The organism is Pantoea sp. JV6 (assembly GCF_025910055.1).
Classification (GTDB): Bacteria; Pseudomonadota; Gammaproteobacteria; order Enterobacterales; family Enterobacteriaceae; genus Pantoea; species Pantoea agglomerans.
The window spans coordinates 1-57,671 of the sequence record NZ_JAPCIM010000024.1; the positions used below are offsets into that span (position 1 = coordinate 1).

Consider the following 57,671-nt stretch of genomic DNA (forward strand, 5'->3'; position numbering starts at 1 on the left):
ATGACAGATAAGTCATTCATTGGCGATGCACTTTATAGTGACATGGTCAGTAAAGAAAAACAGCTCACAGTTAATTCTAACAATACTGTTCAGCCAGTGGCACTGATGCGCCTTGGTGTTTTCGTGCCTAAACCCACGAAATCACAGGGTGAAAACAATATTGTTGATGCTTCGGAATTGTTTTCACAGCTGGAGATTGCCCGGGCTGAAGGTTACGATCATATCAATATTTCAGGTCCGCGACTCGATATGGATAGTGACTTTAAAGTGTGGATAGGAGTTATCTATGCTTTCAGCCGATACGGACTGACATCGAATAAAATTGAACTCAAATTCACCGAGTTTGCTAAAGGGTGTGGCTTTTCTGCTAAACGTATAGACGGCAGGCTGCGCCTTTCGATCCATGAGTCTTTGGGGAAATTACGTAATAAATCAATCTCTTTCAAACGTGGACGTGATGCTAAGGGAAGTTATCAGACAGGGCTTTTGAAAACAGGCTACTTTGATGCCGAAAAAGATATCGTCCAGCTTGAAGCGGATGAAAAACTCTGGGAACTGTTTCAGCTGGACTACAGAGTTCTTCTTCAGCAACATGCAATTAAAGCACTTCCCAAGAAGGAAGCAGCTCAGGCTATTTACACTTTTATTGAAAGCCTTCCAGCTAATCCTATCCCGGTAAGTTTTTCACGTTTACGTGAACGTCTCTCTCTCAGCAGTTCTGTAAGCGAACAAAACCGCACAATCAAAAAAGCGCTTGAGCAGTTACAAAAGATAGGTTACCTGGAATTCTCACTTGTTCGTAAAGCGCGGGAAAATTTCGTTATAATTCACAAGCGTAATCCAAAACTCAAACCGGCTGACATCTGAATGTGTGCTATCGGGAGCTTTAGACAGCCTCCACTTCAGAATAGCAATTATGTTATCCCGCCATCGCACATGTTCAGGCAATGCATTGTTCCGGAAACCTGTTAGGGCATGTATTAAGGGCTCTGACTCTGAACAGCAGCCCGTCAGCACACACTTTCGGGTATTTTAAGCACAGCTGATTCCCTCCAGCACACATCGATCTCCTGCTAACGCACATAATTATGAGTCATTCAGGAAAGCCCATCCTGCCAGCACACATTTTTTTGGAGTGCTTAAGGCTCATTTTCCCGCCAGCACACATGATCGTGACTTTCGGATGGGCCTAACCGGCCAGAACACATTTTTAGTTTTACCTAAGTTCGTATCCCTCCAGCACACATTTCTGCATCCAAAATGAAGAAAATAGCCTGTCTGTGTACATATCTTTGCTTCTTCCAAGTGAAATTTTCCAAGTAAAATTGCATTCACTTTGTCAGGCCGCTGCCGCCTATCGCCCGTATAGATAGCTTTTGAGGGACTGCCTATAAGTAGAATTTCCAGCACAAATGTTTAAGTCCTGTCCTTTTTAATACCCGCCAGCACACATTTCCTTTGAAATAATAATATCCCGCCAGCACACATTCTCTTTCAGGACAACCCCATCCTGCCAGCACACACGATCTATTGCTTAGTTCGAGATGCTCTGGGTTGTAAGTCTCCTATAGCAGATATTTATGGTCTAAAAGATTGAGTAGAGGAGATTTTTCATCCTCTTAGCCGAAATAACCGTACTCAGTTTTAATTAAAATTATTCCTCCGCCAAACTTATTGAAGCACGCATGAATGAACTTCACAACTGCTGAACCTGTACAGGCATCACCTGCAGAGTAACTGAAAGACGTTGCTGATTTTCACTGAGTGAAAGGGAATTTCAGCCTGAAATAAATCAATAATAATTAATAAAAACAGATGCCTGCGTGTTTAAAAGTATGGGGTAAAACTTATCGGAATTTAAGTGCATTTTTTAATGCTGAGACTGTGATTCATTCACTATCAGGACATCACTTTTGCCAGAAAAGACGTGATACTGTGAGCAATATTTTTTTCTCATGTACAATAAATCCATGTCTTTTCGAAAAATGTTGCTCAGACATTTTTGGCATGTACAATCAACATAAAAATTGACAACGGAACGGCTAAATGAAAAGTCATTATGGTGGCGTGGACGAGACCGCGCGCAGGGCCAGCGCAATGTTGCGCAGTATGAGCGACGATATATCCCTCAGAAGAAATGAGTTTGGTTTGGATCAGTACTACCAGACATTCACACGTAACTCTGTGGCGAACCTGCCTAAACTCAGCCGGCGTGCAGTTGAGCAGGCGATCGATGAAATGGAAGCGCAGGGGCATGTCTTCGGCAGAAAAGACGCCGGTAATACCCGACACTATGCGCTGACCATTAAAGATGTTGTTGATATTTACGCTCACCGCAAAGTGCCTAAATACCGTGATTTGCACGCCGGAGAAGGCCCATTTGTTATCTTTGTTGTGAATCTGAAGGGTGGCGTGTCGAAAACCGTGAGCACGGTGACGCTTGCACATGGATTACGTGTTCATCAGGACCTTCTGCAGCATGATCTTCGTGTCCTTGTGGTTGACCTTGATCCCCAGGCCTCCAGCACCATGTTTCTCAGCCAGCAAAACAGCATTGGCTCCATAATGGAGACGGCTGCACAGGCAATGCTTAACGATCTTGACGCTGAGCAGCTCCGTGAAGACATTATTAAACCTACAATCATTCCTGGTGTAGATGTAATCCCTGCTTCCATAGACGATGGTTTCATTGCCAGTCAGTGGAATGATCTCGTCAGAGAACACCTGCCGGACAAGTTACCCTCAGAAGTTCTGCGCCGCACTATCATTGACCGTGTTGGCGGGGATTATGATTTTATCTTTATTGATACCGGTCCTCACCTTGATGCCTTCATGCTGAATGCTCTCGCGGCAAGTGATTTACTGCTCACACCCACGCCGCCAGCTCAGGTGGATTTTCACTCCACTCTGAAATATCTCACCCGACTGCCTGAAATGATTGAGCAGCTTGAGGAAGAGGGGATCACACCGCGTATAAAAGGGAATATCGGCTTTATGTCGAAAATGACCTCAAAACGTGACCATGAGATGACGCATGGTCTGGCCCGCGATGTCTTTACGTCTTACATTCTTGATGCGGCACTGCCACGGCTGGATGGCTTTGAACGTTGTGGAGAGAGCTTTGATACTATCATCAGCGCCGATCCTGGCTCTTATCCGGGCAGTGCTGAGGCGCTCAAAAAGGCAAAACGGGAAGCTGAACGCTTTACTCAGGCTGTATTTAAAAGGATCGAGTTCATCAGGGGTGTGAAATGAAGAAAGAAATGGTGAAACTGGGCCGGCAACTGGGTAACTCAAGTTTTTCGAAAATGATGAGTGAGTCTAACAGCGAGCGGGTGTTCACCCTGAAGTCTGGCGCTCAGGCCCGGTTTGTTCTGACAAAGTTTCTGCATGATGACATTGAAACACAGACTTTTGTAGACGCAGCCGTTAATGGTCGAGACCAAGCCTTTCTGACGCGCGAATCGGTCAGTGATATTTCCCGTACCATCAGACTGCAGCAGTTCTTTCCCGCTATTGGCCGGGAGGTAGACGGACGTACAGAGATTCTTGATGGTTCACGCCGTCGGGCGGCCTGCCTTTACAACGGGACTGCCTTTGAAGTGCTGGTGACGCGTGATGCGTTATCTCTTTCTGATGCCAGACAGCTGGCCGCTGACATTCAGACTGCCAGAGAGCATACGCTGCGTGAACTCGGTAAACGATTAAAGCTGATGTATCCTGCGGATATGAATCAGTCAGATATTGCCGCCGCAGAAGGTCTTTCTGCGGCTAAAGTCACCCGGGCGTTTCAGGCGGCTGCAGTTCCTGAAGAGATCATTGCGGTGTTTCCTTCGGTCAGTGAACTCTCCATCAGTGACTATCAGATTCTGCTTGAGGTGACTGAGAGAGCCCGGGCAAGAGGCATCAGCACGGAGGAGTTAACTGGCCGCGTCCGTGCTCGTATCGAAAGTGACGCGCATCACGACAGTGCTGACCCCACCTATAAAACAAAGATAGTCAGTTATTTTCGCGCTGAAAGCGCAGAACCCAAAAAAGGATCGGTCGGCAAAAAAGTCGTGACTGAAAAACTGGCTGAATTTGCTGATAAAAAACAGTTTGCCAGAAAGAAAACGGATTCGGATAAACGGGTGATTACCTACGAATTCTCGCGCCTTTCTGCAGCCTGTCAGGCTGAACTTGATGCCGCTGTCAGAAGCGTCATTGAGCGTATGGTTGTGAATGAAAAAGACGCATAGCTTACTGCCAGTTGCGGGAAATTCAGAAGAGATTTCCCGCAAAAAAAACATTTAACCTTATGTTTTTTAAAATAAAAAAATTAAAATTTCAGTCTGAAATTCCCGGAAGAGCATTTCCTTTAATTGCCAGCAGCTAACAGAGCCGGTTCTGGTCAAAGCAACAGAGTTATCAAAGCTGACCAGCCTTAAGCCTAAGGATTGGCTAGCTCGATTTAACCGAGTACAAAAAAGGCCGGGAAATCATGTTTGTTATCAATAGCCGCTCCCCGAAACTTCAGGCGATCGGACGAGCAGTTAAGAATTAGCGGTTACTTTCATAATGCAGGCTACATAAGGTAGGGCGCTTTCATAAGGCAGGCTCAGTAAGGTAGGGTGCTTTCATAAGACAGGCTTGGTAAGGAGGGTGCTTTCATAAAAGTGGTGTCGGGAAAGCTCCAGAACGGCTCAATAGTTATGAAAGTAATCGCTCTGGGGTCAGGAAAGGACCACACGAATGGTCCACGAAGACCCGGCTTATGAAAGTGACCGCCTTCTCGATAAGGGCTCGCTCACAATGATCTTACAGGCTGACGGCTGCAGCTAAATTGCTCCATAAAAATGTGCTGAGGCCTGGCTGGCAACAGAATATCCAACTCATGACGAAAACAGTTCATATCTATTCGACTGGCAGCTGCAATGGGCAGACTCGTGAAGGATTTGCGCGCGTACTGATAGAGCGCGATAACGAGAAAAGGCCAATGATGTTTCACTATCACGACACAACTTCAAAACGCAGTCTGATGCAGGGGCTGATCGATGGTGTCCTGCAGCTTAACGAACCCTGTCATGTTTTGCTTGTTATGTCATCACGACTGGCACTTGAAAAAGCTGCCGTCGGCAAAGGTCCAAACCGCGATCTTATTTACGAGCTGTACCGCGTTTTGTCAGCGAAAGGCTGTACATATGAGTTTGATTTTCGCGAAGGCCAGGGAGTCGAACTGAATAAATACATTTTTGGCGGCTGAAGTTAACGCAATTATTCCGGACAGCGGATGAGTTATGCTCAGCCAGCCTTGGTACGTTACATCGCGACATGAAGGTCCCAACTGATTCCATAATCCTGAAGCTAAAGGGTAATGGCAGCGCGGCGCCGTCGCTCCTTGCTCACCAGCCACACTTTGACTCACGCCTTCTGGCTGAGGCCTTTCATGAAAACGTGAGCCTGACGGTCGGAAAGAGTAGACCCCTCATCAGTCTGATGCCGCCGGTTTTACGCAGGGCCATTCGTTAGCCGGTTATTCCCCGCGCTCTCCTGTCAGCCCTCTGACCGCACGAATCCGAATAAACAGAATTCACTAACAGCCAGCAGCGAGCGCAAAAATGATCCATAGCCTTTATGCCTTCATCTGACGCCGGTCGTCATAACATTCTCTTTAACATGACGTATAAAAAAGCACCTGGAGCAGATTAGCCGGAAAATGCGTTTATTCGCACAATTGCGTCAGTAAAAATGACATTATCGTGGGTAGCATATTGAGGCTTCGTTACTTACGTATGGCTTGCAGAGCACAGGCTTATCCTGCGTCAGTCAGTCTCAGGAAAATGGAACCTATCAGCCGGAATAGTGCGCTTCCGGCGATCTCACTTCTGGAAGAATCTATGACTGTTATCACGAGCCTGATGCTCAGAAATTTCAAAAAATTTAGTTCCCTGACACTGAACTTTCAGCCAGGTAAAAACGTGCTTATCGGCGATAACGAGTCTGGCAAAAGCAGCATTCTGCTCGCGCTGGACCTGGTGCTCAGCAACAGTCGCCACCGGGTGGAAGCACTGGGCCTAGAGTCGCTGCTTTCCCAGCATGCCGTGGCTGCCTTTCAGGCTGGAGAGCGGCGCGCCGAGCTTCTGCCTGAACTCATTGCTGACGTATCTCTCAGTCCCGGCGTGGATCCTGACCTTAACGGCCGTCAGAATCTTTCAGAGAGGGACGCTGATGGTCTCAGAATGCGCATAGCACCCATGCTGGACGAGTACGGTCAGGATATCCGTTACGTGCTGGAGCAGGACCCGCAGAATTTCCCCTATGAATATTACGCCGTAAAGTTCAGCACGTTTTCAGGCGCACCCTGCTCTGGTTTCAGGCGCTATCTGCGTCACCTGCTTCTCGACAGCGCGCGCATAGACAGCGATCATGCGGCGCAGGAGTACACCCGTGCAGTCTTCGGCGTCAGCGTCTCTCTGGCTGAACGCTACCGGCTGGAAAGCACCTGGCGTCAGCAGAAAAATTACTTTCGTGAGCAGCATCTTTCTGGCATTAATGGCGCGCTGGATACCTGTCAGTTCAGCGTCAGGTACGGTGGGAAAGCAGGTCTGGAAGCCAATCTGGACATTACAGAGGACGGGATCCCTGTCCGCCACCGCGGCAAGGGTCGCCAGTGTTTCATCAAAACCGAATTTGCGCTGCGCCGGCGGGAAGAGCATGGCGAACTGCACGCCCTGCTGCTTGAAGAACCAGAGAATCATCTCAGCCACGTGAACATGAAAAAGCTTGTGAGCCAGCTTGCTGCAGAGCGGCGGACACAGCTGTTTGTGGCTACACACAGCAGCCATATTTCATCCCGTCTTGATCTCCGTAACGCCATACTGCTCGGAGACGGGCGCCCTGTCATGCTGAAGCACCTGTCTGATGAAACCGCTCACTTCTTTATGAAGGCACCGGATAACAACGTGCTGGAGTTTGCGCTGGCACGGAAGGTTATTCTTGTGGAAGGCGATGCCGAGTTCATTCTTATCGAAGCATTTTACAGAAGCCTCACCGGCAAGCTGCCTGAAGATGACGGCGTGCATGTTATTGCCATCGGTGGCACAAGTTTCAGGCGATACCTTGAGCTGGCGCGGCTGCTCGGTAACCGCGTGGCCGCATTACGCGACAATGACGGGAACTATCAGCAGAACTGCGTCGAGCATTATGCAACGGTTTTGAGTCAGGACACGCGTGTATTTGCTGACGATAATGATACCCGGTCTACCTTTGAAATCAGCCTCTATCAGGATAATGCCGCGCTGTGTGAGACGACATTTAGTGGCCCCCGCCGCCGGCTGACCGTGCAGGAATATATGCTGGCCAGTAAAGCCGAAGCCGCTTTCAGTCTGCTGCGCGGGCACGGCGAGACGCTTTCGGTACCGGCATACATACGGGAGGCAATAGAATGGATAAGCGCGTAATTTTTGCCGTTGCCGGCTCCGGAAAAACCACTCTGCTTACAGAGCGGCTAAGCGAGCACAGCCGGACTCTGATCCTGACGCACACCGTTAACAACGAGCGGCATCTGCGGTCAAAAATTATCGGCCGTTTTGGTTTTCTCCCCGAGACTATACGCGTCATGACGTGGTTTGAGTTTCTGCACGGCTTCTGCTGCCGGCCACTGCTGCAGGAACAGCTGGGTATCCGGGGCCTGAGCTTCAGCCCACCGCCGCAGAAAATTTCACGCTCTCAAAGGGAGCATTTCCAGGACTACAGAGGCCGCGTCTATCACTGTCGCCTCTCGCTGCTGCTGATGTATCGCGAAATGATGCCGGCGGTCCGCTCGCGGTTTGAACGTTACTATGACGAGTTACTGGTTGATGAGGTACAGGACTTCGCTGGCCATGACTTTAATTTTCTGCTGAAGCTGTGTAAGGCAAACGCCTCTGTGGTGCTGGCGGGCGACTTTTACCAGCACACGTTTGACACGAGCCGTGACGGCAACACAAACGCCTCGCTACACGACGATTTTGACCGCTACGAAATGCGCTTCCGGACGGCGGGGATCACGCCTGACCTGGAGACGCTCAGCAGGACGTGGCGATGTTCTCAGGCCGTGTGTGATTTCATTTCCAGGCATCTCAGTATCGGCATAGAGGCGCACGGCCTGCATGAGACCCAGATTGAAACCGTAAACGACCGGTCGCGGGCGGTCGCGCTGCATGCAGATGCAGGGGTCATCAAACTTTTCTTTAGAGAGCACCACCGCTATGACTGCTATTCGATGAACTGGGGTGCCAGTAAAGGACTGGATCATTTTCAGGACATCTGCATTATCCTCGGTGCAGACCACTGGCAGCGTTTGATGCAGGGTACTCTGAACGGCTTACCTCCCTCTTCACGGAATAAGCTCTACGTGGCCTGTTCCCGGGCACGCGGAAACATCACCTTTATCCCCGAAACCCTGCTGCGACCGTTCCGGACCTGAATCCCACGCGGTCAGATATTACCGCGGCGGCAACAGCAGCATGTCGGCTTCATCCGGATCCATAGAGAAGCGCACGCCGAGCTGGCGGGTGACGTCCAGCGCGAACACCCGCGTATACCACTCGGTAGACTTCGCGTCCTTATGGCCCATCAGGGTCTGAATGACCTTCTGCGGAACCTGGTGCTGCACGAGATGCATCGCAAACGAGTCCCGGAACGTCTTCGGCGTCACCGGCCGGATGGAAAACGTCACACCGTCACGCGCCGCCGCCGCCACTGCCTGACTTATCCAGCTGCGCGCCGTGTCCTCACTCTTTATGTCCCAGAGCCGCGCCCCCGCAGGCAGGCCTGCCGTCGCAAACCATTCCCTTAAGCGTTGCACGAAGCCCGGATCGGTCAGCGGCACTGCCCGCGGCGGGTTATCGCGGATCTCCGCCTCCGTTTCGCGCTCCGCCTGCTGCTCCTCACGGGTCGGCCGCCCGCGCCCCCGCCGGCGGCTGCGGGCCGCTGCTTCCAGCCTGCGCTGTTTGAGCGTACGCAGTACCACGAACGGAGAGGAGAGCGGCGCGCCGGTGAGCGGGTCGTCCAGCACAAAGTCCTCTTTTGTGAGCGGCAGGATCTCATTAAGACGCCCGCCGGTGTTCCACAGCGCATCGATGAACAGGCGCTTGCGGAGATCGGGCACCCTGGACAGCAGGACGGCCACTTCGGGGGCCAGCAGGTAGCGCGGCATGTCGGTGCCGTAGGCCGCGGCCAGGTTTCGCAGCGCTACCGCGCTTTCGTAGTCAAAATAGCGTGCGGCGCCCGAAACGGCCAGATTATGACCACTGACGTCGCTGTGTGAAATCTGTGTCAGTTCGTGGGGCAAAGTACCCAAACTTTCAATCTCCGTTGTCTGGTGGTGTGGAACGTATTTTCCCCTCTCTGTCCAGTGAAAACCACGGGAATAAATCGATCCGGAGAGGATCCTAACTGGATCTGTTTTCCGGCTTTTCTCCAGAATACGGAGAATAACCTGGTCAGCCTGGAATAAACAGCGGGCCGCCAGCCTCTGATCCGGGCTGCGATCGGTTCGTAACCCTATGACGGTAAAGGGAAGAGCGGGAAGCGGGCGGGGCAGGGGGCGTACCAGGCACTCTACGCTGGATACCTGGTGACCATATAAAAAACAGAGAGGGTGCCCGGAGTAATCACTGCAGTTCAGAAGAAGACGGCCAAAACGGTCTGCGAGAAACACGGTCTTATATAGATTAGCACCGACGGAGTGGACAACCTCAAATCGTGAAAATACTGACGTAAAATCTTTACACAAAATTACCGGCGCGGAACTTTTAAAGCTCATGCTGGGTAAAAAGTTGACTGTACCGGATTTGCACGCGCTGCTGCGCGGGACGTATCCGGGCTACGATCCTGAAAGCCTCCGGATAGCGCTTTCACTCGTTATTATCGACCTGCTCAATGATGACGTGGTGACCTGTTCAAAACGCTACTTCATCCCGCAGCCGGCCTACACGCGCGGCGCGCAGCACACCTGAACGCGTTCACGATTTTTTTTGAGACAGGCAGTATGCTGCTGAGAGCGTGTAAAGATCAATTCATAATTAAGAGTCCTGACAACATTCAGTTTTGCATAGCCGAAATATGGTGCCATTTGCGTGACGTCTCTGGGAAGAAACAGAAAAGACTGAAGTGTTATTTGCCATGCCGCCCACGACTTACCAGCAACAAATAATGTGGCAATTATATATGGGGGGGAAGGATACGGCATAAGCGCTTAATAATAAATTCACGGGAGGATTTGAGCCCGTTATTATCATTATGGGTCACGTAATAAGCAATAAAGCCACTTAACATGAAAAAAAGGTCTACGCCAATTGAACCGTATCCAAAACGCGTTCAGCAAGTGGGAAGGTTAATGCCAAATCAGTCCGGAAATGAAACGTAGACCAGCATGGCTGCGAGGCCTCGCATTGTCTGGATTGACTCAAGTTAATTTTATATTTTCAGGCATGTTTAAATCATTCCTTTGTAAAGTTTATCTTTATAGAAAAAGGCTAAAAGCTTCTTTATCACAGTTAGTCCTTTATGTGGCTTGATGGAGGAGTTAAAAAGAAGGCTGCCAAATGAAACGCTATAAATTGGAGACAGCCACTGAGGCATAGTCAGTCCGCGGATCGACAAGAACTGCCTCATAACAGCTACACAAAATCACGATATAGAGTGTGGTGAAAAAAACGCCCGATGACCAGGCGTCACCGAATATCGATGTAATTAGTATAGAGCTTATGCAGCTGGTAAGTGAGGTCGCACTCACGAAAGGCATTATGCGACTTTTAAAAGCAATATTAGCTAAACAAGTTTTTTTTGCCTATGGGCTTTATTGATATTAGTCAAGTTTTACGCTGTTAATGGCACCATATAAATAACGAAAATGCTTTTCATTGTTTCAGTAACGTTGATTGTTTGTCTGGTTGACTATAGATATGTTTAAGTTAAATGAGAAAGAAAAAATCCTCATCGCGTCCGGAGTTGTATCCTATTGCGTGTCTATATGGTTTTTCTTCGCCTGTTACGCAGATTACTGCTTCTCTAAATTATTATGTGAAAAAAATACTAACCAAGTTATTGGTAGTAAGTTGGCTCGGTCTCTACGTTTTACTGATATACTTTTTTTATTATCAGATGTCTAATCTTCCATGTCAGGGCAGTACGCGATTTTTAAGATATAAGCGCCAGTGCTCAATCCTTGTTCCATCAGGAAGCACGCAGTATCCGGTTTTACCGAACAGTCGTTTTTCATAAGACAGAGTACCGCCCTGCAGATGGCAGTAACGGTCTGCTGAACTTTCATGTTTCATAGGGCCGGAACTACAGGCAGTTAGGATGACCAGACAGGCCATCACGTTAAACCATTTCATATCATCGCTCGATTTATTTATGAAGTAAAATATATAGTTTGGGTCAGTTATTGTGCAGTGATTTTCTGACCAGTCTTGTGCCATCACGGGTCAGTTTCAGCCCGTCAGGCGAAACAGTATCCCTCCCCATGATTTTCACTATCGCATTCTGTTTAACACTACCTTCCGATATCAGCTGGCGGATGTTAGCGACCAGCCCTTTGTTATTGATTGCTCCAAATTCTCTGCAGACTTCTAATTCACTCATCGTGCGCGGATAAATACGGAATAGATGCTCCAGAATACCCCACTGAGATTTGTCAGAAAAACTGGTTTTCATTACCCCTCCATGCAAACTTCCTGTGTTTTGATGCAAATTTTATGTCTTCTGAAATCAACAGTCAGTCAACGGCGCAAACTGAGAACGAGGATTTTGAAAAGTAAAGATGCAGAAATGTTTTAAATTGGTTAGCTCTGGATGGTGCGGCCAGCAGAAATTGAACCCCCGTTATCAGCCCTGCTCATTATGGAGCAGCTCTGTCAGCTGAGATAAAGGTGAAGTCAGCCTTTACTTCAGGTAACCATCCTTCACGCTCCGACTATAAAGCATCATTTTTCGGCGATCGGTGCCTGCTGCATAATTTTTTACGGAAATGTTAACGTTTTTTTCATGTACAGAAAACGGTGATTCCAGTTTGGGAATCTATTTTCACGATATTATAAATATATGTTTCCTTTTTGTTGCTCCGGTTTTAAATAAATTATTTCCGGCTCTTTTGATATTTAAATACTTCCTCAACAGATTGATTTCTTGCGAAATGTCTATTGGATACTTTTGTACTGAAACTGAACGAAGTTGCGGAACAGATTCTAAATTTATTTTGAAAGAGCAATTGGGAAATTCTTGTTTATAAACATGCAGATATAAGCGCGGCTTGTCCTGCTTTCTGTTCGGTGAGACCGATATTCCCAGCTTCCTTGAAAGCCTCTAACGATGAATTTGATTATTTTGATCGTTATTGACGATCAGTTTCAGGCGTGGATAATGCTGTTTCGTCATTACTTGTGACGTTTCTGGTTATTGATTTAATCCATTTCTCTAAGTGCCGATTTTTTAAATGGTCTCTCTGGGAGTTGGAGCATAATAAATTACCTGACCGAAAATAATGATGACGCCTGATAAGGCGTAAACCATTTAATTGAACTTTTTTTAGTACGTTAATTTTTTTAAAGGAAAAATAGTGATGAAAAAAATCATTTTGGCTTCGTTATTACCAGTATTAATGGCTGGGGCATTCTCCGCTTATGCTGGTCCTGGCGACGGCGTGGCACCTAAGCCTATCAGTGTTGACGGTGGCAAAATTAACTTCACCGGCTCCGTTGTGGCTGCGCCGTGTGCAGTCGATAACTCATCTGATGGACAGAGTGTAAAGTTGGGGCAAATTGCCACCAACCAGTTGTCACAAAAAGGTGCCACCGGATCCGCTGTGCCTTTTACCATTAAGCTCGTTGGTTGCGACCTTTCCCCTCAGGCTGGTGATACAGAGGCCACGACTAACTACACCAAAGCATCCATTACGTTCAGTGGCTCAACTGTGGATGCCACCACCCTGCAGGTGACGGCGGATGGTGCCGGTCAGCAGCCTGCTAAAAATGTTGGAATCCAGATTATGCAGGCTAACAAAGCCGTGAATGTTGATGGTACAGGCAGCACCACTGCACAAAACATTATTGCGGGTGAAAATGAGCTCCCGTTCACTGCCACTTATGTGGCAACTGATGCATCGGTTACGGCGGGGACGGCTAACAGCTCCGTTAACTTCAAGGTGAACTACGAGTAATCGCAGGCCAGCCGCGTCCGCAGCGCCCTTGCTGCGGACTTCGTTCATTACTATCAGAGAAAAATCGTGTCCGCCTATACATTACGTAACGCCCTGTTTGCTGCCCTTGTGTCAACAGCCTGTCTGATGCCTTCTCTGGCAAGCGCCGGAGGTATCATGCTAGGAGGTACCCGCATTATTTACCCGTTAAATCAGAAACAGGTTTCAGTGTCTGTTCGCAACACTTCAGAACAGAGCAGTTTCCTGGTTCAGTCATGGGTTGAGCAACCAGATGAAAAAAAGAGTCAGAATTTTATTGTTACCCCGCCACTGTATGTCAGCGGGCCGGGTAATGAGAACACCCTTCGTCTGATGTACGTTGGTGCGCCGGCAACGGCTGACCGGGAGACAATCTATTACTTCAATGCCAAAGCCATCCCTTCCGTAGACAAGAAGAATATGGAAGGCAAAAACATGCTCCTGCTGGCTGCAGTAACGCGCATCAAACTATTCCTTCGCCCGGCAGGGCTGACGCCGACAGCAGATAAAGCCCCGGCTGAGCTGACCTTTCATCGTAATGGGGGCCAGATGCGAATTGATAACCCCACACCATATTATCTCACGCTTGTTGAACTGAAAGCTGGCGGAAAGAAGCTGCCTGACACCATGGTTGCACCACGCAGCAGTAGCACGCTGGATATTTCTTCTTCCGCAGGCGCTGTAACGTTCCGGACGATAAATGACTATGGTGCAGCGACGCCAGAAATGCGTGCAGAGCTGAAGTAACAACTTCGTTTTTTTGAATCGGGTGTCGGCGTATGCATGCTTTGCATCAGCACAGTCAACAACACAACGAAACACAACTCATGCCACGACGCAGAGGTGCATTGTCACCAGTTGCGATATGCGTTGCGGCGACGCTGATAATCCCTGCTTGTGTGCGTGCCGAACTTTACTTTCCGGCAGAGCTCGTCGCGTCTGATGCACAGATGGTGGCAGACCTTTCACGGTTCGGGAAGGAGGGCGCTCAGTTGCCCGGAAATTATCAGGTTGATGTTTATGTCAATAATAAACTGGTGACTAATCGTACCCTGCGGTTTACTGATGCCGGTTCTCATGCTGATAATAAGAATGCCGCCGGACGCGATATATCAGATATCAGGGACCGGACAGGGCTCATGGCATGCCTTACCCGCCAGGACCTGGATGAGTTCGGGGTTAACCTGAAACCATTTCCCGCTTTACAGTCGGTAAAGGAAGATAAATGCATTTCTCCGGGAAAGTTTATTCCCGACGCATTTACTTCATTTGATTTCCAGAAAATGCGGCTTGATATCAGCGTGCCGCAGGCGGCGATGCAAAATCGTGCACGTGGCTATATCCCAACGGATAAGTGGGATGAAGGAATAAATGCAGCCATGCTGAATTATAGTTTCAGCGGTAATACAAGCCACGGTCATTACGGCGACAGCAGCAGTCACTACCTTAACCTGAACGGCGGGCTTAACGTCGGGCCCTGGCGTCTGCGGGATTACCGTACATGGAGTGAATATGACAGCCGTTATTATCGCTACCGTAAATGGCAGCGCGTAAAAACGTACGCTGAGAGCGCAATTGTTCCACTGCGCAGCGAAATTGTTCTGGGGGACAGCACAACCAGTGGCGATGTCTTTGATTCTATTGGTTTCAGGGGGATGCAGATGGAGACAGATGACAGCATGTACCCTGACAGCCTGAGGGGATTTGCACCCGTCATTCGGGGTGTGGCCACAACTAACGCCAGCGTCAGTATAAAGCAGAACGGCTACACGGTTTATCAGGCCTTTGTTTCACCTGGCGCCTTCGCGATTGATGACCTTTATCCGGTTTACTCCAGCGGCGACCTCGAGGTTACCGTCACGGAAGCGGATGGCAGTAAGCATATTTTTACAGTGCCGTATTCATCCGTTCCGGTACTTCAGCGGGAAGGGCACCTGAAATATGCTCTGACGGCCGGGCGTTTTCAGTCGGGAAGTGACAGTTATAACAGTCCTGAGTTCACTCAGGGTACGTTGATTTGGGGTCTGCCACATAACGTAACCGTTTATGGTGGCATGCAGTATTCGCAGTTCTATCTTGCCGGCCTGCTCGGCGGCGGGCTGAATCTGGGGCTGCTGGGGGCCCTCTCCGCCGATATTACCCAGGCGGACAGCACGCTTGCTGATGGAACGCGTCATCAGGGACAGTCCCTGAGATTTTTATATGCACGCTCGCTCAACTCTCTGGGAACAACCTTCCAGTTAACAGGATACCGTTACTCCACGCAGGGGTTCCACACGCTAGATGAAACCGCTCTGCGCGGAATGACGGGCTGGCGGTACGACACGGATACCGTTGATGCAGAAGGAAAACCAGTAAAACGCCCTTATACCGACTATTACAACCTTTACAACAACCGGCGGGCAAAAATTCAGGCGAGCATCTCACAGCGGGTGGGGGATGTTGGTTCTGTCTACCTAACCGGCGTCAGGCAGACATACTGGAACCGTGCGGGCGCCGCAGATTCCCTGCAGGCCGGATTTAACAGCTCTTTCGGGAGAGTCGGCTACAGTCTGTCCTGGAGTTATAGCCGACAGGGCGGACAGGATGGCGCGGATAAATCGCTTTATCTCTCCCTGTCCGTTCCACTGAGCGTCCTCTTGTCCGGAGAGGGAGAGAGCACCCGTAATCCGCTTTATTCCACCTACACAGTAGGTCAGGATGCTAACGGAAATATTACTCATCAGGCAGGTCTGAGCGGCACGACATTTGAGGATAACAGCCTTGGCTGGAACGTCTCCCAGGGGTATACGCGCAGCAATGGAAACAGCGGCAGTCTGAGTGCGAACTACAGGGGTGGATACGGGAGTGGCAACGCAGGTTACAGCTACAGCAATACCTACAAACAGGTCAGCTATGGTGCCAGCGGGGGGGCACTGCTACATGCAAACGGCCTAACCCTGGGCCAACAGATGGGAGATACCGTTGTTTTGATTGCTGCACCCGGGGTAAACGGAGTGGCGGTGGAAAATGAAACCGGTGTTCGTACTGACTGGCGCGGATATGCAATTAAGCCTTATGCCTCCGTTTATCGGGAAAACCGGATTGCGTTGGACACCGCGTCACTGGATGACCATACCGATATCGATGATGCCGTCAGTCATGTCGTGCCCACCCGGGGCGCTATTGTGCGGGCCTCGTTTAAAGGGCATTCAGGCAGCCGGGTGCTGATGACGCTGATAAACAACGGCAAACCGCTGCCTTTTGGGACGATGGTCAGTGCCGGGGATAGAATGGGCATTGTCGGGGATGACGGTCTGGTTTATCTGTCTGGGATGTCGAATGAGGGAACGGTTAGTGCGGTGTGGGGGGATGGCGAGGGTGGCAGGTGCTCCGCTCCGTGGAAGCTGCCTGAGGCAGCCAGCCAGTCTGTCATCAGAATCAGCAGCATATGTCGATAACAGACCTCTTCTGGATAGAGGGCTGGCACTATTGGCCGAAATGCAAAGCATGATTAATCACAGGTTAACAGGAAATGAAAAAAAATTTTACATATGGTTTCAGACATAAATCAGCGGCGGTGATGGCAGTATCTGCGGCTTTATTGTCAGGCGCACTGGCAGGACCTACGACAGCGGCATCAGACCCGGTTACAATCAAAATTACAGGCGCCATTGTTGATAACACCTGTACGGTCAGTAAAGAGCAGGCAGTTGAGCTTAATACAGTATCTGTCAGAGATTTTGAGGGAAATAACTCAACCCTCGGGTTTAAGATGGTTGATGTGGAGTTAAAAGACTGCGGTCCGGGTATAACCCGGGGGCTGAAAATTACCACATCCGGAAACGAAGATGCAGCAGACCCTTCTCGTTATGCATTCAAAAATGCAGATACAGGCAGTGATGCAGCAAAGGGAGTCGGGCTTCGTTTTTACAAATCCGAAGATGGCTCGCAGCCATTTAAGGTGAACGATACGGATGGAATTACCACTACGTCTCTGAAACAAGGGGACAACACACTTAAGTTTGGAGCTGCGTATGTCGTGACCAATGAAGATTCTCTTGCCGCGGGGAGTTTCAGCACCACGGTAAATCTTACGCTGGCGTATCAGTAATAATTAGGGAGGGTAAAATGAAAGTAAATAAGCAATTTTTTTTTGCAACGGCTGCGCTGATGACCGCCTTTACGGGAGTAAGTCGGCCGGCTCTGGCGGGAGATTCTGCTATGGTAACAATTACAGGAATGGTCAGGGCTAATACCTGTACAGTAGGTGATACGGCATCAGGTGAACTTGCCCCGGTATCTGTCAGAGATTTCAAGGGGGTTGCTGGTACTCCTGTTGGGTCTGCCAACGTTCCGGTTGTATTCTCAGGATGTGGTAAGCAGGCCAACGGCGTTAAGGTTAAGGTCACCGGAACGCCAGTAGGGAGTGATGGGGCGTTCAAAAATGATAACGATGGAAAGGAAGGCGGAGCGACAAATGTTGGCGTTTATTTTTACGATACTGACGGAACAACATTAATTAAGGCGGGAACGGATGTGGATGCAAAGGAACAGTCGTTTACTACAGATACTACACTGAATTACAAGGCAAGCTATGTGTCAACAGCAAGTGATGTAGGGGCGGGGTCTGTTGTGACAACAATCACAATGAGCTTTACATACCAGTAGCTGCTGATGAAATAATATATTTGACGGAGATTAATGGCCTGCAAGGTATTTTTACAATAACTAGTTTTTAGAGTTTAAAGTTCAAAAGTTTTCAAGATGATTCTCTCAGGGCGGGTGTGAAGCATATATTAAAAATTTCTGCTGTGACTGAGAATGCACTGACAACACTGGCATGGCATTGCCCGGTTGGATAAGTTTTGGCCTCAGCGGTATTAATCTATATAACGAAAGATTAGATTATTCGCCTCAGATTTACTCCATCCGATGCTCAGACTAGCGTCTTTAATGGCGTTTTGGATGTAACTAGTTTCTGCAGATACCAATTATCGAAAATACGTAAGAGATGAGATATGTCAAAACGTGTTCTAATCCGGCATTATACCGGAAATGCAATTAAATTTATCCTACCCGCACTGATGTTCATGATGCTGATATTACCGCATTTATGCTTTGCTGTTTCTGATACTCTTGTTAGTGCGTTGGATGTGAAGGGTACCACAGGGACTGCTTACTGGAGCGCTCCGAATACCCCATTTCATGCTTCTAAAATCAAAGGTATCTCTATAGATAACAGCAATACTGGCTCAAATTGGCTCCCCTCATCTGGACTTGGGATCGTGAATAACTGTTCTTTTACCATCACAACCGAAGAAGGGAAAACTGAGAATATAATCGCATCACTAAATAGCACACATGCTGACTCAGAGTCTTACTTCCCAGAACCGGTTAATATTGCCTCCTACAGTATAACCTGCCGAGCGAAGCTGACAAATGAAAGCCAAAGTAATATTGTTATGGACGGCCGTTATGTTTTTTATGTGAATTTCATAACAGAACGCGGATACGGACTCGTCGTCAACGGGCAGATATCAAAAGGTACGCTTTACACATCTCCATCATGTACTTTATCCGTACCTGACACAGCTATTAACTTTATGGGTGATGCGGCCAGCTTTATAAGCGGTATCCGCCGCAGCGCATCCTTCAGTGCGACTTGTGAGGGAACGTCGAGTGCAACGTTAACGCTCATTGGTTCAGGGCCGATTGACACGGAAGGTTGCCTGTCTGCTCAAAAAAAAGGCGATCTTAGTCAGGCGCTAAGATTATGTACGGATGGTTTTAAGCTTGATGGCTCAAACAGCAAAGCCTTAAGGATGGACGATAGTGGAAACAGTACAGGCAGTATCGATTTCACGTTATCATCATATAACAATGAAGAACCTCAGCCTGGTGATTACACAACAACTGTCTATGCAGTGATTGCTCCTGATTAAGCGTGCTTATGTGTCAACTGCAAGTGATGTAGGGGCTGGGTCTGTTGCGACAACAATCACGATGAGTTTACTTGACGCTGTACACCATTCTGTGTAAATACCTTTTCTCAGAAGTGACCGTCCAGGCGGTCACCGAACTCGATAATAAAGCGGCTCTACAATTACGATGTGTTTTACTTATTCCTGGCAATGCTAGGCAATATTAGATGCGCGACCCTGTATACGCAATACTCTTTCCGGGGGGGGGTATCTATTGGCTTTAAGGCTTTTCTTTTTGAAGTATTATATTTTTCATCCATAAGTGCGACTTCTACAAGTTCTGGTGCGTTTAGTATAGATTTGGAGTTCGCCACAATATCAATAAGTGGCAAGCTAAATGGCAGCATGGATAATTCAGCTTCGGAAGCGCAGGAAATAACCCAGGCTTGAAGTTTTCGAGAGACTTGAGACTTAATTTCCCTTCCTCTATAACACTTTGCGGTATAATCGATGGGGCAACAACTTCAACGAAAATAGTGAGGGGAATTTCGCATGGTGATTTACATATGCATGGGGGTGATCTCTTTACGTGATACTGAATACATTGAACTAAAACACCTCAATAATATTAGTAGCGATTTCTCCGCTATGGAGTTTAACCATGATTTAAACACGAAGAACAGGTGCTGCACTTTTCGCAAAATATGCTGGAAGTATGTTGCTAATTAAGTGAGTGTGAAAAGGTTTATGTGAAAAAAGATAAATTATTAGGCGACTACTGTCAGTAGTGGAAGCGTCCGGCAATTAGGTGCACCGGGCACACGCGGGGGCGTTCACACCGCTGACCAGTACGTACGCGCATAGCGCAAATGGAGTGGCGGCAGGGGGTGCAGGACGTGAGGAGGGAAGGGAGATGGCAGACGTTTTGGAAGAGGCGATGATGGTGATAGCCCTGACGGAGGGGCTGAAAATCCACCAGATTCGCAGCCGGCTGGCGGGGCCGGAGCGGGCGACGTGCGAGGTTTGCGGCGAGGCGATACCGGCGGGAGCTGGTGCAGACGGCGGTCACCTGCGTGACCTGCCAGGAAATCCGGGAGTTCCGTCAGAAGACGGGCATACTCTGATGCCGCACCGGGAGGCGACTGACGGCTGGGTGATATCAGGCGTGGCGGTGCCGCCACCGGATGACGCCAGTCCGGATAATCTGCTCCGGTCCTTGGACAGCTACGGCTTTGAGGAGTGCTCGCGCATCTGCGTCTTCATCCGGGAGGTGTGCGGTCTGCACCTGACCCGGGCGGACTACGCGTGGATCAGTGAGGAGCTGAAGGCGTGCCTGCAGAACCACGATAAAGGGCGCAGGCGAGCGTACTTTTACGAACTTCGTTACCTGCAGATGCGGATCGAATACCTGCTGTCGCTGGGCAGCCTGTTTCAGGGCTGACCCCGGGGCTGCAACAGGTATCAGACTGAAAACAGGGGCGATAAAGATGAAAGCAGAAAGACGTTCAGCCGCGACATTACTGGCCGCAGTGATGCTGATGGCGGCGCGGGCCCGGCGGCCACGTGCATCCTGAGGCTGTTGAACCCGGACTCGCGCACCGCAGCGGCAGCCCTTGATTCAGGCACTGAGCTGCTGACGGCCACCTGCGAGTCAGGCCCACCGGTATCCAAACTATCCCCTAAATATAGCGCCAAAGCTTCCAGCTCAGGCTAGCCGGAGATAGCGCTGGTTGATTTACCAAGAGTATATCGGAGAGAAACTGCTGTCGGGACCGCCATACTTCAGTCTGACAAAGGTAGTGAACACGCAGGACTACAGACCGGATAAAATAAATGCGGCCCGCTCTTCTGGTCCGCAAAAAGGTAACCTGATGAGGTTATATCTGTGTCTGCTGTAAGACTCAACCATTGCATGAAATGTCTGAACTGCTTCCTGGAAAAATTGCTTACGCTCCGTATCCTGCACAAAGATATCTTCCCATGGCGGCGCATGAACACGGTTTGAGAATACCGGAACAATACAATCGTCCTTTCAATGTGCGACGGCACGGGCAAATTACAGAGCGCAAGATAACCGACAACATCCGGCAGCCCCCGGTCAAAGAAAAATGGCGTTTTGCTTTGGGCTGACTCATGCCAGGAACGTAACTCCCAAGTTCAGCATCAGTTCGGCAAAAGATTCCCTGTCTATCCATGGCAGCGCATTTCCGCCGATCGCTACCTGATCTTTTATTATTGCGCGCCCGGCCTCAGCTGCTGTCGGAAAACTTTTTGTTCCATGACTGCTTTAGATGCCACTTCTCCTGCCTGCATCTGCAAACACAGAGCAAGTCGAAAAAACGATGCCTAATGTATTGTTTTTAACATTCATAATGTTTTTTTAAAGAAATCGCTAATAATTTATCAGTTCAATCTGATTTAAATGAGACACACGCTCTTGTCGCTGAACCACTCAGCTGGATGCTGTGGTGCCGGGTGCCTCCCGGTGAGTCAGAAAAGCCAGAACCTGACCCGCATTACCGAGCAATTACGCAATTACTGTTTTGCCAACATGTTAAACACCGCTGACTTGACTTAGCCCCACCGCATAGGGGGATTCACCACAGCGAGGGAAGTATATCAGCGGTTGCTTCAACAATGTTTCAACCCGGCATAAATTAAAAATCCCACCACTTATGAAAGAGGCGGGGTAGAGAGCTGGCATCCTCTCCGCTAAATAAACATCGCGAATAATATGACTGCTCCTGAAAAGACGGCCACAAGCTAAGCGCATCGGCCATTGGAGCGTGAGCAACTTTTCTTTGAAGCGTCAACTCCACTAGATATTATTCATCCTTGTAAAGGCAAGATTATGATAAAAAATAGATACAGCTCTGTACCCCAGTGTGAACGCTGATACCCAAAATTGCCTGGAATATTTATTTTTTTTGATATTACACACAGTATTTGCGCCGCAAACCGTTGACGCGATACGTTGTCGTTTTTTCAAATAGAATACATAGAATACTAATTATGTTAAATTGGATATTAACAGCGCACTTATCGCTTCGATACTGCTCCATTCTTTTCTGGTGTTCCGGCAATCGCACTGGCCTGCGTCTTCGAACTGATCCCTTCAAACTTATTGCCTGGTAAGAACCCCGGACGACGATTCGGTCCGGGGTTGGTTTCATGACCGATCAGTTATTTGAGATGCGAACGCAACTCTTCACCCGCCTGATTAATGGCTGTTCTGACCGTGGGTTCCTGACGGTAGTTGATAAGTGACGAAATGATTCTGTATATGCCGTTGTTAGTGGCCGGCCTGACCCTGAACTTTATCGATCGCATCCTGCAGCATCGATTCCATTGCGCCGCCAGGGAATACCGTTACGGTCTCTGCGGTCGCACCCGCTACAGGCATCACAATGATTCCCGGCGTGCCCTGAAAGCCTGAATTTTTCGCCAGCATATCCGTGCGCGACAATGTCCCGAGCATATCGTAGTTTTTTAACTTACCGCCACCCGCTGCAGAAGCTGCCTTAGTGACATCTTTATGTGTCAGCGCCCCTTCAATATGACCACTGGCAAACAGTGCATTGTGGTAATGCATATAGGCATCGCCGCCCTTTTGCTGCCAGATTCTTAAACCTGTTTCGGCTGCTTCAAAAGAGGGTTTCCAGCGATAGCCAAAAATCGGCCACTCTTTAAAAATAAAGCGCACCTGAGGATTATTTTTCATCAATGACTGAATGACGGGTGCCTGACGGGCACAGACGCTGCACTGATAATCGAAGAATTCTATAACCGCGACTTTAGCGTCCTCAGGCCCAATGGCGGGCACCGTTTTATCATTCAGCAATTCATCCTGATGTTGAATTGCCGCAGTGGTCATCGCTTTCATCTGCTCATCATACTGAATTTTCTGCAGTTTCTGATCGACTTCAATCAGAAATTCCGGGTGCTTCAGCAGCCAGGCTTTCGCTACCTCGCCAATACGGGCTTCCTGTTCAGGTGTAAACAGCGGTTCATCGGCGGTGGCTGGAGTCTCAGCGGGTTTCTGCGGGATATTCCCATCCGTTGTCTGCTGCTCTGTTATGGCCGCAGGATGTGTCTCACTCTTTTCTGCCCCGGAAGGTGCATCAGTTGTCAGATTAACAGCCGGTGAAGGTTTATTGCTGTCAGGTTGTGGTGGAACCGGCGCAGACATCGTGTCTTCCTGTGGTGCCGGAGCCGAACCGGATGCAGCGACTGGCGCAGTCGCGACAGACTGTTGCTCTGCTGCTGTGGGTCCGGATGACGCTGTTGCTACGGAATCAGCGGGTTGCTGCAATGCCGGAGCGGTTGGTGCCGCTGACGCGGCTGGCCAATCAGAACTGGCAGGCGATTGCGAGCTCGTGTCCGGCTGTGAAACAGCGGATGCTGCAGGTTCAGGTTGGGTGCTTACGACGCTTTTGTCTGCGGAATCAGAAGCTGACAACTCTGCCGCCATTGCAGTTGAAACGCCGTGAGCGCCAGCCAGTAACATAATGGCCAGCGCCAGTTTATTCATTTTCATTACTTGTCGTCCTGAATGTGAGGTCATCACTCTGATGCCTGGCTGTCTGATGCCTGGCTGTCTGATGTCCATTCCCGGTAGCGCCTGTAAGAGATCGCCTGCGCTGCAATGCCAGAGCAGGCCAACAGTGATGACAAAAAAGAGCGGCGCTGCTTATGATGCAGCGCTGCTCTGGCTATTTTCATTAGCTGATCCTGTAACTTATTGACTTAAGTCATATAAAGCAGAGTTAAGCAGGTAACTGCCCTGTTTTTGTGACTGAATTGAGTTTTCTTAAAAATTAATATACCTTATCAGTCTTACAATCAACCGCAGTAAAACAAAGTTGCAAAAAAACTTGATAATTAAAAAACTCTCGAGCTAAAAAATTAATCTCTAGAAATTGATTTCAATCAATAAAATAAGGTTGTTCCATTCGCTTGTTTAACTGCGATTGCTTTTGCATAAAGCATAATCCCTTTTGTGAGAGCGATCTCACGATACAGCCACATAAATTTTTTTAATTGCATCGATACTCTGTTTCACCCTACGATTGGTGCGTTTCACTCTGCTGTTTATGATGTATCTAGCTGTTATAGGCGTTTCGAGGCATTACATTTTTCCTGTGCCCTCCTTGCTGTTTTTAAAACAATGAAAAGTGTGTTTTTATGGCAGTCATGACTTTTTGATAAATTTCCCACAATGTACATTCATTGGATTTCATGTGATAAAGGTATTCGTCATTAATCTGGCGCGTTCAACTGAGCGTCGGGACACCATGGAGCAACAGCTCACTCTCCTCAATCTGGATTACGAAATAGTAGAAGCAGTTGATGGCTCACTGCTCTCATTCTCAGATATCGCGAAAGAAACAAGGCCGCTTAACTATGCTGTTGAACCAGGAGAAATCGGTTGTGCACTAAGCCACATATCAATATACCGTAAGATAGTTTCTGAAAATATAGAATGTGCTCTTATAATTGAAGACGATGCAATCCTCTCAGATAACTTACCTTTACTGATGAGTGAATTAATTCATGAGCCTCAAAATAAGGCGTGTTTAACTTTGCTTACACCTGTAAGTGAATATGTTGCCAGGCCATTAACTTATCTATCGGCCTCGTTTACTATGCATACTCTCATCGAAGGCACCGGAGCCTATGGCTATGTTGTCAACAATATGGCTGCAAAGAGATTAATTGAATTTCTATATCCGATCTGGCTAATAAGCGATCGGTGGCAATTTCTTCGTGATAATGGTGTGTGTAATGTATGCTGCATTAATCCACCTTTAATATCTCACCCACCTTCCTTAAATAGCGAGTTATACAAAACATCTACTATCCAAAGTGGCTTTGAATTGTCCGCCATGAAGGATGTTATATGGCGAAAAATAAAAGCGAATTGTAAGGTAACTGTTAAGCTCCGTAGTTTTTTTTGGACTGTTATTTTGCGTAATTTATTGAATACCAGAAGGATAAGAAGTTCATAAGTTCACCTCTGCATATCATATCAATTTATAGTGCGATTTAAAGCATGTTCTTTATCTTAAAGAAACTCTATACTTTAAACGAGCGCCGTAGAAAGAAAAACCGTTTTATGATTAGGTAAATGAATTAGCAAGATTAAGGAAATGCAGGCGACCCGCCAAACTCGAGATAAATTTTTGCCAGATTCTGCAACTGATTAAAGCGGTTTTCATCCAGCAGCAGTTCCGCCTGACGGCGTTTTTCCTGAGCATCGAGCCAGGACGAGATACGTGCTGCGCCCTGCCGATAACGCACTTCGTTTAACCGCTCCGACTTACGCGCAAGCTCCAGTCCCTCCCGAAGCCTTGTCTCCTGAGCCAGCAACTGATTACGCAGGGAAAGCTCGTCTTCGATGCTGCTCATCGCCTTATAAAGCAGCTGTTTAAACTCCAGCACTCGCTGCTCGTAATCGTTACGGGCAATTTTTACCTCGACGCCCCGCTGCCGCCACTCCAGGAACGGCAGCGTCAGGTTAGCGCCTACGGAGCCGACCGGATTATGTAGGAACGTCAGCAGCGAAGTGCTGCTGGTACCGAGAGCGCCGGTCAGGCTGAAGGCGGGATAATATTCGGTACGCTTGATATCAACCGTAGCCAGCGCCTCACGCACCCGCCACTCTTTAGCGCTGATGTCAGGCCGGTGCATCAGCACGCTGGCAGGAATATTCGCATTTACCTCTGGCAGGTTTCCTTTTGGCAGTGATGTTGGCTCGACTATCGGGCTGCCCGGCGCGGCACCGAGCAAGACCGCCTGCTGATTTAGTCCCTGCAAACGCTCCCGCTGTAGCCCGGTAAACCGGTTTTCCTGCGCTAGCAGGCTTTGTTGCGCGTCCACTACATCCAGCAATGAGGCACCTCCCGCGCGATAGCGAGCCTCGGCCAGACGCAGCGTCTCTTTTGCATAGTCGATACTCTGCTGGAGGACGGCAATCTGCTGGTTCACAAAGCTGATGCGCCAGTAACTATTACTGGCCTCTGAAAGCAGCGTCAGGCGGGCTGAGCGAAAATCCTCTTCGCTGGCATGGCTTGCCCACTCCGCGGCATCGCGCTGACGGGCAATTTTACCCCAGAGATCCAGCTCATAGCTGGTGCTGAGGCTGGCGGAGCTGCTCCTTGTCCAGCCGAACGAGTTATTCAGCTGGTTTTTTCCGTCCACGCCCAGCGAACCTTTTAGTCCAAGAGCGTTGGTGATACCTACTCTTTCCGCGTCCAGTCGCGCCCGATACACCCGCAGCACGGCTATAGCCACGTCGTTATTACTTGCCATCACCTGGCGGAGCCAGTTATCGAGATGAGGATCGTTAAAAGCTTTCCAGTCAAACGGGGCTATATCTCCGGCCATATCGCTTTTGTTCCAGCTGGCGGGATAGCTCACTTCGGGAGCGCGATAGTCGCTTTTTAACGTGTTTGCGCAGCCAGCGCTGAGCGCGGTGGCAAGGCATAAAGCCAAAGGTGATAAAATTTTCATAGGTTATTCGCTGGCCAGTGAAACGATCGGGTCCATCCTTGCCGCCTTGCGGGCGGGGAGATAACCGAAGATCATGCCGATTAAGGTTGAACAGAAAAACGCAGTGGCGGCGGCCTGCCACGAATATATAGCCGTGAACATTCCGCCCGCCAGGGCGGTAAAGAGCGCGCCTGCGGCATACGACACCGCGATGCCTAACGCACCGCCAATCAGGCAAACCAGTACGGCCTCAATCATAAACTGCTGCATGATGTCGCTGCGTCTCGCACCTACCGCCATGCGTACGCCAATTTCATGAGTTCGTTCTGTCACAGACACCAGCATGATGTTCATCACCCCGATACTGCCGATCATTAGCGAGATACAGGCGACCATCAGAATTAAAATGCTGAAGGTCATTGAGGTGCGTTCGATAGATTTTCTGATCTGTTCGAAGTTATAGAGCTGGAAGTCTTTTACGCCGTGACGCTGGTTTAACAGCTGGGAAATAGCGCTAACCGCCGCCTCGTTAGCCACATTATCTTTTAGCCTGACGCTAATGCTGTTTAGAGTTGTTTTGCCTACCATGCGGTACATCACCGTGCTGTAAGGCATCCACACGGTAATGCGGTTTGGCTCATAGTTTCGGTTGTTGCTTTTGGCGATGCCCACCACGCGTGCCGGTACGGAACCAAGGAAGACAATTTGCCCCAGCGCCTGTAGCCCCGCGTCGTCGAAAATCGCCTTGCGGGCGTTCTCATCAATAATGACTTCCTGAAGGGCATTGCGATCGTCCCTGAAGGTCGCCCCCTGCAATAACTCAATACCGTTTACCCGGAAATGATCCCGTCCGACGCCGTTGATGGAAGCAGTTGCAGATTTACCGAGAAAACGAATGTTGTCTGAGGCGCTAACTTCCGGGCTTACGCTATCTATAAATCCTTGCTTGGCCAGCGCATCAGCGTCCGCAGGTACCAGCGTTCGAATGCCTTCGATGCTGTCATCGAAAAAATCTCGTCCGGGATAAATGCTGACCACGTTGGTCCCCAGATCTTTAATATTCTCAAGCGTCTTCTGCTTGGCACCCTCACCCAATGCCACGACGGTGACGACGGCGGCAATACCGAAAACAATCCCGGTCATGGTAAGCGAGGTGCGTAAGCGGTGCGAGTTCATCGCTTTTAGCGCCATTTTCAGCGATTCACGCGTACGATCGAGCAGCGTTTTCCAACGGCTTTGCCGGATGCGTTTAGGCGGCGGCAGCGTTTCCGTCGCAGTTACACAAATACCGCTATCAGCGATAATTTCGCCGTCACGCAGCTCAATAATACGCTTCGCGTGCTGGGCGACCTTCATATCGTGGGTCACCATCATTACGGTATGGCCATGCTGATTAAGCTCGCTCAGAATGGCTAACACTTCTTGCCCGGACTGCGAGTCCAGCGCGCCAGTCGGCTCGTCCGCAAGGATTATCTCTCCGCCGTTGATCAGCGCTCGGGCAATACTGACGCGCTGCTGCTGGCCGCCTGAAAGTTCACTAGGCTTATGGTGCTCACGCCCTTCCAGCCCAAGTCTGCCAAGCAGTGCGGTCGCACGCAGCCGACGATTGTCGCGTTCGCTGTTGGCGTAAATGGCCGGGATCTCAACGTTGCCAAGCGCGCTAAGGTCAGGCATCAAATGGTAGCGCTGGAAGATAAAACCGATATGTTCCCGGCGCACTCTGGCCAGTTCATCGGGCGAAAGGTGGGCGGCGTTTTGCCCGCCGATGTAGTAATCGCCACTGTCGGGTACGTCGAGGCAGCCCATGATGTTCATCAGCGTTGATTTGCCCGAACCTGAGGCACCGATGATCGCCACCATTTCTCCGGCCTCGATAGTCAAATCGACCTTTTTCAGGACGGTCAGCGCCTGGCCACCGTTGCCGTAAGTTCGGCTAATGCCTTTTAGCTCAATGATGTTTCTCACAGCACAAACCCTTCCCCTGGCGCTTTATCAACCGGCTGCGACAGCACGATATTTTCCCCGACCTTTAAGCCTTCGAGGATCTGAATATCCACGCTGTTGGTGATGCCGGTTTTCACATCCCGGGTTTCGACCTTGCCGTCAGCCGCCAGCACCTGAACCTGCTGCTTATTTCCCTCGGCTCTGCGCACTGCCTGAATGGGCACCAGCAGCGTATCTTTGGCTTCGCCAGCAAGCAGCTTAACCTGCGCAGTCATGGCAATACGGAGTCGGTTTTCTGGGTTAGGTACGTCGAGCAGAGCGTTGTAATAAACGGACGCATTTGAGGTGCCGGAGCCTGATGCCGAACTGCTGCTGGCAAGTGAGTCATCTTTCATCACCGACTCCGGTGCCAGCTCAACGGTACGCAGCGTCGCGTCGTAGTGTTTGTCCGGCTCGGAGAAGATAGTGAAACGGGCTTTTTGACCTGCGGAAATACGGGTGATGTCGGCCTCGGAGATCTGCGCTTTAATGGTCATGACGTCCAGACGCGCCAGCTTGATGATGGTCGGCGCACTCTGGCTTGAGTTAACGGTCTGCCCCTGCTGAGTGATGACGGCGATAACAATACCGTCCATCGGCGCTACGACTCGCGTATAGCCAAGATCGACCTTTTTCTTATCCACTTCTATCTGCGCCTGAACCAATTTAGCATGCAGTGACAGTAATTCAGCGCGCGTGGTGGAAAGCGTTGCCTCCGCAGACTCAAAATCTTCGTGCGAACTGGCATTTTCACTTAACATCTGGCGCTGGCGTTTAAAACGCAGTTCAGCCTGTTTCAGGAGCGCCTGCTTCGACTGGAGTTCGGCTTTCACTTCGTTGAGCGCGGCTTCGACGTTGCGCAAGTCATTACGCTGAGGCTCGTCGTCAATGTCGGCAATCAACTGCCCTTTTGTCACGTGGTCGCCCAGCTTCACTTTCAGTGATTTCACCTGGCCTGATACCTGCGCCCCTACGTTAACGCGTTCAATCGCGTCAATGCGGCCGGTCGCCAGAACTGAATTTTCTATATCGCCTTTGCGCACTGGAGCCGTAACATATTCCGGCACATCAGGGCTGCTGAGAAAGAAGAACAAAGCGATGATAAGAACGATGAGCAGCGCCACGGTAAAGGCGACGGCGCGGCGAGAGAGATATTTCGTTAACATTGTGCAGGTGTTCCATAACGATGAAAGCGGAGATCTAAGTTCTCATAGTAAATGCCACAGTCTTTACTGAAGCTAAACACGGTGCACCTGTTTAGATTTTATCCTGAAGTGGCAAAAGGGTTACCCGTTTGCGTAACTTAAACTCATTCTCTTACGGACATGAATTTTCGGGGTCAGGATGACAACGCATGGCAGGGCGACAGGCAAAAGCGTACGATTATCGATTTTAAACGATGCCGCATACGAAGCATTGTATGGCCTCCCTGATTTCGATGAGGGACAGCAGCAAGAATTTTTATCACTTTCAGCGGCCGAGCTGGAGCTTGCAACCCGCCGTTCTGGTTTACCGGCCCGCAGTTACTGCATCGTGCAGATGGGTTATTTCAAAGCCAAGCATGCCTTCTTTCGCTTTACGCCTCAGGAAGTGGAGGGAGATTACAGGTTTGTGGCCTGGCGTTACTTTAGCGAAGCCTCTTTTCCCTAAAAAACCATTACTGACCATAAAGACTATGCCCAGCACAAACTTATCGCTGACTTCTTCGGGTATCGTCTGTGGTCTGGTTCGGTTACTACAGCACTTAATTCCTGGGCAGTACAGCTCGTACGTCGTGACGTTACCCCGGGGTTTGTGTCAACGGAACTCATTTGCTGGCTAAACGAAAATAAAATCATCCGCCCGGCGTATTTCACTCTGTAGAAATCGTCAGCACCGCGCTGATGGCCGAACGGTAGCGTCTGGCAGATATTCTCACCTCCCCCCTTGATACTGAAACACGCAATGGACTGAAGGTACTCCTGAAGAAAGAAGGCACTCTGTCCGGTCTGGCCGTGCTGAAACAGGAAGCCAAAAATTTCGCGGGCGGCAGATGGACGTCGAACGGAAGAAAATAGAGCGGCTGGCACCTTTATACCGGGTAGCGCGGCGACCGCTGCCCGGGCTCGTAATTACACAACCAAATATGCTTAATTTTGCCAGCCGGGCCTGTTTTTACACTAGCCATGATTTGCGCAATCTTAAACAGGAGCAGAGTGGGTTATGCCTGCTGTGTTATGTCTGGCTTCGCTACCGTCAGTTGTCTGACAATCTGGTCAATGCCGTGATGTGGCATATGAAGCAGATGGAAGACCGCTGCAAGGAGGAGGCGAAAAAAATCTTTGAAGCGGGCCTGCTGCAAATATAGCAGGAGAGCAGAAAAGGGGCCGCCTGCTGTCTCTGTTTCGCAGTCTTTACATCCTCCGGTATCTTTGTGATCCGCAGATAGCCAGAAACAGCCACCGCTCACAAAACCGCATTGAATCATGGCATCGATTGCGCTGGTGGGGGCAAAAATGGACTGAGAGGTCAGAACGATTGCGAGCAGGAAATCAGTAATCAGTGCGGACGGTTACTCAGTAGCGTGATCATTTATTACACTTCAGCTCTGCTGTCGCGGCTTTTGCAGAAATATGAAGTCAGTGGCAATACACGTGGTCTGGAGAGTATCAGACATCTCTCTCCCGTGGCGCGGCAACATACCTTTCTTAATGGCCCTTACACTTTGATCAGTGAAGGAAGAGAACTGGATCTGGATTCCCTGATTGAGCGGCTAACGTTGATATCAGACGAAAAGTGACAGACGTGACAAAATTTTGGACTGTTCCGGCTTACTACCCCTATTTAGGGCATACACAATGTCCTACAGGTCCTTAATGCTGCGTACTGGCGGTACACGCGGGTCACCTTCAACGTATCCCTGGGGTATAGGAACTCCAGGAGCAACTGCAACTTGCTCCTTCCGGCCCGGCCGCTTCCGCTGGTTTTTTCAGCCCAATGATTTTACACTCGGCGGCACGCAGGATTTGCTTCTGGAGTGTAAGGCCATGCGCGTAAGTAAAAACGTGGTCATAACTGTAAAGTGCCATAATGATGAAAACGGCCTCGTTTAACTCCAGATGGTGAAAACCTAATATCAGGATGGAATAAAAACAACCCAAATGAGACAGGAAATCGTCTCACCGGATTGTCTGCTTTGGGTTTACTAATAAAAGAAAAATCAAAAGCTATTGTGGAAAAACAGCCTGAATTATTTTAACAAGATACATCCAGCGCGGACTCGCGATTAGAGACTGAATTCCATATTGTCTTCCTGCTTATAATGTACGATATGCTAAGACAGACTCATCAAACTCACCTGCTTGAGAATAAGTGATTTCTTTCAGATTCAATTGATAGTGAGATATTTCTCCAGAATTATTTCTGAATTTCTGGAAAGACTGATGCGTAAATATAGCCTTTGTAGAATATAAATACTCTGCCTCGTCACTGACTGATAATGCTGTGTTTACTCCCTCGCCACTAAATCCATTCTCCAAAACAATCAAAATATTAGCATCACCCTGCCTTTTTTGAAAAAAGCTGGTTGCCACTGACCTGTTAGCAGAAAAAGACAGCATTGTTCTGGGTTTGTAAATTGCCGTTAGTGTTTCTTTGTTGTATATTGGTAAGTCTATTTCTTCATAAAACTTAACGTCCTCTTTTGTGATTTTAGCCCCGCGATATAATTCACGGCCTCCCCTTTTATGCTTACTTTTATTTGTCCTGTAAATGTAATCATTAATATCCCTGACCATTGATACATCAATTTTAGACGCCATGGAATATAAATCACTCTCTATAGTTCTGCCTGAGCGCCCCTCAAAATGATCCGGATGTCGCTGCTTTAGTTCCTTGACAACTGCGTCTGGATTAATGTACTTAGGTATTCCCTTTGACATTTCTTTAATCTGACTGTATGCAGCTTCAGAAGAATAAATGCTCTTAAAAAGATCTAATTTTTTTTCAGTCTCTCTACTTAGTGGTTTTCTTTCCCATTCACTCTCAGATTTTGAGGATCCCGGCATTGCTTTGTTTTTATCCGGGCTTAAGCCATAATTATCGATAAAGGTTACAGGATTATTGCGTACCATCCTGAACAGGTTCAGCCCGTCCGCTGTCCCCGCCGGATCTGCACTCAGCCACCTGCCCGCCCACGGCTGGTAGTACCGGTACCCGTAGTAGTACAGCCCCGTCGCATCCCGCTCCTTACCTGAGTAGCGCACCGTTTTATAATTTACTTCGCTCTGGCTGCGCGCCGTCAGGACCGCCGTGCCCCCGTACGGGTAGTATTCCTCCGCGCTGATGACGTTCCCGTCACCGTCCAGCTCCAGCCCGATGCTGCCGGTAAGGTTATCGTAGCTGTAACGGAGCTGGTCATTGCTGATGCCATCCGGTTTTCCGCTCTCCCGGTGCAGCACACGCACCTGCGCCCGGCCCGCCTCGTCCGCCTTGATAACCTGCAGGCTTTCCGTTTCTGCGTCGCCGGATTTTGTTGTGCGAAGCTCCAGCCCCGCCAGATACAGCACCCGCTGCGCCTGCGTGCTGCTGCCGGTTTTCTGCACGCAGACCTTCAGCACGCGCTGGCTGTCGGCGTCGTAGCGGTAGCTTTCCCGGTCGTCGGCCGCCCCGTCGCGCGCTACCGGCGTGACCTTCAGCAGCTCGTTACGCGGCGTCCAGATGAGGCACTGCCCCGGCTGCAGCTGCGTCTGCTGGCCGCCGGCGGTGAACAGCGCGTCCACCTCTGCAGTATTTTCCGTCAGGGTGCTCAGCACGCCCCGGTTGCTGCGGTTACTGATGGTGATGTCTGTGGTGTAACTGTTGTTTGTGGCCGGTGCATTGTGCCTGATTTGCGTCAGGTTGCCGGCTTCGTCGTAGCTGTAGGTACGGGTGTAGTTTGTATACGCAGAGCTGTCGGCGGGGAGGGGAACGGTGGCGGAAGGAAGACGGCTGCCCAGCTGACCGGCTCCGGCCGTCTCGCGCCCGGTGGCGCGGACCAGCTGGTACAGGCTGTCGTAAACGTACGTGTTTTCCGGCACCACCTTCTGGTTGCGCCAGAAGCGCGTCTCTTCCGCGTCGTTGCTGACCTTCAGGACGTTGCCGACCGGGTCGTACTCATAGCGCAGGTCCTGCAGCACCTTCGCCCCGGCGGCATGCCCGGCCGGACGCTCCGTTTTAATCCCGATCAGGCGCTGCGTCTCCGGCTCGTAGGTGTAGGTGGTTACGACGCCGTTGCCGTGCGCCTCGCGCAGCTTCTGCCCGGCGGCGGAGTACGTCAGGGAGGCCACGATAACCTGCTCCGCGCCGCCTTTCAGCGTCAGCCAGCTGCTCGACAGCAGGCCGGCCACGTCGTATGCCACGCGCTGCAGGTTGCCCCTGGCGTCGGTGGTGGTCAGCACCGCCCCGCCTGCGTCCGCGGCGGTCAGGGTGGTGAATGTCTCAGCGGCCAGCCGGTCGTTCCAGGCTGAGGCGTTCGCGCCCTGCCAGTCGGCTGCCACATCGGGGTTGTCCGCGTCCTTCAGCAGGCGGCGGCTGACGCAGCGCGGCACGCCGGTCAGGGCGATGCTGTCCGTCTGCATCAGGCCGGCGGTGTCGTAGTGGCTGACGCACCGGCCTGCCAGGTTGCGGGCTTTTTCTGCATCAGTGTCGCCGGCGTAGACGAAGCGCTCCGTGACCCGGGGCGGGCCGCCTGCTGGCTGCTCCGTGATGCTCAGCGGGCGGCCGGGCAGGGAGGCGTTCTCATACCGCCAGGTGCGGGTCACCGCCTGGCTTCGGTCCTGCGCGCCGTCGCCTGTGGTGCGGATATTACTGACCGTCAGAAACGGCCGGCCGGCGGCGTCGTTCAGGCTGACGGTGGTGCCGGCGTCAGCGCTGACGGTAACCAGGACGCCTCCCGCCAGGTCAGTGATGTGTCGGAAGTTCGCCAGCCCCGCTGCGTGCAGGCGCGGGTCAGTGCTCTGCGTCAGAAAGCCGCGGGCACTGTACCGGTGGCGCGTAATGCGTTCGTTTGTCGTATGGGGGGTGTCGGGATGGCGGTGGTACACAATATCGCGCACGGTGAGGCCGCGGCTGTCGAGGACCGTGACCGAAGGGGTGCTGCTGTAAAGGGATATGGCTGTCATAAAATATCACTCGTACTCGCTGGAAAATACTGGCAGCGGTGCTGCCAGTAAGGGTTAAACGGAACCGTTTCAGGATGCAGTCTCGTTCTCATCCTCGCTCACCACAAACCACGGCGTGAACAGCGTCCTGCGCAGCCAGCCCTTCGCCGTCTTCACTTGGTATTCACGGCCGGCCGGGTCATAAAAATGGGTATCGGCGTACAGATCCTGCCGCGCGCTGTCGTCGCTGACGTATTTCCAGCTGCTGAGGAAATACGGCTGGTACGTCCGCACGGGCTGCCCCTTGTTGTCGTACTCCGTGCGCCCGGTCACCGCCCAGCGCGTCGCCGTGTGCACTGTGGCCGGAGAGTCGTCCGGACCTTTAACCAGGGCACCATGATCCGACCGCTGCCAGGCGTCGCCCTCCACCTGACGGGCAGCAGCCTGCAGTATCCGGCCAGAGCCGTCGCCGAAGGCCACCTGCTGGCGAACCTGCTGCGCGGGGTCACCGTCAAAACGGTCCGTCGTCAGCGTCACGACGTGCGGCGGCAGTCGGTCATCCCACTCCGGCATCCAGCTGTCCGTCATGTACACAACACACTGTGAGACCGGCAGCGGTGCCGTCAGGGCCAACGCCTCACTGGCGGATAGCGGAACTGCCATCGTAGTATCACTGTAACCCACCGCCTTCCCGTCTTCTGTACCGCAGAAGCGAAGGGTGGTCATCCGCCCCAGCGCATCCAGGGTGACGGTATGGACATTGTCGTTCTCATCCGTCACCCTGACCGGCGTCAGGAAACGCCAGTCATATTCGGCTGTCGTGGTCAGCCCGGCCGCATCCTGCACCCGGGTGACCACGCAGTCGTGCGCATCCCGTGTGACGGTGACCGCGCCGGTCAGCAGAGTGTCGCAGTAAGTTTCCGGCAGCCGGAAGTGCTCGGCGGCGGCGTAGGTGCTGAAACCCTGCCGCACCGTCCAGAGTAGTTTTTCTGCCTTTTCACTGCGCGGGAAAAGATAAGCCGCCCGCCGATACCCCGCCTGAGCAAGGGCATCTTCGGTGACCGTGCCCGCCAGGGAAGCCACCATATTTTCATCAAGGATGGCGGTTTCACTGAAGGCCATCAGCGGCGGGAAGGCCGGTGTCCCGGTTGTCGCTTTCTCACCGGCATCCAGGTACCAGACCTGCTTCTGCCCGGTAAAGATCGCAGACTGCGCGCCGGTCAGCAGTCCCCCGTTTTTCTGCAGCAGTTCAAGAGTGATACCGCCGGCCGGAACGGCGGCAGCAGGATGGCTGAACACATCGCTGCGCGAGGCGTCCGGCAGCCCCGGCAACCAGACACCGGCGTCGATGTCCGCCAGGGTATGCCAGCTGCTCTGCACGAGCGAAAGATGCAGTACCAGCTGCTGTTCGTCATAACTGCCCGCAAACAGCGTCTCCGGCAGCGTGTCCGGATAGGGGCTGACTGCCGGCTCAGGTCGGCGGGGATAGCGGAGGGTAACCTGCTTCAGTGGCTGTCCGTGCTCGTCGCTGGACAGCAGCACCTGCTGACTGCACTGCGGGTCACTGCTGACCCGTTCATATACGTATGTGCGAGTTTCTGCAATGCTAAGCCAGGTTACCGGGCAGGCTCCCCGGGCCTCAACCAGCCGTATCTGCGGGCGGTTTTCCGTTACTGTATAGGGAATGTCCGCCTGACGGCTGCCGTCATCTCCGTACAGTTCGCTGTGCAGCATCACGCCCTTCATTGCGCGATTCAGCCAGAACGCCATGGCTTCATCCGGGGTGTAAGCCTGTTCATCATCTCCGCTGCCGGTGGTAAAGCGCGGCGTGAAGCCGGTAAACGCCGCCGGGTCACCCTGCCAGAACTCTTCCGCCAGGCGCCCGTCCGTCTCCGTCAGGCCGGTGGCGTACCAGCTGCGGTTAACAGCCGGCGGGCTGACCTCTCCGTCGGTGACACTGCTGGTCAGCGGATCACTATCCGTGACTTCCACAAACCCGAAGCCCCGGAACTCCCGCTCGCGCCCGTCCCAAGTCCCATGACGGTAACGCACCGTGCTGACCAGCCGATTGCCGGTGATTTCATCGGTCACTTCGGCGCGGTACAGGGTATGAAGGGCAAACGGTAGCCTGCAGACGAGCGGGGAGCCCCCGGCCGCGAGGAAACTGGCCTTCTCATCCAGCCAGAACTGGGCTGAAGAGCGGTAACCCAACCGGTGGTCAGCCCCCATACTGTTGTTCATCCCGCTCAGTAGCCAGGGCTTCTCCGCCGAAAGATGGCAGATCCAGTGCCGGGGAGCCGGATGCGGTGCCGTCAGGACCAGGCTCGCCACGCCCAGCCCCTGAACATCGGCCAGCTGCAGGCTGCAGGTGCGGTCGTAACGTACCCCGTCGGGTAATGCCACAGAAAACGGCGCGGCAAAGCGGTTGCCGCTCTGGTTGATATACACCTGCACGCGGTCAGTCAGGGCATAAATCAGGTCGGTGGTACCTGACCCGTCAATGTCAGCCAGGTACAACTGGTCCGGGTTAAATGTGGTGACCGACTGACTGAAACCGGGCAGGTCCACCGGCTGTCCGAAGCGCCCGTGACCCAGATTCGGCCAGTACCGCACACCTCGGGCACAGACCGCTACCAGGTGCTGCTGACCGCTGCCGGCCATATCGCTAAACGCCACCATCACCCGGTCGTCGGCGCCGGGCACCGGCAGGGTAATCCCATCTGCCTGAATCACCGTCTGCGCCCTGCCCCATCCGTCACCCGTACCGGCATACAGCCGGACGCTACGTGGACCCGTCAGGACCAGGTCCGTCATGCCAGCACCGGTGATATCGGCAAGCTGCGCGCGCGGGTGGGCATACTCCACCGGCAGTGCCGACAGCGGGGTAAAATGCCGCCATTCACATTCAGGTGTACGATCATGCCGGCCCGCCACGCCGGGGGCAGTCACCACCCACTCCAGCCAGCCATCACCGTTCAGGTCGGCAAAGACGCCTCCATTGCGCAGGGCTGGCATGTCAGGCAGCGGAGCGGCTCTGCCCCAGGTTACCTTATCCGGATCATCGCCCGGCGCACGCTGCGGGGCGCGATACCACCATGCCCCGCCGTCCTGATACAGAATGCCCGCCAGCCCTTCTCCGTTAAGGTCAATCATCTGGTAAGGCTGGAACAGGTTCAGGTTGCCCATATCCTGCCGCAGCTGCCAGTCAGCCGACGCAGGGGGCGTGAATACCTGCCAGTCAAACGTGAGGGGCGGCAGTGTCCGCAGGGTACCGTCCGGCTCATACCCGGCCTGCTGCACGGTTTTCAGGGTGGATGCTGACGGTCCTTCGTTATAGCTCAGCCACAGCCGGGCAACCAGTTGCGGCTCATCCCCCTGCGTTTCATTGCCGGCCAGCGCGGTGACGGCATGGTACATGAGCACCTGATGACACAGACGACGGGTACGGACGTCAAAGCCATATTCCCAGCCGGAAAAGCAGTCCTGCCGGCAGGGCCAGTTCCCGCTCCCCGGTGCGAGCCAGGCCGGGGCCAGCTCAGTTTGGCGTTCTCCGTAGTCCAGCACCAGAGTGAACAGCCAGTCGGTGGCCAGCGGCTCAGAGACCAGGGCCGGTAATGCCCGGGCTGCTTTACGGTTGCCGTACCAGACGGCCGTCAGATAACGCTGTGCCGTCGCGGCGGGATGGGCCGTTATTTCGGCATCACCGCAGCCCACCTCATCCTCCGCCCGGTACTGCCAGTAAATCTGCTCCCCGGTCAGCGACACGGAGGATTCCATCAGCCAGACGGCGGTCTGCGCCGGACTGTCGGGCTGGCTGATGCGGGCCTGCGGATTACGCCCGAACAGCTGCACCTGGCCGTCCGGGCCGTACCACACCCAGAAGTCCTGACCGTTGCCGCTTTCCGGCACCCAGTATTCCAGACGACTGAAGCTGGTCTCCGTACGTGAGCGATAGCCGCAGACGGTGTAATTCCCGCCCGGGTTTACGCCCAGAAGCTGGCAGGCAGCCCGGGTTTCCGGAGCGCCGTTACCCGCGAGTACCGGCACCACTACCTCTCCATCCGGACCGGTAAATTCATCGCTGTCGTCATAGCGCGGCACGCCTTTATTCGTGCGTCGCCGGATGGCCGGCAGAGTGACACCCCAGCCCATGCCAAAGGGACCATTACCAGACCGGCTGTGGTAACCGAGCGTCAGGTCCGGGGCATAACCCCGTCCGGCGCTGACTGGCAGCGGCACGCTCAGCGTCGCTGCCCCGTCCGGCCCTGCTGCGGCCACATCGCCTTTCAGGCCAGTAATGGCACCGCCGCCGGAAGGTAAAGATGGAGGCGTAAACCCCGGCTGCTCTCTGTTCTGTAACATAAAATTCTCCTCAGGCTCCCCGCAGGGAGCTAGGTGACAGCCGGGATATCAGCCGGTGATGGTATAGCGAATATGCAGAATGATGTCCGTAAGACTGAGCAGCAGGTCTTTTTGTTTGCTGTCCGCGTAAGGAAAACGCAGCGTCAGCGAGCCGCCATCATCCACCGGTATCCCCTCAAACGGCAGCCAGCGGCTGTCATTAAAGTCCAGCTGGAACTGACCGCTGTCATTCATGCCGTGTGATACGGCAATCGCATCGCAGCCGCGCGGCATAGTCACACTCCCGCCATAGTTGAGCACCGCCCGCACGTCCTGATACGGTCCGGTCAGGGCCGGCAGGGTGACGCTGATTTGCTTGATGCGCCGCTTTTTGCCCAAACTGTCCGGATAGTCTGTAACCATTTTCAGATCGGCCAGTTTCAGCCTGGCCTGCAGCTGCTTGTCCTTCATGTACAGCGTATTTTCGCCCGTACCAACCTCACCAGAGCCCTTTGTCACCAGCGAGACCACCTGGTCAGCCAGCACGAAGGCATCGGTAGGCAAGCCGGCATAGAACTGCGACAGACAGACGGTGCTCGTGACCTCTTTCTCGCGTTCTTCTTTTTTCAGGTATTCCTGCTCCATCTGCGTCAGGTTCAGCATCAGGGTTTCGCCCGCCATCAGGCCGGCATAGGTTCCCTGCCAGGCGCCGGGACGGATGAAGGTGGCTGAATCGATCTCCAGTGACCATTTGTATGCCTCCTGCGCCATCAGGCAGCGGGATACCGTCAGGTCATAAAACTGATAGTAGATGGCCGCCAGCTTGCCGCGTAGCCAGTTATACAGCGCATTGCTGGTGAACTTATTCTGCAGGAAAGTCATCTGTGCCTGCGTCTGTGCCTGCTGGGTCTCCAGATAGGCTTTCTGCAGCACGGCGGCCTCGTGGCGCACCGCCAGGGAGGCCAGCTGGGCATCAATCTGCTTCACGTCGGACTGCGCCGCATTACGCTGAATTTCCCACTCCTGACGGCGGCGGCGGTAGGCCTCCGACTGGCTGATGCGCTCCCCGGCGGTGCGGATGGCCGAAGCCGACATGGCGGCAATGCTGCCCAGCGCACTAAACGCAGCCCCCCAGCGCGACCCGCCGTTCGCTAAACCAAAGATGTTGGGTGCCAGGTCAAGGGCTCCGGCAGTAGTGTGGAAGGCCTGCCCTCCGTCGGCAATGACAGACGACGACAGGAAGAGGTCCATGGCCTGTTTTTCCCCGGTATTTACGTCCTCATCATACAGCGTGGTGTAGCTATCAAGGCGCGACTGTGCGCCGCTGCGGCTCTCTGCCAGTGCCGCCCTGTCGGCATCCAGGGCGGCAATTTCTTTATCCTGCAGTGCAATACTCTGCAGGACGAGGGCGCTGCCCTGAGTCTGCAGCAGCTCAGACAGTCCCTCAGCATCCTGACGCTCGGTAATACTGAGCAGGGTGCTGCCAAACTGCGTGAGCTGATTTACCAGACTGCGCGCACTGTCGAGAATCACCGGGAAGCGGTAAAGCGGCATGACGGCAGCAGGCAGGTCACCGCCGCCCGATGAGGCATTAACCGCAGCACTGAGCAGCGCCGCCGGGTCTGCCAGCGTAGCGTAGACGGAAAGCGACAACGGGTTACCGTCGATGGAGAGGTTGTGACGCAGGTTGTACAGGCGCTGGTTCAGCGTCTGCCAGTAGCCTGCCAGCTTCTCGTTCTGCTGGGGCAGGAACAGTCCGGTCAGTGAGTTTGCGGTGCGCAGTTCACCGGAGAAAACCGGCTGACGTATCGCCATCAGGTTCTGCTGTACGTTTTTTTGAGTGGTTTTATCTGCCGCCTCGTTGAGGCGCGGAGAAGCCCAACCTGTGCCCTGTGCAAGGTACGGCTCATCGCCAAGGATGTCCAGGGCCTGCACGTACCACATTTTGGCTTCGTTGAGCGTATCGCGCTCCAGCTGACGGTAAGCCTGGTCGCCGCGCGCGATGAGCAAATCAAGGTAAGACATAAAGGTGGCGACCTTATAGTGCAGCGGGTCTGCCTGGGATACCGCATCCGGGTCTACTGAATCCAGCGGATCCGCGTGCCAGGTGGTTTCTTCCTCCAGCGGGCGCACGTTCCAGTAATAATCCTGTATTTCCCCGTCAACCAGATATCCGGCAGGATTCCAGATATAATGTAGCCATCGGGTAGCTTCAGTAAATTTACTTTCGTTAAGCAGACGCTTAAATACCATCATAGGTGAATAGTAGAAAAGCTCCCAGAAATAGAGAGCATTGGCGCCGTTAAAGTCCATCGGTTCGGTTGTCTGGTTGTTCAGCACCACCACGGAGGAAAACATGCTGATATCTGATATTGACAGATTCAACTCCACTGCAGTTTTATCACTATTCGTATATTTAAAGTGAGCTCCTACATGGTCTATATCTTGAGTTGTTTTGTCGGTGAGCAGAAATATTTTGGCAATGTAGTCATCACCAGTTCGCTTACTTTCAACAGGGGCGGGAATAAACAGTTTTACGTTTAATTCGTTGTCAGTCAGTACCCCAGAATACACAACGTGTTTGTCGCCATTAAAAATATTTCTGCTGTTAAGGGTAAATGCCCGAATGCTGCCGTGAATGCTTTCATTGTATGGCGGCAGGGTAAACTCAGCGTAGAATCCTTTACCGAGCATGGGCTCCTGTATTTTTTGTGTATCCATTGCAAGTATTGAGTCAATACCCAGATCAGCCTTCACAATAAGCTGCCTTGCAAAGAGTGTATTAAGTCGGGTTCTGCGTACGCCCGACGCCATGTACTGGGCGCCATCATCTGCCGACAATAATTTAATAAATTCTTTATCATCATTTTTTGTTACTGTCAGGGTGGCAGTCCCTAAGGATTTATTGTTATTTAAGTTAGTTGCAGAAAAAGATGTTGTTATAGCAATCTTTTTATCTGCTTCAACCCATGGTTCATCAACCACAAAGCTTAGTGGGCCGAATGTAAATGCCATTTTTTTTAGGCTAAACTTAGGGGAGGAGATTCGATGCTCGCTAAAACTCCATGTTTTAACGTCGCTCGCAGGGCCTGGGATTGAAAATATAACATCTTCAAATGCAAATCGTGTCGCAACCAATGGAGTGAGAGTGCCGTAGTCGGAATAGTATCTGAAATATAAATCCGGCCTGTCCTTTGCCTTTAATTCAAGGTCATTACACTTCTCTAGGTTCATCAGCGGATTTTTTTCCGCCTCCGCTCTGTACACGCTCACATTACTGTCCGAATATATTTTTTTAAAATTACTAAAAATGGGATCACAAGCTACGTTGCCACTCATGATAGAAGCTGATGACAATTCAGGTTCAGGTACTTCACCTGTCAGGTAGCATGCTAAATATAAATATATTTTTTCATCTAATGATTGAATTTCCGATGTAATCAGGAAAGCCAGGTCAGAATAAATACCATTTTTTGCATCAATGTATCTAAATTTCGAGCCATCACAAACATATACTTTATTTAAATTACTGTTAGACGCCAACTCGGACAGAAAAACCTGCTCATCAGTGCAGGGGATTTTGTATGATACATTAATTTCAGGAGATAATATTACATTCAACTCTCCGGCTGATGAGGCTGAGGTGACTATATCATCCATCTGAAGTTCAATGGAAAAAACCCCGTCGTTATCTATGGGCCCGACCTGAAAATCAACACTTTTAATTTCACTTATTAACGCACTGGCCTTTACCTCTGATATTGTATCCAGTTGATTAAGTGATAACTTAACCAATCCTTTCGCACGCTCATCATCAATTTTACCAACACTCATGTCAGAGTAAACGTAAACACCCTCAACCGCCGGAAGGTCAGAAATACTGTATTCAGCTTTCTTGCTATGAATATAGATTAACAGCGTCCCCTCATCTTGATATTCAGCGCTATACAATCCATACGCTTTCGCGTCAAAAGCAACCCCACCAAAATTAAGTGACATATCATAACTGAAAGGGGATGACCATGAGCCATCATACCTGAGATGAGCCAAGTTCAGGTAGTAATTAATTATATCCGACGTCCCGCCATCACTTTTATTTTTTACTTTCTCAATCCAGCAAACATACAGCCGAGAATTGAACCTTACGGGACAAATAAAACCTTCAACAGGATTTATGGCGCAACTAATCTCATGCCATTCGGTCCATGCATTAGCAGTAAAAATACCATCATTACCCTTACTATGATCCACATTACGCCAGTAATATTTTTTTGGGGTAGTCTGACTGCTACCTATAAACCAGGTTTTCCCCTGATTAACATTCGCTTTATCATGATAAGCTGAAAGAATTTTTAAATTAGCAACTTCTTCAAAATCGGTGAGATACTTCTTAAATCCATCTTCAACAGTGTCGGCATTAATCTGACTCTGGCTGAGCGTCTGCAGCATTTCGTCCATCATGCTGGTCTGTCCGATGCGCAGCGTCGGGTCAACGTAGTTTTCCGGATAGTAAACCAGCTCCGAGACGCCGCCCCAGGTGCTGTAACGTTTATTATAAGTGTCCCAGTCGGCACTAAAGAACTGCCGGGATTTTACCGCTTTATCCACGCTGCCTTCCTGGCCGCTCAGTGCCCGGTTTACATACAGCTGCACGCTGGCAATCGCCTCTGCAATCCGCGTGGTTTTTATCTGTGCCGACACCTGATTATCAATCAGCAGCCAGCCGTATAGCTTGTCGCGGTCTGTCACCTGTGACGGGGCAATATTTTTAATCACATAAGCACTGGCGGCCGCGCTTAGCGCCTCATCCAGCGTGGCGCTAAGCTGCGCGGTCTGCTGTACATTCAGCCCCGCCTGAAGGGCATGGCTGGTGGCCACCCAGTCAGCATACGGAGAGGCGTATGTGAGCATAGTCATTGCGGCCACGTTTGCCGGTGTGATGCCAAAGGTGTCGGCGACGTCCAGCCACTGCAGGGCGTTCCGCAGGTGTATCCAGCTGTAGAAATACGCGCATGGGGAGGTCCGCGCAAGTGCCTGCTGCAGCACCTGCTCGTCCAGAGCAAGCGCAGTCGCCACGGTTTTGACGGCAAGGTTATTTTTTTCTGACGTGCCATCACCGCTTAGCGAGGTGAGGATTTCAGAAGCGTGCGTGCCGCAGCGGGCCAGAAACGCGTGCAGTTGCGTCAGTTCATGCAGCGTAGCGATATCGTGCCCCAGCGCGGTGGCTTTTTCGTTGATAATAGTGGGATGCGCAACCCCCCACGCCAGCTCTTGTGAGCTCAGACCAGTATTACGCACAATCAGGGCCAGCTGCCCCATCACCTGGCAGAAAGAAACCAGCGAGGTGGTTTGTTCATCAGTCCGGCTGTCATTATCGACCAGTCCTAGAAAATCTGCCACCGTTAGCCCCTGTGGCTTAAGCTGGTTCAGCCACTGCAGAATAGCCACCGCCTTTTCGGCCGAGTCCAGCTGGGTTGCTGCGGCAATAAACGGCGCGGCGGCGGTGATAAGATCCGCATTCTTACCGGAAAGGCCCTGTTTCGACAGGCCGTTTTTCAGGGTGGTAATTAGGTTTTGAATGTCCGGCGACAGCACGGTGCTGTAACTGTCGGTCAGCATCAGGTACAGGTCACTGACGGTCCAGTTCATCTCTTTCAGCCACTGCGTATACCGTTTAAGCGCACCGGGCAGCCCGCTCAGGGCATCGCCTGCCAGCGTATCCAGTTTCTGACCCGCATAAGGCGAAACGGAAAATAGCAGGCTCAGTTCGGTGACCGTAAGCTGGTTTACCTCTGCCAGCAGCCGGGTGCGGTAAAGTGCAGAAAGGTTGTCAGGGGTGGTGGTAAAAGCAATGGCATTCCCCCCGGCGTCTTTGTCTGTAATGGTCAGGGTGTAAAGAGTATACAACCCGGCATCGTCAACCTGCAGTGCGCGCTTGAGCGCCCCGAGGCGGAAAGTATCGTCAGACTTGCCGGGTTCCAGGTCCAGTACCGAACCGTCTGCGGAAAACAGCTTGTTATTCAGCGGCGGGGTATTAAACAGGCGGGTGAACGCGCTGGTCTGATTACCGTGTGCTGTATGTCCGATATTCGCGCCGGACAACACCATTGCGGCATCCACACCAAGGTCGTAATTCTTCATGTAGTAATTCACCCGGAACAGCTGGCTGAGCACGTTTTCTGTGATGGTCAGGTCATTATTGCTGCTTTCTATGACGTTGCGGATATCATCAGGAGAAAAGCCGGTGGCCTTGTAAAGACGAATAAGCTTATTGAGTTTCAGCAGGAAAATGTTGAAAGCATATTCACTGCGTTGGAACTTCACGGTTGCATATAGATAAGGACTTGCGTCATCACTTTGGTATCGTGTCACACCGATGGTGATGCCCTTAGTCAGCTTAGCGCTATCAAGTGTGACGTTCAGGCTAAGAACCGCGTTCACGGCTGGGATGGTTTCGCCGTTGAGCAAGTCAGAGCTTCTAGGTCCCGTCGTTCCCACGTGGACTTGATGACTAGCGCCCACATATCCGCCTGAGACGCTAAACTGCAGTTGATAATTATCTCCTGACAACGGTATCAGCTCGATATAACCAAACTGACTATAATTTCCTCCGGGCATGCGCGTCATCAGTACAGCATTAAGCTTACTGTCAGACTCCACTAATGAAACCAGCTGGTCGTTCTGATAATACTGTACACCCGGCGTTATGTTGCCCGGCGTGCTCACCAGACCCAGCAGCGAGCTCATCTCATCACGGGTCAGCCCGAACCAGCGGGCGAGATACGAAATATTCTTAAATGCACTGGTATCAGTATCCCCGAAATTTTTCTTTATCAGCTCATCTGCATTATCTTCAGAAATATCCTCCGTCAGGATTGCATGCAGCTCAGGCGGGATGTCAGCCTGAATACCGAGCAGGGACGCGGTATTCATTTTTGCGGCCACGGCCGGATTATTGCGGAAGGCCGTAAAGTCCGGGTCCTGCAGGATGATGGCCTGCCGGACGGCTTCATAAGGCTGGCTGTAGGGCGTCGCTCCTGTCTGTCTGTAGGCAGCGAGCATCTCCATTACCCCGTCATAATCCTTATCTTCCTTCGCCTCAACGTTGCTGAGCAGCACTTCGTTTGACAGGGCAAGGGTGGACAGCTCGTCATCCATATTGTCCTGCGACAGCGACAGTGAGGCCAGGTCCGGACGGCGGGTGTCCAGATGGTACTGCGACGTATCCGCATGCAGATCCCGGGCCTCACGGTACAGCTCGGTCAGGTATCCTGCCGGTGAGAACATGGAGGCCACGGAGCCGGGCTTCACGAAGCTGCCAGCCCGCTGCGGAAACAGGTCATCATAACCGTCCAGCATGGGTGACTGGCGGATACCCAGCCGGACGGCGTTTGCCAGCTGCGGGTTGGACCGGCTCAGGATGCGGGACTCCACCATTTTGTTCTCTTTCAGTTCTTTCTGCGCCTGCTGATAAAGAAAGTTCTTCTCGCCCCAGGAGAGGGTATCCCCTGTCAGTTCTTTTACTTCGGCGAAAGAGCGGACTATAATATCCGGCAGGGTTATCTTTTCAGGTATGCCTGCTTTCAGGCTGCTGTTCTTTGTTTTATCTGTGGCGTTCAGTTTTTCCAGGATTTCTTCGGTCAGATACATTTTTTATACTCTTGGTTAGTGACTATTGCAAAGAAGGAACCAGAAGCAATGTCATGCTGGTTATTTCTTCTTATTTTTAAAAAATCGTGCTTCTCAGATGTATTTTGCTTAGAGAGATGGCCGAGTAGAAACTTTACGCCTGTTATTACGCAGGACGCGCATAGTGGTAAAAGCAGTATTCATTATTTTAATTCCCCGAGTGGCGCTGATTATTCGTTAAAGTTTGCCGTTAAAGCATTGGATAGCGTTGTTCCGGTGTTTATTTGGGCTGATTTAAAGCAAGAAAGCACCGACCATCCCGTTTAAGTAATGCCATTGCACAATAATACGCGGGAGTTTCACCAGTATTCATGAGAATGGCTTTCCCAGAATTTCACGTTGTTTAAAATCGCTACCGGGCCCGATTTGGCGCTTTTCTTTGGAGGCGAGAGGAAATATAAAATAGATTTTACAATTACTACTTTTAAAGACGCAATACAGGTAGTTCCATCGGAAAAAAACTTTGATATAAGTTTCATTGAGGTGACAGTAGCAGTCTCCGGCAGGATTATGCCAGTGCCGCTGCTTTTCCACTCTAGGTGCAGTTATAAATCGTGGTATGATCGAGACTGACACAGCGCTCAGTCAGCACTTCTATTATCGGCATCAATCAATAAAAATAAATTTTTCTCTGCTTCACGACGTTTAATCAATCCGGTAAGTTTTTTCCCCGCCGCATTAACCCAGCGCGGAAATTCCTTTGCCGCGGCACTATAATTACCGTCATTGAGCCTCTTCAGCAGCGTCGACGAAGCAAAGTTTCCTGTTCCAAGGTTGAAGACAAACGATACCAGTGCATCAAACTGATTCTGCCTGAGAGGCACGCGGACAAACTGCATGACGGCCGCTTCAGATACGGTAATATCCTGCCGCAGGAAAATGTCAGCCTGTTCGGAGCTGATAATGTCTCCGGGACTAACGCATTCAGTATGTCCGTAGCCAATAGTCCAGACCCCGGCTGCGCACTGATAAGCCTGCAGGCACATCCCTTCGTAATGCTTAATAAGCAACAGACCTTTTTCACTGGTTTTCATCTTTCTTTTCCCGTCTATACAGTCGATAACAACTTGGTTTATTCCTGACGATGCTTGTTTATTTCAGTTTTTATTGCCGAATCTAATCTCCCAGTAATATTAATAATTACTGTGATAATGAGGGCGCTGCAAAGAAAGGCCCCGATGCTCCGATCATCACTGAATACACCAGGTATAAACATTCTGATTATTTCTAAGGTTGCATCAGCACCGATAATTCCCATTGCGAATGAAATAAAAAAAGCAACAGGTCTGCGATAACGATCAAATCGCTGTTGCGTAAGGATGCTGACCATCGCTCCTGAAAGAGAAGCCACAATAATTTTAAAATCAGTATGAGCGTAAAGAAAATTAAGCATAATTTAGCCATATAAAAAAATACCAGCCCTGTAGGGGAGTTCCGATGACTGATACCGGATGGAGATACTCCTCTTTAGCGAGGACTCCCGTGACAGACCCTAATCACAAAGACGCCACTTTTAAAATGGTTATTATCGATCGATGTTTGGATAATAATAGGCAAGGACTATCACCGTTGCACTAATGATCGTTATAACTAATCAAATAGTGAAACTAAAAGTTTCATCTTATTGTTTTTAATCAGTAATTACAGTAAAGAGCATATTTTAATATTCATAATAAAACATAATTGTAACTGCCCATCCAATGTCAACTGAATATCAATGAACTGAAGTTTGATGCCGCTATAGCGGCATGGAGGCGCCAGATGATGTCAGCGCAGGGTACAGTGGTCAGACGGCGCCGTACGCCCGGCGCAGCCGGTTACGGCCTGATATATGGCGCTACCCAACCCCTTCCTGGCAAGCCAGACGGCCTTAAAGCGACGATAACGTTTATCTAATCCCGAAGCCCCGGTGAGCGGGCTGGACGGCGCAGAGCGACGTACAGGGCGTGATTTCCGGGGTCTTGGTTTACTGTTCACTATGAACAGTAAAGCTTAGAGGATTAGTTACACCATCCATTACAGCCACTCCTGTTCCGGCCCTTCGGGCCGGGGCGGGGGCGGCCTGTTAATGGGCACTCGGAGTTTCAGAACGGCTCGGGTTCTGGCTGATAGGGGCTGGAGGTTTCAGGCCTGCTCTGAAGTGCCCTTATATCGTGATTATGAGTGTTGTAACTAATGAGTTTTCACCATGCCCGCCGCAGGCGGGAGCTATTTTAGATTCTGAGCGCCTGCGGCCGCTGCAAGCGAAGCCCTTATTTACCCTCAGAATGGCCCGACTGAAAACCTTATTTTCTTTTTGATTATTTCTTTACTGACCGAAGGTCAGGAATGTCTTGCGGGTAACCTCAGACTCACTTGCAGGTAAGGTCAATTTTCCAATTGCGGATAAATGTGAGTAAAAAAAGACAGCCCCCGAAAAAGCTGTATTTATGTCAGTTGCGGGGTTGGAATGGCGCGGCTGCGGGGAGAAAAACAGTGCGTAAGTTACGCGGCACAAACGACTTTACCGCCAGTCGAGGCGGTTAAAATCGAGCGGGAAACGTCAGTGAACGACGTCGGGAGGTGCAGGCTCGTAGCCGAGGCCCAGCTCCAGCTGGTTAAGATGCTGCCACACCAGGCGATCAAAACTGTCTGCGTCGAGGTTGATCAGTTCGTGGTTCGGCCGTGTGCGAATGAGCCAGCTGGCCATCGTGCTGCGCCGTTCATCGAGGGGGAGCTTGCCCAGCTTATTGCGCCTTTTCCCCCGTACTGCCTTCTCGCGCCGACTCAGCAGCGTCGCTATACGGGCTTTTTCATACCAGCGCCGACGGGCGGCCCTGACGGAGTCACGCGTACCGGATTCGAGAATACCGTCCTCTTCAGCCTCGATGCGCTGATTTCGCTGCAGAAGCAGCTTATCCATGTTAACGCCGCACAGCTGCCAGAAACGTTCCGTGAGAATGATATGCCGGGGCATCCAGTACTGTTCAATAGGGTCCCATTCCAGATCAGGCATTTCGATAAGACCAAATCGGGCAAGCTCCGGAAACAGACGCGACAACCGGCAGGGTTCTACCCGGGTTTCGGGGATGACATTGCCTTCACTGTCTTTCGGGCTGAGTTCACTGGCCAGCCGGTTAACATTGGCGGTCACAACCCAGGTGGCCATGTCGGCACGCTGAACAAGCAGAGGGAATAATGCATCAATAAGCGCACGCCGTTCCGGACGGAAATGCCGATCGCGACCTGCAGCTTTACGGTACTGCGTGAAGTAAGGATGAAGTGACGGCCGGAAACGCAGCTTCCATTTACCGCTGCTCTTCTCTTTGACGACCAGACGACGCATGGCGTGGCCAAACTCACCCGGAAGCGGGCGATAGTCATCAGGTGCGAACCACCGGGGTTCAGGGCATTTGCAGGTGACATCATGATCGCCGCGGCGACGTCTGTCATTTTCTGAAGTCGGGCTGTTTATCCCTATTAAAATGCGGTCATTCACCCTGTCCCAAACTTATGGCGGGCAGGGGTTGTCTTATGAATAGCATGCGTTATAATCCTTTACAGGCGCTGCGCCTGCTTTTGGACCCCCTGATTCTGATTCTTCCGCCAAGTTGATCTCAGATTCGGGGGGTTTTTGCATTCAGAGTACGGTAAACCGTAGACTCTATACCCTGGACGTTTTAACGGATACGTCCTATCCGGTTAATTTATTCCCGTGCCGCGCATGACCGGCCACAGGTTTACTGCAAATCCTCATCGTCAACCACCACAGTATTCGATAAGGATCTAAAAAGGATCGCCGCCCGGCGAATTCTGAAAAGAATACCCATCTCACCCGTTTAAATCCAGCACAGTTTGCGCATAGCTCGAATCGTATGGATAAAAAAAGTTCACTAATAAACTTTATTTTGAACGTCTTCGCATTTGCGGCCTGACTTAATCCAAATTACGCGTCTGGCGGGACGATGTAACCCGGAGGAAGATCTGGGAGATGTATTTCCTGATTTTCAGTAGCAGGCTGTGCTGCAATCATGAATTATCACTTAATAATACGATGGGCAGGGCGGTCAGGCTGAGGCGTACCGCAGCATCGCGAGGAACGAACAGTCTGAGCGGCGTGGCCGTCAGCGTCTCTGCCTCACGTTCATCAAGCAGAACGATGCTTTTGAGCCAGACACAGCCCCGATCAAACTGCCAGTAGCACCCCTGTGAGCAGACGGGACGTTCCGGTGGCCACCAGTTTTCGCCCATCTTTTCGCATGCGGCTTCGGCCAGCGTAAAATCCTGTCCGCTGAGCAGCATGTGATATTCGTGTGAGGTGCTTCCCACCTCCTCCTGATAACTGACCAGCCAGCCAGACATTCAATCTGTTTCCCTCCGGGCCTTCTGGACTTTACGCTTTCTGCTCAGTCGCGCATAAATCCCCAGCTGAGGCTGATATCAGCATCCAGCGCCCTGTCTGCCAGTTCGATCGCTGCGGTCACTTCACGTAGGCTGCTCTGGCCCCCAGTTTTCTGCCCAAGTTACGCGTGCCCCCTCTAAGCAAATCCATGCGCGGCAGGCATCCCCTCGCCGACCACAGACTATGTTAAAAGTGAGCGTGATCTCACCGAGCTCTGCATCCGCCGGCGCGCCTCCACGTTTTTTGTACGCGCCAGCAGCAGCATGCAGGAACTGGGCCTGTTTGATGGCGACGTCATGGCGGTCTATCGCGCAGACGAGGCCTCGCACGGGGACATCGTCATCGCCGAGGTGAACGGCGAATTTACTTTAAGCGCCTGCAACTTCATCCCCGCCCTGCTCTCCTGCCGAAGAATCCGGCATACTCCGTCATTTATCCGGAGGAGCTGCGGCTGCTGAGCGCCTTTACCGGGTTCTTCAACAGTACATAAAGCGCGCAGGAGGTAGTTATGGCGCTGCCTATGTTCTGACTGGCGGACGTTAACTCGTTTTATGCGAGTTGCGAGCCTCTGTTCCGTCCCGACCTGCGCGGTAAACCGGTGGTGGTGCTCAACAGTAATTATCTGAGTGGTGAGAAGTGATAGTTAGCTTGTTGCTTTTCAATTTTCTGGTTTGATGAATTGGATCCCCCGCAGTGCGGCTTAATAAGTGTGTTTCACCCATCGGTTGAACTCACAGCGAAAAGCTGACGATATTGCATGTATCCAGACTCATAGATTCACTTAATCGATAATAATCGTATAAACGAAGGGGGTATGTGCTCAATTCCAAAATGGGTATTTTTTATGTATCTTTATTGCCGCAGTTCATACCCGCCGGTCACTCACACTTGATATGGACTTTTATCCTGGTCAGCATCCACGTGGCGATTGGGACTATATAGTCCGTCACACTTATTTTATCCATATATTTTGCGTCAGCCGTATTGAATAAAAGTCGCGTTATCCGGGTAATGGACAGAGCAACAGGGGGCTTATTTTTATGCTTCGCGGCTAAACTTGCTATGAGCACGAGAGAGTCGGGGTTTGGCTGTAAATTCCCGTGTTTGGTACATAGTAGCCTCGTCAAGCGCTGCTAACGATTCCTTTATAACACCTTGATTTATATATAATTTAACACTCAAGTAGTTTTGATATTTGTATTCAACGTTAAGAAAATATTGACATTAGGGCTATCGTTACATTTAGTTTCAATTTGGTAAGCTTTTGTCAACAAAGGATTTATTAATAGTTTTGCGGTTTAATTTGGATTCAATAAGCATAAAAAAGATGACCCATTATCGTTATTCGGATAATTATATTTTCCGTGTACACATGCAGTACTTCGCGAAAGGTAATTTAATTCACCATTTCAACTTATTAAAGTGAGGTTTTAAATGGAACGTATCGTAGAAGTAGCACCTGATAAAATTTCAGAAATCCGTGGTTATATGGCAAACAGCGGGCGGGACTGCGCCAGTGGTACCTGTGACTGCGGTGGCGGTGGTGGTGGTGGCTTCATCAGTGCAGAGGATTTCCTCATCAAGGAACTGGAAGAAGTTTCAGCAGATTTCTTTAGCTGAGTGATGGCACAACAAGTGGCACTCTATGCAGTGCCACTTTTCGTTTGGGAATCTCAGATGAAATATAATGTCACAGAGCCACATAGAGCATATTTGTATTTTCCTCATCTTGAAAATTTTCATTTGAAAATTAATGAGCTATTATCAGCGCACAATCTGACTCATGTTGATTACAGCGCAGTTCTAACTCACATCGGTGAAACTCTAGATCAGATTTATTTACCAGATTTTGTTATTTCCTTCGATATCTGGCTGAGCTTACAGCCTGCCTCAGTAACTGACCGTTATACTCATTACTTCAAGAACAGTGATGGAAGCTGGCGTTCGTCAATCTCAAAACAAAATGCATACATTGAGAAACTCGCTGCACATATTTGTGCAAGTACCCTCGGTAACTTGTCCCTTTTTCTTGACCGTCTTGATGCTGATTTCAGCTTACTTGAGAAAATTTTCGGTATTCAAGCCCTTACCTGTGCAAGTTCAATCGAAATTCTTGGCGGAGACCGCCATGAAAATGGGCAGCAGCCGATTCTTTTAACTCTGAATGATCAACGTATTATATATAAACCAAGAGACTCGTGTATAGAGTCAGTACTCAATGAGATTTGTGAGATTATCGGCATGAAAAGAGTCTGCCCTGAGACTCTGAGCAGGAACACACATTTGTGGCAGGCTTACATAGATAATCGCCCTCTTCATTCTCTGGGTGAAGCCCGGGATGTTTACCGGCAGTATGGAAATATCCTGGCACTAGTCGATCTGCTAAATATCAATGACTGTCATTTCGACAATTTCATTGTTGATCAAAATCGTGTTTTCCTGATAGATGCAGAAACCAGCTTTCAGTATTACTTTGAAGATAACCCTGACCTTGAACGTTCAGTATATCAGAGTGGCTTACTTCAGAGCGAGGAGGTAGTAATTAACGGCATCGGACACACATCGGCTCTGACGGCGGCCACTAACATATTTCAGTCTTATACACATCCCCATGCACTTAACGACGCCAGTGAACGCATTCAGGTACGCTATGAACACGGTTTCATTAAAAAAACCCAAAACTATCCTCACTTTGAAGGGAAGCCTGTCCAGTCCCTGAAATATGTCCCGGATGTTATCCAAGGATATGAAGAGTCCTATGAGAAAATTAAACAAAAGTCAGATGATATTCTTGCCTGTATTACGGCACATGATGAAATTAAACCCAGATATTTAATCAGGACGACAGCCTATTATATGTTGGTGATCAATAAGATCATACATCCTGATGTAAGCCGCACCATTGATACTGCTTTCCCGTCACTTATTAATGAGTATCTTCTTTATGAAAGTGCGCACCCACGCTTTAAGTCACTTGTTAATTATGAAGCTCAATGCCTTAAAAACTTCGACATTCCTATATTTTATATTCGTTGCAATACTAAGTCTTTATTCGATTCTAATGGTAAAGTTATTAAAGATTTCCTGACTCAGACTCCACTTGAGCAGATTAAGTCCAATTTTCTTCTGCCTGCCTCTTATCTTATCAGGCAGCGTGAACTTATCGTCAGGAGCATGCATGCTCATCTCGGCACACGATAATCGTACGATTACTTTCCTTGGGCAGAACAGCCATGGTTCTGATGAATCCTGGCTGATGAGAAAAACATATATAAACTTAATGTCTCAGCGTGGGCCTGTGGCAGTGGTTGTTGAATGTCCTACTATTGATCTTATTTTGTTTGCACTGAAACGACATTCTCTGAGCAGTACTGCAATGGCGAAGTTTCTTGCTTCATCAACCTATTGGTGGATGAGATCTCTTGAATTCAGGATGTTGCTGATGAATCTGCCTCCAGATGCAGATATTTTCGGCATTGATCTGCCGCTTACGACAACGCGACAGAGGGGCTATATCTCTGCGCTGAGTATACTGAACAGCCCTGCCGGATCGGTTTTATCTGAGTTGCTGAAATTTGATGCGGCTAACAATGAGGTCTTAAGCAGTGCTACGCCCGAACAGCGGGAAAAAGCCATGGCAGATAAGCTTTGCGTCATTCTCAGTAATAACTATCCGGAAGTAATTGTCATCTGTCATAACTTTCATGCTAGTCGCCATTCCTGGTTAACATATCCATCTCTATGTCAGAGGATAATCGGGCTGAATCAGTTCAATCTATCTGTTAAATCACTTAGTGTTTTTTCTCAAGAGATGAAATTTATTGCCACACCCGATGGAAAAACACTCGACTCATACCAAATAAGTAATGCGTGTGTGCATAGAGGCGACTATTACCGTGTAAAAATGATCTCATCTTACTACCGAAATGAGAAACAGGATGCCCTATTAATGAATATATGTGCACCTCTGCATTTTGATGAAATCATTGTGTACGCGTCTGGTAACCCCATTACAGTGGAGAATTATAATGTATAAGATAAAAGATAAGATAATCTTGGTAGTATATTCGGTCTCTCTGCTGCTTCGTTCGTCTCCGAAGCTTTCTTTGCTTTTTATGGTTTTAATCACAATTCAGGGTCTCCTGCCGACGCTGAGTGTGATGACAAGTATCCATCTTGGAAACGTCATCAGCAGTGATGATCGTACCGGTTTAACAACCATTGCCATATTGTGGGCGCTGACTTTCGTCATCCCCGGGATTCTCTCGCCGATTATCAGCACACTACAGAGTATCCTTAACTCCAAAGCTACTTTTCTGACACAAAGGAAAATAATGGAGGCAGCCTGCCGCATTGATGATTTAATGCTGATTGAATCTCCTGAACTTCATGACGACCTGGAAGTACTGTCCCGTGAAGCGGCGCACCGCCCGCTCAACCTGCTGGTCAATCTGATCGATATATTTAGAGGGACCCTGACGCTGCTCAGCCTTTCATTGGTTCTGGCTTCAGTAGTATGGTGGTTGCCGCTGGCGTTCCTGCTCCCGCTCATTCCCGTGACGTTCGCTGTAGCGTATTCGCAGATAGATATCTTCAAAGCGATGCTCGGGAAAGGGATGCCTGCGAGGAGGATCAAATATTTTCTCTCCGTTTTGCTGGACGTGAAACTTGCAAAAGAAATACGGCTCTTTAACCTTTCCGCTTTTTTCCTTGATAAACATCAACAAGCTTTCAATGAACTTGAAGACGAACTCAATAAGGTACGAAAGAAACAGTTGATGCGTCCGCAGCCCTGGAATCTGCTTTACCTGATCTGTGCACTGGGCATGATGTTCTGGTTTGTAAATTATCTCACAACCGGGAAAATCACTGTAGGAGGGTTACTGGGGACTATCCAGTCCATTTCCTTCTTTGGTCTTTCCTGTCAATGGATGGTGTACTCTTTTGCTAGTGTGGGTGTCTGTTTTGGTTTTTTTGCTCGGCTAAAGTCTCTCGAGGCCGTAGCTGACATACCTAAGTTGGGCATAAAAGAAGAATGGCTGGAGCCGATAAAAGAGATTCGGTTTGAAGACGTGTCATTTGCATATCAGCCAGGCAATTTCGTACTGAAAAACATTAATCTCACTCTTCGCGCTGGCGACCATCTCGCTATAGTGGGTGAAAACGGCGCGGGTAAAAGCACGCTGATGAAATTGCTTTGCCGACTTTATAGTCCAACCTCGGGGCGCATCACCTGCAACGGCAAGGACATCGCCGGAATTGATATTCAGCAGTGGCGCCGCCGCCTCAGTGCTGTATTTCAGGATTTTGGACACTATAATCTCAGTATAAAAGAAAATGTCACATTCACTCATATTACTACCCCGGAAACAGAGCGGGATTTTCAAAATGCCTGTGCAAAAGCCCGTTTTTTACTTGATGCGGGGACAACACCAGACACCCTGATCGGTAAGGAATATGCTGGCACGGAACTGTCGGGCGGCCAGTGGCAGCGTTTGGCTCTCGCCCGTGCCCTGTATTCTCCTGGAGAGTTGGTTATTCTTGACGAGCCCACAAGCGCGATGGATCCCCGTGTTGAAGCAGAAATATTCCGTCAGTTCTCTTCCCTGGTTCAGGGCAAAACAGCTGTTATGGTCACTCATCGTCTTGGCGTGGTGAAGCACGCAAGTTTCCTTATTGTTCTCAGAAAAGGTGAGATCGTTGAACGGGGAACACCGGCAGAACTGGAACAAGCACGCGGGGAATATTACTCTCTGCTGACGTTGCAAAGGGAACAATATAAGTTTGGAGAAGATAAAAATGATGAAGTGGCCTGACATAATGCGCCTTCTCACCGATATAAGAAGCATTCTGATGCTGATGTGCATGTTCTGGGTGATGCCGGGACAGGCAAGAGAATACGTCGCTGATAAAGATTATTTCGAACTGCCTGATACTGTTACGGGCGTACCTGACGTGTTGAGCTATTTTTCTTTCAACTGTCCGCACTGCTATTATTTCGAAATGAAATCCAATATTAACAATTTTATTGTTGCTTCACTCCCTAATGGTACGACCTTTGAACGTTATCATGCATCAAGAATTGGCGCTTCAGGCCGTGATTTGACCCGTGCCTGGGCCGTAGCAGTTTTCCTTCATAAACAGACTGAAATGACACCTATTCTGTTCAGGGCGATGCAGCAGTCACACTCTGTACAAAGTGAAACTGACCTTCAGAAATTATTTATTGATCAAGGTATTTCTGTTGATAAAATAAAAACGCTATGGAATTCCACAGAAATTACTGCCTCTGTAAACCGCCAGGACAGGCTGGCTGAACAACTGGGCTTAAGATTCGTGCCAGCCTTCTTCGTTAGGGGAAAATATCTGGTGAATAATATGGCGCTCGACACTTCCACAGATGAGAGTTTTGAGAAAGACTATGCTGGTGTTATCCAGTATCTGCTGAATAAAAAGCCAGCTGTCGCCGGAAATGCTTCAGGTGCTCATCCGTGAAATGAAAGGAGGGAGCCGATGATATCTCCCCACATGCTCACTTATCTGGCTGGTTTCCGGCATCACTG

40 protein-coding genes and 5 pseudogenes are annotated in these 57,671 nt (G+C 50.6%); 28 read left to right on the plus strand and 17 right to left on the minus strand.

What is annotated here, in order from left to right:
* The 6 genes from OK412_RS21970 to OK412_RS22000 all read left to right on the plus strand — a co-directional run.
* On the plus strand, positions 1-867 hold an 867-nt coding region (locus OK412_RS21970; RefSeq protein WP_122890107.1), incomplete at its 5' end, for a RepB family plasmid replication initiator protein.
* A 1,179-nt stretch (positions 868-2,046) separates the two neighbouring features.
* A complete protein-coding gene (locus tag OK412_RS21975) occupies positions 2,047-3,255 on the plus strand; it encodes an AAA family ATPase (RefSeq protein WP_069026998.1) in 1,209 nt (402 codons plus the stop codon).
* Positions 3,252-4,238, plus strand: coding sequence for a ParB/RepB/Spo0J family partition protein (locus OK412_RS21980; protein ID WP_264353550.1), 987 nt, complete (start codon positions 3,252-3,254; stop codon positions 4,236-4,238). The genes OK412_RS21975 and OK412_RS21980 overlap by 4 nt, the downstream gene beginning before the upstream one ends.
* A gap of 635 nt (positions 4,239-4,873) precedes the next feature.
* The gene (locus OK412_RS21990; protein ID WP_264353551.1) at positions 4,874-5,242 is read left to right on the plus strand and encodes a hypothetical protein; all 369 of its coding nucleotides are present in this window, start codon (positions 4,874-4,876) and stop codon (positions 5,240-5,242) included.
* 634 nt (positions 5,243-5,876) lie between these two features.
* Complete coding sequence (locus tag OK412_RS21995; RefSeq protein WP_264353617.1) at positions 5,877-7,439, plus strand: ATP-dependent nuclease; 1,563 nt, start codon at positions 5,877-5,879, stop codon at positions 7,437-7,439.
* A complete protein-coding gene (locus OK412_RS22000; RefSeq protein WP_264353552.1) occupies positions 7,424-8,446 on the plus strand; it encodes a DNA helicase UvrD in 1,023 nt (340 codons plus the stop codon). Before OK412_RS21995 ends, OK412_RS22000 begins: the two co-directional genes overlap by 16 nt.
* Before the next feature lie 18 nt (positions 8,447-8,464).
* Here OK412_RS22000 and OK412_RS22005 read toward each other — a convergent pair whose 3' ends face one another.
* Positions 8,465-9,322: a site-specific integrase gene (locus tag OK412_RS22005; RefSeq protein ID WP_264353553.1), complete on the minus strand. Its 858-nt coding sequence runs from the start codon at positions 9,320-9,322 to the stop codon at positions 8,465-8,467.
* Positions 9,323-9,785: 463 nt separating this feature from the next.
* Here OK412_RS22005 and OK412_RS22010 point away from each other — a divergent pair, with 463 nt between their 5' ends.
* Positions 9,786-9,980: a hypothetical protein gene (locus tag OK412_RS22010; protein WP_124890923.1), complete on the plus strand. Its 195-nt coding sequence runs from the start codon at positions 9,786-9,788 to the stop codon at positions 9,978-9,980.
* Positions 9,981-10,185: 205 nt separating this feature from the next.
* Here OK412_RS22010 and OK412_RS23565 read toward each other — a convergent pair whose 3' ends face one another.
* The 3 genes from OK412_RS23565 to OK412_RS22015 all read right to left on the minus strand — a co-directional run bounded on the left by OK412_RS23565 (position 10,186) and on the right by OK412_RS22015 (position 11,682).
* A complete protein-coding gene (locus OK412_RS23565) occupies positions 10,186-10,320 on the minus strand; it encodes an acyltransferase family protein (RefSeq protein ID WP_413629126.1) in 135 nt (44 codons plus the stop codon).
* Positions 10,321-11,144: 824 nt separating this feature from the next.
* Positions 11,145-11,447: a DUF333 domain-containing protein gene (locus OK412_RS23570; protein ID WP_410009495.1), complete on the minus strand. Its 303-nt coding sequence runs from the start codon at positions 11,445-11,447 to the stop codon at positions 11,145-11,147.
* A complete protein-coding gene (locus tag OK412_RS22015; RefSeq protein ID WP_264353554.1) occupies positions 11,407-11,682 on the minus strand; it encodes a hypothetical protein in 276 nt (91 codons plus the stop codon). The genes OK412_RS23570 and OK412_RS22015 overlap by 41 nt, the downstream gene beginning before the upstream one ends.
* 904 nt (positions 11,683-12,586) lie before the next feature.
* Between OK412_RS22015 and OK412_RS22020 the strand changes: the two genes are divergently transcribed.
* The 7 genes from OK412_RS22020 to OK412_RS22050 all read left to right on the plus strand — a co-directional run bounded on the left by OK412_RS22020 (position 12,587) and on the right by OK412_RS22050 (position 20,545).
* Positions 12,587-13,183 carry a fimbrial protein gene (locus tag OK412_RS22020; protein WP_264353555.1) on the plus strand — a complete coding sequence of 199 codons (597 nt, stop codon included), beginning with the start codon at positions 12,587-12,589 and terminating at the stop codon, positions 13,181-13,183.
* A 156-nt stretch (positions 13,184-13,339) separates the two neighbouring features.
* Complete coding sequence (locus tag OK412_RS22025; protein WP_264353556.1) at positions 13,340-13,948, plus strand: fimbria/pilus periplasmic chaperone; 609 nt, start codon at positions 13,340-13,342, stop codon at positions 13,946-13,948.
* A 32-nt stretch (positions 13,949-13,980) separates the two neighbouring features.
* Positions 13,981-16,641, plus strand: coding sequence for a fimbria/pilus outer membrane usher protein (locus OK412_RS22030; RefSeq protein ID WP_264353557.1), 2,661 nt, complete (start codon positions 13,981-13,983; stop codon positions 16,639-16,641).
* 74 nt (positions 16,642-16,715) lie between these two features.
* The gene (locus tag OK412_RS22035; protein WP_264353558.1) at positions 16,716-17,294 is read left to right on the plus strand and encodes a fimbrial protein; all 579 of its coding nucleotides are present in this window, start codon (positions 16,716-16,718) and stop codon (positions 17,292-17,294) included.
* A 17-nt stretch (positions 17,295-17,311) separates the two neighbouring features.
* Entirely contained in the window at positions 17,312-17,851 is a 540-nt protein-coding gene (locus OK412_RS22040) for a fimbrial protein (RefSeq protein ID WP_264353559.1), read from the plus strand.
* Between the two features lie 350 nt (positions 17,852-18,201).
* Positions 18,202-19,125, plus strand: coding sequence for a hypothetical protein (locus OK412_RS22045; RefSeq protein ID WP_264353560.1), 924 nt, complete (start codon positions 18,202-18,204; stop codon positions 19,123-19,125).
* Positions 19,126-20,017: 892 nt separating this feature from the next.
* Complete coding sequence (locus tag OK412_RS22050) at positions 20,018-20,545, plus strand: hypothetical protein (RefSeq protein ID WP_264353561.1); 528 nt, start codon at positions 20,018-20,020, stop codon at positions 20,543-20,545.
* 372 nt (positions 20,546-20,917) lie between these two features.
* Here OK412_RS22050 and OK412_RS23575 read toward each other — a convergent pair whose 3' ends face one another.
* A complete protein-coding gene (locus OK412_RS23575; RefSeq protein WP_413629125.1) occupies positions 20,918-21,070 on the minus strand; it encodes a hypothetical protein in 153 nt (50 codons plus the stop codon).
* Here OK412_RS23575 and OK412_RS22055 point away from each other — a divergent pair.
* On the plus strand, positions 21,022-21,234 hold the full coding sequence (locus OK412_RS22055) for a hypothetical protein (RefSeq protein ID WP_264353562.1): 213 nt from the start codon (positions 21,022-21,024) through the stop codon (positions 21,232-21,234). The genes OK412_RS23575 and OK412_RS22055 overlap by 49 nt on opposite strands.
* A 1,162-nt stretch (positions 21,235-22,396) precedes the next feature.
* Here OK412_RS22055 and OK412_RS22060 read toward each other — a convergent pair.
* On the minus strand, positions 22,397-23,293 hold the full coding sequence (locus OK412_RS22060) for a thioredoxin domain-containing protein (protein ID WP_264353563.1): 897 nt from the start codon (positions 23,291-23,293) through the stop codon (positions 22,397-22,399).
* A 32-nt stretch (positions 23,294-23,325) separates the two neighbouring features.
* On the opposite strand from OK412_RS22060, the gene OK412_RS22065 reads away from it, so the two are divergent.
* Complete coding sequence (locus tag OK412_RS22065) at positions 23,326-23,613, plus strand: hypothetical protein (RefSeq protein ID WP_264353564.1); 288 nt, start codon at positions 23,326-23,328, stop codon at positions 23,611-23,613.
* A gap of 731 nt (positions 23,614-24,344) precedes the next feature.
* The gene (locus OK412_RS22070) at positions 24,345-25,112 is read left to right on the plus strand and encodes a glycosyltransferase family 25 protein (protein ID WP_264353565.1); all 768 of its coding nucleotides are present in this window, start codon (positions 24,345-24,347) and stop codon (positions 25,110-25,112) included.
* Positions 25,113-25,245: 133 nt separating this feature from the next.
* On the opposite strand, the gene OK412_RS22075 is transcribed toward OK412_RS22070, so the two are convergent.
* Genes OK412_RS22075 through OK412_RS22085 form a run of 3 tightly spaced genes read right to left on the minus strand, consistent with a single transcriptional unit; the run spans position 25,246 to position 29,744 of the window.
* Positions 25,246-26,616, minus strand: a complete 1,371-nt coding sequence (locus tag OK412_RS22075) for a TolC family protein (protein ID WP_264353566.1) — start codon at positions 26,614-26,616, stop codon at positions 25,246-25,248.
* 3 nt (positions 26,617-26,619) lie between these two features.
* The gene (locus tag OK412_RS22080; RefSeq protein WP_264353567.1) at positions 26,620-28,560 is read right to left on the minus strand and encodes a MacB family efflux pump subunit; all 1,941 of its coding nucleotides are present in this window, start codon (positions 28,558-28,560) and stop codon (positions 26,620-26,622) included.
* Entirely contained in the window at positions 28,557-29,744 is a 1,188-nt protein-coding gene (locus OK412_RS22085; protein WP_264353568.1) for an efflux RND transporter periplasmic adaptor subunit, read from the minus strand. The genes OK412_RS22080 and OK412_RS22085 overlap by 4 nt, the downstream gene beginning before the upstream one ends.
* A gap of 178 nt (positions 29,745-29,922) precedes the next feature.
* Here OK412_RS22085 and OK412_RS22090 point away from each other — a divergent pair.
* The 3 genes and pseudogenes from OK412_RS22090 (at position 29,923) to OK412_RS23580 (ending at position 31,357) form a co-directional block, all read left to right on the plus strand.
* Positions 29,923-30,441 (plus strand): annotated as a pseudogene (locus OK412_RS22090) (DUF4158 domain-containing protein).
* A gap of 169 nt (positions 30,442-30,610) precedes the next feature.
* The gene (locus OK412_RS22095) at positions 30,611-30,925 is read left to right on the plus strand and encodes a hypothetical protein (RefSeq protein ID WP_264353569.1); all 315 of its coding nucleotides are present in this window, start codon (positions 30,611-30,613) and stop codon (positions 30,923-30,925) included.
* A 32-nt stretch (positions 30,926-30,957) separates the two neighbouring features.
* Positions 30,958-31,357: pseudogene (locus OK412_RS23580) on the plus strand (Tn3 family transposase).
* A gap of 66 nt (positions 31,358-31,423) precedes the next feature.
* Here the strand turns inward: OK412_RS23580 and OK412_RS22100 are convergent.
* The 8 genes and pseudogenes from OK412_RS22100 to OK412_RS22135 form a co-directional block, all read right to left on the minus strand.
* Positions 31,424-31,646, minus strand: a pseudogene (locus tag OK412_RS22100) (recombinase family protein); the annotation flags it as partial.
* Positions 31,647-31,874: 228 nt separating this feature from the next.
* Positions 31,875-34,718, minus strand: a complete 2,844-nt coding sequence (locus OK412_RS22105) for an RHS repeat domain-containing protein (protein ID WP_319633957.1) — start codon at positions 34,716-34,718, stop codon at positions 31,875-31,877.
* A 69-nt stretch (positions 34,719-34,787) separates the two neighbouring features.
* Positions 34,788-39,059: a SpvB/TcaC N-terminal domain-containing protein gene (locus OK412_RS22110; protein WP_264353570.1), complete on the minus strand. Its 4,272-nt coding sequence runs from the start codon at positions 39,057-39,059 to the stop codon at positions 34,788-34,790.
* Between the two features lie 48 nt (positions 39,060-39,107).
* Positions 39,108-46,688 (minus strand): neuraminidase-like domain-containing protein, encoded by a 7,581-nt coding sequence (locus OK412_RS22115; RefSeq protein ID WP_264353571.1) that lies wholly within the window; start codon positions 46,686-46,688, stop codon positions 39,108-39,110.
* 620 nt (positions 46,689-47,308) lie between these two features.
* On the minus strand, positions 47,309-47,761 hold the full coding sequence (locus OK412_RS22120; RefSeq protein WP_264353572.1) for a lysozyme: 453 nt from the start codon (positions 47,759-47,761) through the stop codon (positions 47,309-47,311).
* A gap of 38 nt (positions 47,762-47,799) precedes the next feature.
* Positions 47,800-48,120 (minus strand): phage holin family protein, encoded by a 321-nt coding sequence (locus OK412_RS22125; RefSeq protein ID WP_264353573.1) that lies wholly within the window; start codon positions 48,118-48,120, stop codon positions 47,800-47,802.
* 1,149 nt (positions 48,121-49,269) lie between these two features.
* The gene (gene repA / locus OK412_RS22130; protein WP_264353574.1) at positions 49,270-50,205 is read right to left on the minus strand and encodes a plasmid replication initiator RepA; all 936 of its coding nucleotides are present in this window, start codon (positions 50,203-50,205) and stop codon (positions 49,270-49,272) included.
* Between the two features lie 530 nt (positions 50,206-50,735).
* Positions 50,736-51,068: a hypothetical protein gene (locus tag OK412_RS22135; protein WP_244213026.1), complete on the minus strand. Its 333-nt coding sequence runs from the start codon at positions 51,066-51,068 to the stop codon at positions 50,736-50,738.
* Between the two features lie 201 nt (positions 51,069-51,269).
* On the opposite strand from OK412_RS22135, the gene OK412_RS22140 reads away from it, so the two are divergent.
* The 8 genes and pseudogenes from OK412_RS22140 to OK412_RS22175 all read left to right on the plus strand — a co-directional run bounded on the left by OK412_RS22140 (position 51,270) and on the right by OK412_RS22175 (position 57,603).
* Positions 51,270-51,566 (plus strand): S24 family peptidase, encoded by a 297-nt coding sequence (locus tag OK412_RS22140; protein WP_410010072.1) that lies wholly within the window; start codon positions 51,270-51,272, stop codon positions 51,564-51,566.
* Between the two features lie 71 nt (positions 51,567-51,637).
* Positions 51,638-51,727 (plus strand): annotated as a pseudogene (locus OK412_RS22145) (hypothetical protein); the annotation flags it as partial.
* Between the two features lie 191 nt (positions 51,728-51,918).
* A pseudogene (locus OK412_RS22150) lies at positions 51,919-52,182 on the plus strand (LysE family translocator); the annotation flags it as partial.
* 360 nt (positions 52,183-52,542) lie between these two features.
* On the plus strand, positions 52,543-52,728 hold the full coding sequence (locus OK412_RS22155) for a hypothetical protein (protein WP_122890088.1): 186 nt from the start codon (positions 52,543-52,545) through the stop codon (positions 52,726-52,728).
* Positions 52,729-52,731: 3 nt separating this feature from the next.
* Positions 52,732-54,309, plus strand: a complete 1,578-nt coding sequence (locus OK412_RS22160) for a type 2 lanthipeptide synthetase LanM (RefSeq protein ID WP_148037992.1) — start codon at positions 52,732-52,734, stop codon at positions 54,307-54,309.
* A complete protein-coding gene (locus tag OK412_RS22165; protein ID WP_122890087.1) occupies positions 54,287-55,144 on the plus strand; it encodes a hypothetical protein in 858 nt (285 codons plus the stop codon). Before OK412_RS22160 ends, OK412_RS22165 begins: the two co-directional genes overlap by 23 nt.
* Entirely contained in the window at positions 55,137-56,924 is a 1,788-nt protein-coding gene (locus OK412_RS22170; protein ID WP_034950091.1) for an ABC transporter ATP-binding protein, read from the plus strand. The genes OK412_RS22165 and OK412_RS22170 overlap by 8 nt, the downstream gene beginning before the upstream one ends.
* Positions 56,908-57,603 (plus strand): DsbA family protein, encoded by a 696-nt coding sequence (locus OK412_RS22175; protein ID WP_052118539.1) that lies wholly within the window; start codon positions 56,908-56,910, stop codon positions 57,601-57,603. The genes OK412_RS22170 and OK412_RS22175 overlap by 17 nt, the downstream gene beginning before the upstream one ends.
* Positions 57,604-57,671 lie beyond the last annotated feature (68 nt).

Excerpts from the sequence above, each read along its gene's own strand:
- OK412_RS21975 (WP_069026998.1), top strand. The coding sequence starts at position 2,047 with ATGAAAAGTCATTATGGTGGCGTGGACGAGACCGCGCGCAGGGCCAGC.
- OK412_RS21980 (WP_264353550.1), top strand. The coding sequence starts at position 3,252 with ATGAAGAAAGAAATGGTGAAACTGGGCCGGCAACTGGGTAACTCAAGT.
- OK412_RS21990 (WP_264353551.1), top strand. The coding sequence starts at position 4,874 with ATGACGAAAACAGTTCATATCTATTCGACTGGCAGCTGCAATGGGCAG.
- OK412_RS21995 (WP_264353617.1), top strand. The coding sequence starts at position 5,877 with ATGACTGTTATCACGAGCCTGATGCTCAGAAATTTCAAAAAATTTAGT.
- OK412_RS22000 (WP_264353552.1), top strand. The coding sequence starts at position 7,424 with ATGGATAAGCGCGTAATTTTTGCCGTTGCCGGCTCCGGAAAAACCACT.
- OK412_RS22010 (WP_124890923.1), top strand. The coding sequence starts at position 9,786 with ATGCTGGGTAAAAAGTTGACTGTACCGGATTTGCACGCGCTGCTGCGC.
- OK412_RS23570 (WP_410009495.1), bottom strand. The coding sequence starts at position 11,447 with ATGGCACAAGACTGGTCAGAAAATCACTGCACAATAACTGACCCAAAC.
- OK412_RS22015 (WP_264353554.1), bottom strand. The coding sequence starts at position 11,682 with ATGAAAACCAGTTTTTCTGACAAATCTCAGTGGGGTATTCTGGAGCAT.
- OK412_RS22020 (WP_264353555.1), top strand. The coding sequence starts at position 12,587 with ATGAAAAAAATCATTTTGGCTTCGTTATTACCAGTATTAATGGCTGGG.
- OK412_RS22025 (WP_264353556.1), top strand. The coding sequence starts at position 13,340 with ATGCTAGGAGGTACCCGCATTATTTACCCGTTAAATCAGAAACAGGTT.
- OK412_RS22030 (WP_264353557.1), top strand. The coding sequence starts at position 13,981 with ATGCATGCTTTGCATCAGCACAGTCAACAACACAACGAAACACAACTC.
- OK412_RS22035 (WP_264353558.1), top strand. The coding sequence starts at position 16,716 with ATGAAAAAAAATTTTACATATGGTTTCAGACATAAATCAGCGGCGGTG.
- OK412_RS22040 (WP_264353559.1), top strand. The coding sequence starts at position 17,312 with ATGAAAGTAAATAAGCAATTTTTTTTTGCAACGGCTGCGCTGATGACC.
- OK412_RS22045 (WP_264353560.1), top strand. The coding sequence starts at position 18,202 with ATGTCAAAACGTGTTCTAATCCGGCATTATACCGGAAATGCAATTAAA.
- OK412_RS22050 (WP_264353561.1), top strand. The coding sequence starts at position 20,018 with ATGGCAGACGTTTTGGAAGAGGCGATGATGGTGATAGCCCTGACGGAG.
- OK412_RS22055 (WP_264353562.1), top strand. The coding sequence starts at position 21,022 with ATGTCTGAACTGCTTCCTGGAAAAATTGCTTACGCTCCGTATCCTGCA.
- OK412_RS22060 (WP_264353563.1), bottom strand. The coding sequence starts at position 23,293 with ATGTCTGCGCCGGTTCCACCACAACCTGACAGCAATAAACCTTCACCG.
- OK412_RS22065 (WP_264353564.1), top strand. The coding sequence starts at position 23,326 with ATGCAGCGACTGGCGCAGTCGCGACAGACTGTTGCTCTGCTGCTGTGG.
- OK412_RS22075 (WP_264353566.1), bottom strand. The coding sequence starts at position 26,616 with ATGAAAATTTTATCACCTTTGGCTTTATGCCTTGCCACCGCGCTCAGC.
- OK412_RS22085 (WP_264353568.1), bottom strand. The coding sequence starts at position 29,744 with ATGTTAACGAAATATCTCTCTCGCCGCGCCGTCGCCTTTACCGTGGCG.
- OK412_RS22095 (WP_264353569.1), top strand. The coding sequence starts at position 30,611 with ATGGACGTCGAACGGAAGAAAATAGAGCGGCTGGCACCTTTATACCGG.
- OK412_RS22105 (WP_319633957.1), bottom strand. The coding sequence starts at position 34,718 with ATGACAGCCATATCCCTTTACAGCAGCACCCCTTCGGTCACGGTCCTC.
- OK412_RS22110 (WP_264353570.1), bottom strand. The coding sequence starts at position 39,059 with ATGTTACAGAACAGAGAGCAGCCGGGGTTTACGCCTCCATCTTTACCT.
- OK412_RS22115 (WP_264353571.1), bottom strand. The coding sequence starts at position 46,688 with ATGTATCTGACCGAAGAAATCCTGGAAAAACTGAACGCCACAGATAAA.
- OK412_RS22120 (WP_264353572.1), bottom strand. The coding sequence starts at position 47,761 with ATGAAAACCAGTGAAAAAGGTCTGTTGCTTATTAAGCATTACGAAGGG.
- OK412_RS22125 (WP_264353573.1), bottom strand. The coding sequence starts at position 48,120 with ATGCTTAATTTTCTTTACGCTCATACTGATTTTAAAATTATTGTGGCT.
- OK412_RS22135 (WP_244213026.1), bottom strand. The coding sequence starts at position 51,068 with ATGTCTGGCTGGCTGGTCAGTTATCAGGAGGAGGTGGGAAGCACCTCA.
- OK412_RS22155 (WP_122890088.1), top strand. The coding sequence starts at position 52,543 with ATGGAACGTATCGTAGAAGTAGCACCTGATAAAATTTCAGAAATCCGT.
- OK412_RS22160 (WP_148037992.1), top strand. The coding sequence starts at position 52,732 with ATGGCACAACAAGTGGCACTCTATGCAGTGCCACTTTTCGTTTGGGAA.
- OK412_RS22165 (WP_122890087.1), top strand. The coding sequence starts at position 54,287 with ATGCTCATCTCGGCACACGATAATCGTACGATTACTTTCCTTGGGCAG.
- OK412_RS22170 (WP_034950091.1), top strand. The coding sequence starts at position 55,137 with ATGTATAAGATAAAAGATAAGATAATCTTGGTAGTATATTCGGTCTCT.
- OK412_RS22175 (WP_052118539.1), top strand. The coding sequence starts at position 56,908 with ATGATGAAGTGGCCTGACATAATGCGCCTTCTCACCGATATAAGAAGC.